50 protein-coding genes and 2 tRNA genes (1 of these 52 only partly in view) are annotated in these 56,727 nt (G+C 59.8%); 26 read left to right on the top strand and 26 right to left on the bottom strand.

The window, feature by feature from the left end; all coding sequences use genetic code 11:
* The 3 genes from G5168_RS11790 to pdxY form a co-directional block, all read left to right on the top strand.
* Nucleotides 1–377 carry the 3' portion of a VC2662 family protein gene (locus tag G5168_RS11790; RefSeq protein ID WP_005352548.1) on the top strand. The gene continues 187 nt to the left of window position 1, outside the view, so only the last 377 of its 564 coding nucleotides appear in the window; the start codon falls outside the window, past its left edge; its stop codon occupies nucleotides 375–377.
* An 83-nt stretch (nucleotides 378–460) separates the two neighbouring features.
* Nucleotides 461–1,237, top strand: a complete 777-nt coding sequence (locus G5168_RS11785; RefSeq protein WP_421252253.1) for a DUF429 domain-containing protein — start codon at nucleotides 461–463, stop codon at nucleotides 1,235–1,237.
* Between the two features lie 174 nt (nucleotides 1,238–1,411).
* A complete protein-coding gene (gene pdxY / locus G5168_RS11780; RefSeq protein ID WP_421252252.1) occupies nucleotides 1,412–2,275 on the top strand; it encodes a pyridoxal kinase PdxY in 864 nt (287 codons plus the stop codon).
* Between the two features lie 77 nt (nucleotides 2,276–2,352).
* On the opposite strand, the gene G5168_RS11775 is transcribed toward pdxY, so the two are convergent.
* Nucleotides 2,353–2,745, bottom strand: coding sequence for an NUDIX hydrolase (locus tag G5168_RS11775; RefSeq protein ID WP_139478043.1), 393 nt, complete (start codon nucleotides 2,743–2,745; stop codon nucleotides 2,353–2,355).
* A 339-nt stretch (nucleotides 2,746–3,084) separates the two neighbouring features.
* Here G5168_RS11775 and G5168_RS11770 point away from each other — a divergent pair, with 339 nt between their 5' ends.
* On the top strand, nucleotides 3,085–3,930 hold the full coding sequence (locus G5168_RS11770; RefSeq protein WP_421252251.1) for a DUF5718 family protein: 846 nt from the start codon (nucleotides 3,085–3,087) through the stop codon (nucleotides 3,928–3,930).
* A gap of 58 nt (nucleotides 3,931–3,988) precedes the next feature.
* A complete protein-coding gene (locus tag G5168_RS11765) occupies nucleotides 3,989–4,429 on the top strand; it encodes an acetyltransferase (protein WP_421252250.1) in 441 nt (146 codons plus the stop codon).
* Between the two features lie 73 nt (nucleotides 4,430–4,502).
* Here G5168_RS11765 and G5168_RS11760 read toward each other — a convergent pair whose 3' ends face one another.
* From G5168_RS11760 to G5168_RS11750, 3 genes are all read right to left on the bottom strand, one after another.
* Complete coding sequence (locus tag G5168_RS11760; RefSeq protein ID WP_421252249.1) at nucleotides 4,503–4,820, bottom strand: DUF4377 domain-containing protein; 318 nt, start codon at nucleotides 4,818–4,820, stop codon at nucleotides 4,503–4,505.
* A 91-nt stretch (nucleotides 4,821–4,911) separates the two neighbouring features.
* Nucleotides 4,912–6,198, bottom strand: coding sequence for a citrate synthase (locus G5168_RS11755; protein ID WP_005346116.1), 1,287 nt, complete (start codon nucleotides 6,196–6,198; stop codon nucleotides 4,912–4,914).
* Nucleotides 6,199–6,387: 189 nt separating this feature from the next.
* Nucleotides 6,388–6,576 carry a hypothetical protein gene (locus G5168_RS11750; RefSeq protein WP_216953465.1) on the bottom strand — a complete coding sequence of 63 codons (189 nt, stop codon included), beginning with the start codon at nucleotides 6,574–6,576 and terminating at the stop codon, nucleotides 6,388–6,390.
* 64 nt (nucleotides 6,577–6,640) lie between these two features.
* On the opposite strand from G5168_RS11750, the gene sdhC reads away from it, so the two are divergent.
* The 9 genes from sdhC (at nucleotide 6,641) to G5168_RS11705 (ending at nucleotide 17,447) form a co-directional block, all read left to right on the top strand.
* The gene (gene sdhC / locus G5168_RS11745) at nucleotides 6,641–7,018 is read left to right on the top strand and encodes a succinate dehydrogenase cytochrome b556 subunit (protein ID WP_005346101.1); all 378 of its coding nucleotides are present in this window, start codon (nucleotides 6,641–6,643) and stop codon (nucleotides 7,016–7,018) included.
* Complete coding sequence (gene sdhD, locus G5168_RS11740; RefSeq protein WP_005346100.1) at nucleotides 7,012–7,356, top strand: succinate dehydrogenase, hydrophobic membrane anchor protein; 345 nt, start codon at nucleotides 7,012–7,014, stop codon at nucleotides 7,354–7,356. The genes sdhC and sdhD overlap by 7 nt, the downstream gene beginning before the upstream one ends.
* Nucleotide 7,357: 1 nt before the next feature.
* Nucleotides 7,358–9,124, top strand: coding sequence for a succinate dehydrogenase flavoprotein subunit (sdhA, locus tag G5168_RS11735; RefSeq protein WP_421252248.1), 1,767 nt, complete (start codon nucleotides 7,358–7,360; stop codon nucleotides 9,122–9,124).
* A gap of 16 nt (nucleotides 9,125–9,140) precedes the next feature.
* Complete coding sequence (locus tag G5168_RS11730) at nucleotides 9,141–9,857, top strand: succinate dehydrogenase iron-sulfur subunit (protein ID WP_005333549.1); 717 nt, start codon at nucleotides 9,141–9,143, stop codon at nucleotides 9,855–9,857.
* Between the two features lie 115 nt (nucleotides 9,858–9,972).
* A complete protein-coding gene (gene sucA / locus G5168_RS11725; RefSeq protein ID WP_005333548.1) occupies nucleotides 9,973–12,780 on the top strand; it encodes a 2-oxoglutarate dehydrogenase E1 component in 2,808 nt (935 codons plus the stop codon).
* Between the two features lie 35 nt (nucleotides 12,781–12,815).
* On the top strand, nucleotides 12,816–14,003 hold the full coding sequence (gene odhB / locus G5168_RS11720) for a 2-oxoglutarate dehydrogenase complex dihydrolipoyllysine-residue succinyltransferase (RefSeq protein WP_323064220.1): 1,188 nt from the start codon (nucleotides 12,816–12,818) through the stop codon (nucleotides 14,001–14,003).
* Nucleotides 14,004–14,174: 171 nt separating this feature from the next.
* Nucleotides 14,175–15,341, top strand: coding sequence for an ADP-forming succinate--CoA ligase subunit beta (gene sucC / locus G5168_RS11715; protein ID WP_005361097.1), 1,167 nt, complete (start codon nucleotides 14,175–14,177; stop codon nucleotides 15,339–15,341).
* On the top strand, nucleotides 15,341–16,213 hold the full coding sequence (gene sucD / locus G5168_RS11710; RefSeq protein WP_005333542.1) for a succinate--CoA ligase subunit alpha: 873 nt from the start codon (nucleotides 15,341–15,343) through the stop codon (nucleotides 16,211–16,213). Before sucC ends, sucD begins: the two co-directional genes overlap by 1 nt.
* A gap of 274 nt (nucleotides 16,214–16,487) precedes the next feature.
* Entirely contained in the window at nucleotides 16,488–17,447 is a 960-nt protein-coding gene (locus G5168_RS11705; RefSeq protein ID WP_421252247.1) for a hypothetical protein, read from the top strand.
* Between the two features lie 223 nt (nucleotides 17,448–17,670).
* Here G5168_RS11705 and G5168_RS11700 read toward each other — a convergent pair whose 3' ends face one another.
* The 6 genes from G5168_RS11700 to phnR form a co-directional block, all read right to left on the bottom strand.
* The gene (locus tag G5168_RS11700) at nucleotides 17,671–18,411 is read right to left on the bottom strand and encodes an NYN domain-containing protein (RefSeq protein ID WP_157160675.1); all 741 of its coding nucleotides are present in this window, start codon (nucleotides 18,409–18,411) and stop codon (nucleotides 17,671–17,673) included.
* Between the two features lie 281 nt (nucleotides 18,412–18,692).
* Nucleotides 18,693–20,099 carry an FAD-dependent oxidoreductase gene (locus G5168_RS11695; protein ID WP_421252246.1) on the bottom strand — a complete coding sequence of 469 codons (1,407 nt, stop codon included), beginning with the start codon at nucleotides 20,097–20,099 and terminating at the stop codon, nucleotides 18,693–18,695.
* 18 nt (nucleotides 20,100–20,117) lie between these two features.
* Nucleotides 20,118–21,854 (bottom strand): putative 2-aminoethylphosphonate ABC transporter permease subunit, encoded by a 1,737-nt coding sequence (locus tag G5168_RS11690; protein WP_270906051.1) that lies wholly within the window; start codon nucleotides 21,852–21,854, stop codon nucleotides 20,118–20,120.
* On the bottom strand, nucleotides 21,851–22,945 hold the full coding sequence (locus G5168_RS11685; RefSeq protein WP_421252245.1) for a putative 2-aminoethylphosphonate ABC transporter ATP-binding protein: 1,095 nt from the start codon (nucleotides 22,943–22,945) through the stop codon (nucleotides 21,851–21,853). Before G5168_RS11685 ends, G5168_RS11690 begins: the two co-directional genes overlap by 4 nt.
* 272 nt (nucleotides 22,946–23,217) lie before the next feature.
* Complete coding sequence (locus tag G5168_RS11680) at nucleotides 23,218–24,237, bottom strand: putative 2-aminoethylphosphonate ABC transporter substrate-binding protein (RefSeq protein WP_043824248.1); 1,020 nt, start codon at nucleotides 24,235–24,237, stop codon at nucleotides 23,218–23,220.
* 134 nt (nucleotides 24,238–24,371) lie between these two features.
* Nucleotides 24,372–25,079 carry a phosphonate utilization transcriptional regulator PhnR gene (gene phnR, locus G5168_RS11675; RefSeq protein WP_421252244.1) on the bottom strand — a complete coding sequence of 236 codons (708 nt, stop codon included), beginning with the start codon at nucleotides 25,077–25,079 and terminating at the stop codon, nucleotides 24,372–24,374.
* 264 nt (nucleotides 25,080–25,343) lie between these two features.
* Here phnR and phnW point away from each other — a divergent pair, with 264 nt between their 5' ends.
* Genes phnW through phnX form a run of 3 tightly spaced genes read left to right on the top strand, consistent with a single transcriptional unit; the run spans nucleotide 25,344 to nucleotide 28,754 of the window.
* On the top strand, nucleotides 25,344–26,486 hold the full coding sequence (gene phnW, locus G5168_RS11670) for a 2-aminoethylphosphonate--pyruvate transaminase (RefSeq protein WP_421252243.1): 1,143 nt from the start codon (nucleotides 25,344–25,346) through the stop codon (nucleotides 26,484–26,486).
* On the top strand, nucleotides 26,483–27,922 hold the full coding sequence (locus G5168_RS11665) for an aspartate aminotransferase family protein (RefSeq protein WP_421252242.1): 1,440 nt from the start codon (nucleotides 26,483–26,485) through the stop codon (nucleotides 27,920–27,922). The genes phnW and G5168_RS11665 overlap by 4 nt, the downstream gene beginning before the upstream one ends.
* Nucleotides 27,915–28,754: a phosphonoacetaldehyde hydrolase gene (gene phnX, locus G5168_RS11660; protein ID WP_421252241.1), complete on the top strand. Its 840-nt coding sequence runs from the start codon at nucleotides 27,915–27,917 to the stop codon at nucleotides 28,752–28,754. Before G5168_RS11665 ends, phnX begins: the two co-directional genes overlap by 8 nt.
* 98 nt (nucleotides 28,755–28,852) lie before the next feature.
* Here the strand turns inward: phnX and G5168_RS11655 are convergent, their stop codons facing one another.
* From G5168_RS11655 to G5168_RS11595, 13 genes are all read right to left on the bottom strand, one after another.
* Nucleotides 28,853–29,305 (bottom strand): NUDIX hydrolase, encoded by a 453-nt coding sequence (locus G5168_RS11655; RefSeq protein ID WP_376867379.1) that lies wholly within the window; start codon nucleotides 29,303–29,305, stop codon nucleotides 28,853–28,855.
* Nucleotides 29,306–29,359: 54 nt separating this feature from the next.
* A complete protein-coding gene (locus G5168_RS11650; protein WP_201934281.1) occupies nucleotides 29,360–29,989 on the bottom strand; it encodes a DUF2268 domain-containing putative Zn-dependent protease in 630 nt (209 codons plus the stop codon).
* A 91-nt stretch (nucleotides 29,990–30,080) separates the two neighbouring features.
* Complete coding sequence (nrfF, locus tag G5168_RS11645) at nucleotides 30,081–31,286, bottom strand: heme lyase NrfEFG subunit NrfF (RefSeq protein ID WP_421252240.1); 1,206 nt, start codon at nucleotides 31,284–31,286, stop codon at nucleotides 30,081–30,083.
* The gene (locus G5168_RS11640) at nucleotides 31,283–31,885 is read right to left on the bottom strand and encodes a DsbE family thiol:disulfide interchange protein (RefSeq protein ID WP_421252239.1); all 603 of its coding nucleotides are present in this window, start codon (nucleotides 31,883–31,885) and stop codon (nucleotides 31,283–31,285) included. The genes nrfF and G5168_RS11640 overlap by 4 nt, the downstream gene beginning before the upstream one ends.
* Complete coding sequence (gene nrfE, locus G5168_RS11635) at nucleotides 31,882–33,849, bottom strand: heme lyase NrfEFG subunit NrfE (protein WP_421252272.1); 1,968 nt, start codon at nucleotides 33,847–33,849, stop codon at nucleotides 31,882–31,884. The genes G5168_RS11640 and nrfE overlap by 4 nt, the downstream gene beginning before the upstream one ends.
* 171 nt (nucleotides 33,850–34,020) lie before the next feature.
* Nucleotides 34,021–34,974, bottom strand: coding sequence for a cytochrome c nitrite reductase subunit NrfD (gene nrfD, locus G5168_RS11630; protein WP_421252238.1), 954 nt, complete (start codon nucleotides 34,972–34,974; stop codon nucleotides 34,021–34,023).
* Between the two features lie 87 nt (nucleotides 34,975–35,061).
* Nucleotides 35,062–35,754 (bottom strand): cytochrome c nitrite reductase Fe-S protein, encoded by a 693-nt coding sequence (gene nrfC, locus G5168_RS11625; protein ID WP_421252237.1) that lies wholly within the window; start codon nucleotides 35,752–35,754, stop codon nucleotides 35,062–35,064.
* Complete coding sequence (gene nrfB / locus G5168_RS11620; RefSeq protein ID WP_139459307.1) at nucleotides 35,751–36,350, bottom strand: cytochrome c nitrite reductase pentaheme subunit; 600 nt, start codon at nucleotides 36,348–36,350, stop codon at nucleotides 35,751–35,753. Before nrfB ends, nrfC begins: the two co-directional genes overlap by 4 nt.
* A 53-nt stretch (nucleotides 36,351–36,403) precedes the next feature.
* Nucleotides 36,404–37,849, bottom strand: coding sequence for an ammonia-forming nitrite reductase cytochrome c552 subunit (gene nrfA, locus G5168_RS11615; protein WP_227342727.1), 1,446 nt, complete (start codon nucleotides 37,847–37,849; stop codon nucleotides 36,404–36,406).
* Between the two features lie 624 nt (nucleotides 37,850–38,473).
* On the bottom strand, nucleotides 38,474–39,676 hold the full coding sequence (gene glpC / locus G5168_RS11610) for an anaerobic glycerol-3-phosphate dehydrogenase subunit GlpC (RefSeq protein ID WP_158111129.1): 1,203 nt from the start codon (nucleotides 39,674–39,676) through the stop codon (nucleotides 38,474–38,476).
* Nucleotides 39,677–39,727: 51 nt separating this feature from the next.
* Nucleotides 39,728–40,993 (bottom strand): glycerol-3-phosphate dehydrogenase subunit GlpB, encoded by a 1,266-nt coding sequence (glpB, locus tag G5168_RS11605; RefSeq protein ID WP_158111130.1) that lies wholly within the window; start codon nucleotides 40,991–40,993, stop codon nucleotides 39,728–39,730.
* On the bottom strand, nucleotides 40,983–42,656 hold the full coding sequence (glpA, locus tag G5168_RS11600) for an anaerobic glycerol-3-phosphate dehydrogenase subunit A (RefSeq protein ID WP_421252236.1): 1,674 nt from the start codon (nucleotides 42,654–42,656) through the stop codon (nucleotides 40,983–40,985). The genes glpB and glpA overlap by 11 nt, the downstream gene beginning before the upstream one ends.
* A 242-nt stretch (nucleotides 42,657–42,898) precedes the next feature.
* The gene (locus G5168_RS11595; RefSeq protein ID WP_075115082.1) at nucleotides 42,899–43,354 is read right to left on the bottom strand and encodes a YchJ family protein; all 456 of its coding nucleotides are present in this window, start codon (nucleotides 43,352–43,354) and stop codon (nucleotides 42,899–42,901) included.
* A gap of 123 nt (nucleotides 43,355–43,477) precedes the next feature.
* Here G5168_RS11595 and G5168_RS11590 point away from each other — a divergent pair, with 123 nt between their 5' ends.
* The 4 genes from G5168_RS11590 (at nucleotide 43,478) to G5168_RS11575 (ending at nucleotide 48,396) form a co-directional block, all read left to right on the top strand.
* The gene (locus tag G5168_RS11590) at nucleotides 43,478–45,145 is read left to right on the top strand and encodes a methyl-accepting chemotaxis protein (RefSeq protein WP_139406894.1); all 1,668 of its coding nucleotides are present in this window, start codon (nucleotides 43,478–43,480) and stop codon (nucleotides 45,143–45,145) included.
* A gap of 132 nt (nucleotides 45,146–45,277) precedes the next feature.
* On the top strand, nucleotides 45,278–46,489 hold the full coding sequence (locus tag G5168_RS11585) for an ROK family transcriptional regulator (protein WP_005333476.1): 1,212 nt from the start codon (nucleotides 45,278–45,280) through the stop codon (nucleotides 46,487–46,489).
* Nucleotides 46,490–46,662: 173 nt separating this feature from the next.
* A complete protein-coding gene (locus G5168_RS11580) occupies nucleotides 46,663–47,418 on the top strand; it encodes a tRNA-uridine aminocarboxypropyltransferase (RefSeq protein WP_227342729.1) in 756 nt (251 codons plus the stop codon).
* Between the two features lie 201 nt (nucleotides 47,419–47,619).
* Nucleotides 47,620–48,396, top strand: a complete 777-nt coding sequence (locus G5168_RS11575) for a TSUP family transporter (protein ID WP_005333472.1) — start codon at nucleotides 47,620–47,622, stop codon at nucleotides 48,394–48,396.
* A gap of 76 nt (nucleotides 48,397–48,472) precedes the next feature.
* On the opposite strand, the gene G5168_RS11570 is transcribed toward G5168_RS11575, so the two are convergent.
* Complete coding sequence (locus tag G5168_RS11570; protein ID WP_103251180.1) at nucleotides 48,473–49,339, bottom strand: LysR family transcriptional regulator; 867 nt, start codon at nucleotides 49,337–49,339, stop codon at nucleotides 48,473–48,475.
* A 69-nt stretch (nucleotides 49,340–49,408) separates the two neighbouring features.
* Entirely contained in the window at nucleotides 49,409–50,326 is a 918-nt protein-coding gene (locus G5168_RS11565) for a DMT family transporter (RefSeq protein ID WP_167574347.1), read from the bottom strand.
* A gap of 168 nt (nucleotides 50,327–50,494) precedes the next feature.
* On the opposite strand from G5168_RS11565, the gene G5168_RS11560 reads away from it, so the two are divergent.
* The 3 genes from G5168_RS11560 (at nucleotide 50,495) to G5168_RS11550 (ending at nucleotide 54,161) form a co-directional block, all read left to right on the top strand.
* Entirely contained in the window at nucleotides 50,495–51,373 is an 879-nt protein-coding gene (locus tag G5168_RS11560) for a helix-turn-helix domain-containing protein (protein WP_421252235.1), read from the top strand.
* Between the two features lie 262 nt (nucleotides 51,374–51,635).
* Complete coding sequence (locus tag G5168_RS11555; RefSeq protein WP_216953487.1) at nucleotides 51,636–53,273, top strand: ATP-dependent endonuclease; 1,638 nt, start codon at nucleotides 51,636–51,638, stop codon at nucleotides 53,271–53,273.
* A 168-nt stretch (nucleotides 53,274–53,441) separates the two neighbouring features.
* Entirely contained in the window at nucleotides 53,442–54,161 is a 720-nt protein-coding gene (locus G5168_RS11550) for a hypothetical protein (RefSeq protein WP_151285685.1), read from the top strand.
* A 67-nt stretch (nucleotides 54,162–54,228) separates the two neighbouring features.
* Here G5168_RS11550 and glgX read toward each other — a convergent pair whose 3' ends face one another.
* Complete coding sequence (glgX, locus tag G5168_RS11545) at nucleotides 54,229–56,292, bottom strand: glycogen debranching protein GlgX (RefSeq protein WP_421252234.1); 2,064 nt, start codon at nucleotides 56,290–56,292, stop codon at nucleotides 54,229–54,231.
* Between the two features lie 196 nt (nucleotides 56,293–56,488).
* Between glgX and G5168_RS11540 the strand changes: the two genes are divergently transcribed.
* Together G5168_RS11540 and G5168_RS11535 are read left to right on the top strand one after the other, a co-directional pair.
* Nucleotides 56,489–56,565 (top strand) — tRNA-Met (locus G5168_RS11540).
* An 87-nt stretch (nucleotides 56,566–56,652) separates the two neighbouring features.
* A tRNA-Met gene (locus tag G5168_RS11535) sits at nucleotides 56,653–56,726 on the top strand.
* Nucleotide 56,727: the final 1 nt, after the last annotated feature.

Here is a 56,727-nt window from a genome sequence, read left to right as displayed (position 1 = left end):
TCGCCCTCTCCGATGTGGATCAGTTCAGCGGCCTGCAGCTCGGGGTATTCCTGGGTGCTGGTCGGGTGCGCCACCAGTTTGGCGGGGTCGCCATCAACGCCATCAACTGGCACGAAGGGCAGGATACCGGCGTCAATCTGGGGCTGGTCAACCTGACCAACAATGTGCAGGGGCTTAACTGGGGGGCGGTCAATATCGCCAAGGGCAATGCGCTGGCCAACGTTGGCTTCGTCAACTATGCCGAGCGTACCACCTTCCAGATTGGCTTTATCAATGCGACCAAGCACCTCGACGGCTTGCAGATCGGGCTGGCCAACTATGCCGCCAACGGTGTGTTCCCCATTCTGCCGCTGGTGAACTTCCAGAAATCGTTCTGAGTGGGCGGTTCGCTTTGCGTTAAGGGCCTCTGCTGATTACCCTGTGTCTCTTGCAACTTGTGACAGGCGAACAGAGGTAATTGATGACGGCAGGGCAGATGAGTGCAATTGGGATCGGCTGGGATGTGCGTGGCTGGCAGGGCAGTGCCCAGGCGGTGGCCGTGGTGGGCTGGCAGGCCGGTTCCAACCGCCTGCACTGGCTCGGGGTGTCGCCGCTGTTTCGTCTGAGCTCGCGGGTGGCGCCGGATCTGGCCGCGCTGCTGCGTCCCGCCCTGCAAAATGAGTTGACCCTGATGCAGGTAGAAGCCTGCCCGCAACTGGCGCTCGGTATCGATGCGCCGCTCGCTTTTCCCCGCGCCTTGCGGGATCTGCTCAACGGCCAACCACATAGCTGCGCCGTGCCCGAACGGGAGATAGACAACCCCTACGCCTACCGCGACTGCGAGCGCTGGCTGTATCAGCAGTACGGCAAGAAGCCGCTCTCGGCTACCTTCGACCGGCTCGGCAACAACGCCACCCTGGCGCTCTCCATGCTGCCGCGACTCTCGGATCTGCAACTGGTGCCGACCGTTGCCCCGAAGGCCAGTCGTGCCGTGCTGGAGGTCTATCCGGCATTGACCAAAGTGGGCGGCAAGGCATCCCCTGCCAGACCCGAGCTGGCGGCGCTGCTGCCTGCCGATGTGGTGCCGGATACGGATCGCTACGATGCGGCGCTCTGCGCCCTGATGGCGCTGCAATATGCCGCTGGTGGCAAGGTGACGGTATTGCCTGAGCTGATTTCGCCACCCAGTGACATGCCGTGTGATGAGGGATGGGTCTATCACTTTGCCTCTCATGCTGTAGAGCACAATGGCATGTGATGGACGGTGATGCGGCGCATCATGGCGCCGCTCACCCTGTGGACGCGGGCCAAATGGCGCAAAAAACCTGTCTTTAGTCAGGAAATTGCCTGTTCATCCCGCGCCAAGGTGGCGCATCGTTATCTTCATCCGATATATTGCCCACCTTGCTGATCCTTTGCTGTGGTATTCCCGATGAAATCCGTTCTCTCTATTCAGTCCCACGTGGTCTTTGGTTGTGCCGGCAACAGCGCGGCCGTCTTCCCCATGCGTCGCCTCGGCATGGATGTATGGCCCATCAACACGGTGCAGTTTTCCAACCACACCCAATATGCCCAGGGGTGGCAGGGGATGGCGATGCCGGCGGGTCATATCAGTGCGCTGGTTGAGGGATTGGGCAATATCGAGGTGCTCGGTGGCTGTGACGCCGTGCTGAGCGGCTACCTTGGCTCCGCCGAACAGGGAGACGAGATCCTGACCGTGGTCAACGCCGTCAAGGCGGCCAACCCCGATGCCATCTACTTCTGCGACCCTGTGATGGGTCACCCGGAGAAGGGGTGTATCGTCGCTCCCGGCGTCACCCGTTTCCTGACCGAGCAGGCGTTGCCGGTGGCCGACATGATGGCCCCCAACCTGCTGGAGCTGGAGACCCTCTGTGATACCCATCTGGCAGATCTGGATCAGACCCGCGCGGCTGCCCATCAGCTGCTGGCCCGCGGCGTCAAGCTGGTGCTGGTCAAGCATCTCGGTCGTGCGGCGCAGGACTCCAGCCGCTTCGAGATGCTGCTGGCCACCCCGCAAGGGGATTACCTGATTGCCCGTCCGCTCTATGACTTTGCCCGCCAGCCGGTGGGGGTGGGCGATCTTATCAGCGCCCTGATGCTGGCCAATTTGCTGGCCGGTCACGATGCGGTCAGCGCGTTCGAGCGCACCAACGCCTCGGTGGATGCGGTGCTGCAGGAGACCTGGCGCCAGCAGGCTTACGAGCTGCAACTCATCGCCGCGCAAGATGCCTTCGCCCTGCCAGAGGTTGAAGTGCGAGCGGTGATACTGCCCTGATTGCTGCCATGTCTGAAGCAAAAGAGGTGAGCCATTGGCTCACCTCTTTTTTGTTTGTATCGCTCCCGGCTATGGGGTCAGCGGATCAACCCCTGCTCAACCAGCCAGGCAAACAGCAGACGAGAGACGGGGGAGAGCTCATCGAGGTGAGAGCTATCGAGCCAGCGCAGCTCGGCAATTTCGGCCGAGGCGATTGGGGTGCCGCTCGCTTCGCCGGTGTAGCAGCGCAGTCGCACCTCGACTCCTGCCGGTTTGCCATCGGCCTGGGCGCTGAACTCGCAGGCAAAGCGCAGGGTATCGGGCTGCAGGGTGACAGCCAGCTCCTCCTCAATCTCGCGGATCAGCGCTGCCTCGTCGCTCTCACCCGGTTCCCGCTTGCCGCCCGGGATGTAATAGATGTCCTTGCCGTGGGAGCGGGCGCAGAGCAGCTGCTGATCTTTAAAGGTGAGCCAGGCAAGTTTGTCGATCATCCGTTTTCTCTCCAATGGGGTTGCCGTGATGAGCAGTGGCGCACTCAAGCACACCGTTGTTTTGCATGCCGGCAGCCTAACAAAGATGAAGTTGAGTCCCAAGGAGAAAGAGGGAAGATGCCGGAAACGCACTGTTTCCTGCGTGGTGACCAGCGTAGCTGGAAGAGTACGCAATGGCTGTTTCACCACAGCCTTCTCGTCCCTAAAAAAGTGGGCTGGCGCACACCACGACAGGGCCGGACTGGGCGAAGGCGGGGCCCTTGTGGTTTAATCTTGCCACTTTAGCGGTAGTGGGCGACGGGCCTGCTACCTTGCGTGGTCAAGATGCAGGTGAGCAAGATGCAGATAGCAGCAGAGAGCAAATTTATCGGACTCGGGGTCGCGGGGAATTTCGCCGGTCATCTGGAGCAGGCGGGTGAAGCGTCGGACTTCGTAGCGGTAGTCGTGCGGGATACCACGGCGCCCAAGGCGCTGTTCCCATTTTTCGTGCCGGGCCATCCGGGTCAGCTCGGGGTATTCCCGTTGAGCGACAAGGCTATCTTCCTGCCGGAGGCGGCGGTCAGTGGTGACGAGAAGGTGCAGATCGAGCCGGAAGTGGCCCTCTGGTGCGAGCTGGAGTATGCCGGCAAGCAGGTGGTAGCGATCCATCCCCGTGCCTTTGGCGCCTATAACGACTGCTCCATCCGTCGTCCCAATGCCAAGAAGATCAGCGAGAAGAAGAACTGGGGCGAAGAGAGCAAGGGGTTGGCGGCCAATCTGCTGCCGCTTTCCGGTTTTGCCGTCGGTTGCGAGCTCGATGACTATCGCATCGCCTGCTATCTGGAGCGCGATGGCGAGCTGCACGCTTACGGGGTAGACAGCGCCGCCATCGACTACAGCTACTTCCACGGCAAGCTGCTCGACTGGGCCATCGACAAGTTCAACCATCAGCAGGATGAGGGGCCGGCGGAGCACATTCAGGGGCTGCTGGCGCAGGCGGGGCATCCTCCCCACGCGCTCATCAGTATCGGCGCCACCCGTTATACCTCGTTTGGCGAGACCCACTTCCTCAAGCCCGGCGACACCTCCTGTGTGGTGGTCTATCCGGGCAGCCGTTATAGCGAAGCGGATATCCGCGAGGCGATCCGTACCCGCAGCTTTGGTGCCGATGTGTCGGTGCTGCTGCAAGCGGTGCAGGCGCGCTAATCAGGTTGGCTCGCGGGGAGGCAACAGCCATCCTGCGGGCTGCAACAAAGAGTCATTGATGAAGATTGATACTGCAACGCGGGCCGATTATCCGGCCCTGATCGATCTGTGGGAGGCCTCTGTTCGGGCGACCCACCACTTCCTGCCCGAGGCCGAGATCCTGGCGCTTAAACCGCTTATTCTGGAGCACTACTTCGATGCGGTGACACTGCACTGTGCCCGCACAGAAGAGGGGCGTATTGCCGGTTTTTGCGGGCTATGCGATGGCAAGATAGAGATGCTGTTTGTGGCACCGGCGGTGCGCGGCAGTGGCGTGGGTCGCCGGCTGGTGGAACATGCCATCAGCCAGTGCGGCGCGACGCTGGTTGACGTCAATGAGCAGAACGAACAGGCGGTGGGCTTCTATCTGAAGATGGGATTCACTGTGACGGGTCGTTCGCCGCTGGATGGTCAGGGTAAGCCCTATCCGCTGCTGCATATGGCACTGGTGCCGACCTGATCGTGCCTGATGAGGCGCAGTCCCCATAAAGCAACGGGGGATGGCATCAGCCATCCCCCGTTTTTTGATCTTGTTACTTGCTGGCGACCTTGTTCACCACTTTGATCAGCCTATACCGCAGGGAGGGGGCATCGGCCGGCACATCGGTGAGCTGCTCTTTGCTGACAATGAGTTGATAGCCGTAGCCCGGCTCGAACTGGAAGCCCTCTATCTGCTGGTAGAACAGCGTCCAGGGCTGCTGCTCGTCGCTGCGAACCTGCATGCACTGCATCGGGCCAACCCCGACGCAATCGACCAGCTGGCTGTTGATATAGAGGGTCTCACCCTGTTGGACCGTGGTGCCCTGACAGGCGGTGAGCAGCAGGACGGCGCTGGCAAGCAGAGGTTTCATAAGGGCTCCTTGAGCTTAAAAGGGCATTAAAGCGGCAAACAAAAAGGCGGTCAATGACCGCCTTTGTAACAAACCATGTTGATTCAGTTCATTAGCGTTGATCAAGCGGCGTGAAGTCCCGTTGCGGGTGGCCCACGTAGAGCTGGCGCGGGCGGCCGATCTTGCTATCCGGATCGGAGTGGAACTCGTTCCAGTGGGCAATCCAGCCGATGGTACGGGAGATGGCGAAGATCACGGTGAACATGTTCATCGGGATACCGATCGCCTTCATGATGATACCGGAGTAGAAGTCCACGTTCGGGTAGAGTTTCTTCTCGATGAAGTAGGGGTCGGAGAGCGCGATGCGCTCCAGCTCCATGGCCACGTCCAGCAGCGGATCCTTGATCTGCAGCTCGGTCAGTACTTCGTGGCAGGTTTCGCGCATCACGGTGGCACGAGGGTCATGGTTCTTGTAGACACGGTGACCGAAGCCCATCAGACGGAACGGATCGTTCTTGTCCTTGGCCTTGGCGATGTACTCGGGGATGCGATCCACCGAGCCTACTTCCTCCAGCATGCGCAGGCAGGCTTCGTTGGCACCACCATGGGCCGGACCCCACAGGGAGGCGATACCTGCGGCGATACAGGCAAACGGGTTGGCACCGGAGGAGCCAGCCAGACGGACGGTTGAGGTAGAGGCATTCTGCTCGTGATCCGCATGGAGGGTAAAGATGCGGTCCATGGCGCGTTCGACCACCGGATTGACCTTGTACTCCTCGGTCGGTACCGCAAACATCATATGCAGGAAGTTGCCTGCATAGGAGAGGGCGTTGCGCGGATGCATGAACGGCTGGCCGATGGAGTACTTGTAACACATGGCCGCCAGGGTCGGCATCTTGGAGATGAGGCGGAAGGCGCAGATCTCGCGGTGCTGTTCGTTGTTGATGTCCAGGGCGTCGTGATAGAAGGCAGAGAGTGCGCCCACCACACCACACATGATGGCCATGGGGTGGGAGTCACGACGGAAGCCGCGGAAGAAGAAGGCAATCTGCTCGTGCACCATGGTATGGCGGGTCACGGTACGCTGGAAATCGGCAAACTGTGCCTTGGTGGGCGCCTCGCCGTAGAGCAGGATATAGCAGACTTCGAGGTAGTTGGACTCTTTGGCCAACTGGGCGATGGGGTAGCCACGGTGCAGCAAGACACCCTGATCCCCGTCAATGTAGGTGATGGCAGATTTGCAAGAACCGGTCGCCATAAAGCCCGGGTCAAAGGTGAAATACCCTTGCCCACCCAGCTTTCTAACATCGACAACATCCGGTCCAACGGTTCCAGAGAGGATCGGCAGTTCAACCGGATCTTTCCCGGGCAGGTGTAGGGTGGCTATCTTATCAGCCATAGCACGTCTCCTTTGCTCTTTATAATTTGGTTCCAGTCCTACTCTATTACGACTTTTATGACGCTGGCAAAGGTTGTTACCCATACCGAGGTGGCTGGAGCGCCCTATTTGAAACAGAGTTCCCTATCAATGTCAATTTTGCTGGGGCGGCATTAAAGGCATTAACGGAATGTTAAATTAAATATGCGATCAAGTTTGCGGTTTTGTGTTTTCTTTGTAGCTGTTTGATTGTCTTCGGTTAAGGCCGTCGATATACTGCGCCACGTGGGTCATGGCTGCTGGTGTTTGAAACGCTTTGGCAAAGCCTGATGTGAAACCAAAAATTCGCGTTTTGGCTTTTTCAGAGTGTTTTGGTAACAAATAGCCAACAATCACCATCCCGTGCCCTCAAGTGTGAGTTAAAACAATAACTAACGTGCTCAATAGAGCTGAGTGGGCAAGCGTGAAAAACAAACAGAGACCGGTCAACCTCGACCTACAAACGATCAGCTTTCCTGTCACTGCCATCGCCTCCATCCTGCACCGTGTTTCAGGGGTTATTACCTTTGTTGCACTGGGCATCTTGCTGTGGATGCTTGGCACTTCACTCGCCTCTCCCGAAGGATTTGAGACCGTGGTGTCCATCATGGACAACTTCCTGGTCAAATTCGTATTGTGGGGGATCCTGACTGCGCTGGCTTACCACATTGTGGGCGGTTTGCGTCATCTGGTCATGGACATGGGCTATTGGGAAGAGCTGGAATCCGGTAATCAGAGTGCCCGTGTGGCCTTCGTGATCACCGCGATCCTGGCTGTATTAGCGGGAGTGCTTGTATGGTAACCAATTCTGCAACTTTCGGGCGCAGCGGCGTTCACGATTACATCCTGATCCGCGCCACCGCCCTCATCATGACCTGCTATGTCCTCTATCTGGTGAGTTTTGTCGCGTTCAACGACATCACCTTTGAGGTGTGGACAGGTTTCTTCGCCAATACCTTCACCAAGGTATTCACCCTGTTGGCCCTGCTCTGCGTACTGATCCATGCCTGGATCGGTCTGTGGCAGGTGTTGACCGACTATATCAAGCCGGTAGGGCTGCGCGGGGCGCTGCAATTTGCCCTGGTCGTGGTGCTGTTTGTCTATCTGATGACGGGTTTCGTCGTGCTGTGGGGTGTGTAAGGTGACTATTCCAACTCGTGAATTTGATGCTGTGGTGATTGGTGCCGGTGGTGCCGGTATGCGCGCCGCGTTGCAGATTGCCCAGTCCGGCAAGAGCTGCGCTCTGTTGTCCAAGGTTTTTCCAACCCGTTCTCACACGGTTTCCGCCCAAGGCGGTATCACGGTTGCGCTGGGCAATGCCCACGATGACAACTGGCAGTGGCACATGTATGACACGGTAAAAGGTTCCGATTACATCGGTGATCAGGAAGCCATTGAATACATGTGCAAAACCGGCCCCGAAGCCGTCTATGAGCTGGAGAACATGGGCTTGCCCTTCTCCCGTTTCGATAACGGGTCTGTCTACCAGCGTCCGTTTGGTGGTCAGTCCAAGAATTTCGGTGGCGAGCAGGCTGCTCGTACCGCAGCGGCCGCCGACCGTACCGGTCACGCCCTGCTGCACACCCTTTACCAACAGAACGTCAAGAACAAGACCACCGTCTTCTCCGAGTGGTATGCGCTGGATCTGGTGAAAAACCAGGATGGCCATGTGGTGGGTTGTACTGCCATCGATATGGAGAGCGGTGAAGTGGTCTACTTCAAGGCCAAGGCCACCGTGCTGGCGACTGGCGGTGCCGGTCGTATCTACCAGTCCACCACCAATGCCCACATTAACACAGGTGACGGTGTCGGTATGGCGCTGCGTGCTGGCGTCGGCGTGCAGGATATGGAAATGTGGCAGTTCCACCCGACCGGCATCGCCGGGGCAGGGGTGCTGGTAACCGAAGGCTGCCGTGGTGAAGGCGGCTATCTGCTCAATAAAGATGGCGAGCGCTTCATGGAGCGTTACGCCCCGAACGCCAAGGACTTGGCCGGCCGCGACGTGGTGGCCCGCTCCATCATGATCGAGATCCGTGAAGGCCGTGGCTGCGACGGTCCCTGGGGCCCGCACATCAAGCTCAAGCTGGATCACCTCGGCAAAGAGGTGCTGGAATCCCGTCTGCCGGGGATCTGCGAGCTCTCTCGCACCTTCGCCCACGTGGATCCGGTCAAAGAGCCGATCCCGATCATCCCGACCTGCCACTACATGATGGGTGGCGTGCCGACCAACGTGAATGGCCAGTGCCTGACCCAGGACAAGAACGGCAACGATGTGCCGGTGGTCGGTCTGTTTGCTGTGGGCGAGATTGCCTGCGTCTCGGTGCACGGCGCCAACCGTCTGGGTGGCAACTCCCTGCTGGATCTGGTGGTGTTCGGCCGCGCTGCCGGCATGCATCTGGTCAACACCCTGGGCGAGATGGATCACGGCCGCGATGCTTCCGAGTCGGATCTGGATGCCGCACTGGCCCGCTTCAACCGCTGGGAAAATTGCCGTGACGGGGAAGACCCGGTGCAGATCCGCAAAGACCTGCAGCGCTGCATGCAGAACAACTTCTCCGTATTCCGCGAAGGTGCGGCGATGGCAGAAGGGTTGGCCGAGCTCAAGGTTATCCGCGAACGCCTCAAGTCAGCCCGTCTGGATGACACCTCCAAAGAGTTCAACACCCAGCGCATCGAGTGCCTGGAGCTGGACAACCTGATGGAGACGGCGTTTGCCACGGCGGTTGCCGCCAACTTCCGTACCGAGAGTCGCGGTGCTCACTGCCGCTTTGACTTCCCGGATCGCGACGATGAGAACTGGCTGTGCCACAGCCTCTATCATCCGGACACCGAGTCCATGACCCGTCGCGCTGTCAACATGTCACCCAAGACCCGTGAGGCGTTCCCGCCCAAGGTCCGGACTTACTGATTGCGGAGCCAGCCCTATGAACGTCACATTCTCTGTCTACAGATACAATCCGGATGTTGATAACGTCCCCCATATGAAGGAATATCGTCTTGATATTCCTGAAGGTTCCGACATGATGGTGCTCGACGCACTGATCCAGTTGAAAGAGCTGGATCCCACGCTCGCCTTCCGCCGCTCTTGCCGCGAAGGGGTCTGTGGATCAGATGGTCTCAACATGAATGGCAAGAACGGTCTTGCCTGTATCACCCCGCTCTCCGACCTGCTGAAGAAGGGCAATAACGTCGTTATCCGCCCCTTGCCCGGCCTGCCGGTGATCCGTGATCTGGTGATCGACATGACCCAGTTCTACACCCAGTGGGAGAAGGTCAAACCCTTCCTCATCAATGATGACAAGTTGCCGCCGGTGCGTGAGCACCTGCAATCCCCCGAAGAGCGCGCCAAGCTTGACGGCCTGTACGAGTGCATTCTCTGTGCCTGCTGCTCCACTTCGTGCCCCTCCTTCTGGTGGAATCCCGACAAGTTCATCGGTCCGGCCGGGCTGCTCGCCGCCTACCGCTGGCTGGCTGACAGCCGCGACACCGCGACCACCGAACGACTGGGGAATCTGGACGACGCCTTCAGCGTGTTCCGCTGCCATGGCATCATGAACTGCGTGAACGTCTGTCCGAAAGGCTTGAACCCGACCAAGGCGATTGGCCAGATCAAGTCGATGTTGCTCAATCGGGCTGTTTAGTATCAGGGCCGGCCACGTGCTGGCCCGACCTCTGGATAGCCATCCCACCCGTGGCAGGATGGCTATTTGACCCCTACAAGCTGCGCAGCAGTAACAAGAAGTACAAGGGATAGAAATGCATAACGGCGTGATGAAGGCCTGGTTGGAGTCATCTCACCTGGCTGGTGCGAATGCAAGCTATATCGAGGATTTGTACGAATCCTTCCTGGAAAATCCTGACTCCGTGTCCGACGAGTGGCGCAGCCTGTTTAGCGAGCTGCCCCAGGTCAATGGCCATGCGGTTGAACAACCCCACTCCCAGGTCCGCGATTATTTCCGTCGTCTGGCCAAGGATCCCTCTCGCTACAGTGCCCCCGTCTCCGATCCGCAAGTGGATGCCAAGCAGGTGCGGGTATTGCAGCTGATCAACGCCTTCCGTTTCCGTGGTCACCAGAATGCCAATCTGGACCCGCTGGGCCTGTGGCAGCGTGAAACCGTTGCCGAACTGGATCCTGCGTTCCACAACCTGCAGGGCGCAGATATGGAGGCCACCTTCAATGTGGGCTCCTACGCCATCGGTCGCGAGACCATGGTGCTCTCCGACCTCTACGCCTCGCTGAAGAAGACCTATTGCGGCTCCATCGGCGCCGACTACATGCACCTCACCTCCACGGAAGAGAAGCGCTGGCTGCAACAGCGTCTCGAATCCATTGAAGGGAAGGGGAGCTACACCCTCGAAGAGAAGACCCGTTTCCTCGAGAGCCTGACCGCCGCCGAAGGGCTGGAGAAATATCTGGGCGCCAAGTTCCCGGGAGCCAAGCGCTTCTCGCTGGAAGGTGGCGACGCCATGATCCCCATGCTGAAAGAGCTGATCCGTCGCGCCGGTGAGCAGGGCTGTAAAGAGGCCGTTATCGGTATGGCCCACCGCGGTCGCCTCAACGTGCTGATCAACGTGCTGGGCAAGCGTGCGCAGGATCTGTTCGACGAGTTTGCCGGCAAGCATGGTGAATCCTGGGGCACCGGTGATGTGAAGTACCATATGGGCTTCTCCTCCGACTTCGCCACCCCGGGTGGCAACGTCCACCTTGCGCTGGCGTTCAACCCCTCTCACCTCGAAATCGTCAACCCTGTGGTCATCGGCTCGGTCCGTGCCCGTATGGATCGTCGCGGTGACAAGGATGGCTCCAGCGTGTTGCCCATCACCATTCACGGTGACTCGGCCATGGCCGGTCAGGGCGTGGTGGCCGAGACCTTCAACATGTCCCAGACCCGTGCCTATGGTGTCGGCGGGACGGTGCGCATCGTCATCAACAACCAGGTTGGTTTCACCACCTCCTATATCCGTGACCTGCGTTCCACCGAATATTGCACCGACATCGCCAAGGCGGTGCAGGCGCCGGTGCTGCATGTCAACGGGGATGATCCGGAAGCCGTGGTGCTGGTGACCCAGATTGCGCTGGATTACCGCAACACCTTCAAACGCGACGTGGTGATCGAGCTGGTCTGCTACCGTCGTCACGGTCACAACGAGGCGGATGAGCCGAGCGCGACCCAGCCGCTGATGTACCAGAAGATCAAGCAGCACCCGACCCCGCGCAAGATCTACGCCGATCAGCTGGTGGCCGAGGGGAGCCTCGCTCAGGAGCGGGCGACCGAACTGGTCAACGAGTATCGCGAAGCGCTGGATCGCGGCGAGCGGGTGAGCAAGGAGTGGCGGCCGATGGAGTTGCACTCCGTCGACTGGACCCCTTATCTGGGCCACGACTGGAACATGGCCTATGAGAGTGCCGTGCCGATGGATCACCTCAAGAGCCTCGGCGAGCGGGTGAGCCAGTATCCGGCGACCCACGTGCTGCAGCGTCAGGTCGAGAAAATTTACGAAGACCGCCGTCTGATGGCCGCTGGCGAGAAGCTGGTGGATTGGGGCTTTGCCGAAACCCTGGCCTACGCCACTCTGGTGGACAAGGGGTCCCGCATCCGCTTTACCGGTGAAGATTCCGGCCGTGGCACCTTCTTCCACCGCCACGCCGTGCTGCACAGCCAGACCGATGCCAGCACCTACACCCCGCTGTGCAACCTGCACGACGAGCAAGGCCCGTTCGAGGTGTATGACTCTGTGCTGACCGAGAACGCGGTACTGGCCTTTGAATATGGTTATGCCAGCGCCGAGCCGGCTGGCCTCACCATCTGGGAAGCCCAGTTTGGTGACTTCGCCAACTGTGCCCAGGTGGTAGTGGATCAGTTCCTCTCCTCCGGTGAGCAGAAGTGGGGCCGGATGTGCGGTCTGACCATGTTGCTGCCGCACGGTTACGAAGGGCAGGGGCCGGAGCACTCCTCCGCCCGTCTGGAGCGTTATCTGCAGATGTGCGCCCAGCACAACATGCAGGTGTGCGTGCCCTCTACCCCGGCGCAGGTGTTCCATATGCTGCGTCGCCAGGTAGTGCGTCCGATGCGCCGTCCGCTCATCGTCATGACGCCCAAATCCCTGCTGCGCCACCCGCTGGCGGTGAGCAAGCTCGAAGAGCTGGCGGAAGGTACTTTCCAGAACGCCATCGGCGAGATCGACGCGCTTGATCCGAAAGCGGTCAAGCGGGTGGTGTTCTGCTCCGGCAAGGTCTACTACGACCTGCTCGATGCCCGTCGCAAGGCCGAGCAGCAAGATGTGGCACTGGTACGTATCGAGCAGCTCTACCCCTTCCCGGAAGAGGAAGTGCGCGCCATTCTGGCCGATTACAGCCACGTCACCGACTTTGTCTGGTGTCAGGAAGAGCCGCAGAACCAGGGGGCCTGGTACTGCACCCGTCACCACTACGATGGCGTGCTGCCAGCCGGAGCTACCCTGCGTTATGCCGGTCGCCCCGCGTCAGCCTCACCGGCCGTCGGTTATATGTCTGTCCACGCCAAGCAGCAAAAAGCCTTGGTGGAAGATGCCCTTACCCTGTAAAGCCTCTGGCATAGAAGTAAAAAGGAACTGATTGGATGACTATCGAAATCAAGGTACCGGATCTGCCGGAATCAGTGGCGGATGCCACCATTGCCACCTGGCACAAGAAGCCGGGTGATCTGGTTGCCCGTGATGAAGTGCTGGTCGACATCGAAACCGACAAGGTGGTGCTGGAAGTGCCGGCACCGCAAGCTGGCGTGCTGGGCGACATCCTGCAGGCAGAGGGGGCGACCGTCCTCTCCCGCCAGCTGATCGCCACCATCAAGGCGGCTGCCGTGGCCGGTGAAGAGACCAAAGAGAAGCCGGCCGAAGCGGTTGTCGATGATGGCGCCGATGGCCTGAGCCCCTCCGTGCGCCGTCTCATTGGCGAGCACGACATCGATGTGGCCAAGCTGACTGGCACCGGCAAAGGCGGTCGCATCACCAAGGATGATGTGGAAGCCTACATCAAGGCGCTGAGCAAGCCTGCCGCAGCCGCGCCGGTTGCTGCTGCGCCGGTCGCCCCGGTTGCCGCACTGGCCGGTCGCAGCGAGAAGCGGGTGCCGATGACCCGTCTGCGCAAGCGCATCGCCGAGCGTCTGCTGGAAGCGAAAAACACCACCGCCATGCTGACCACCTTCAACGAGGTCAACATGAAGCCCATCATGGATCTGCGCAAGCAGTACGGCGAGATCTTCGAGAAGAAGCACGGCATCAAGCTCGGCTTCATGTCCTTCTACGTGAAGGCGGTAGTGGAGTCCCTCAAGCGCTACCCGGAAGTGAACGCCGGGCTGGATGGTGACGACATCGTCTACCACAACTACTTCGACGTCAGCATCGCCGTCTCCACCCCCCGTGGTCTGGTGACCCCGGTGCTGCGCGATTGCGACAACATGAGCCTGGCCGACATCGAGAAGGCCATCAAGGATCTGGCCGGCAAGGGCCGCGACGGCAAACTGACCGTGGATGAGCTGACTGGCGGCAACTTCACCATCACCAACGGTGGCGTGTTCGGCTCCCTGATGTCCACCCCGATCATCAACCCGCCCCAGAGCGCCATTCTGGGCATGCATAAGATCCAGGATCGTCCGATGGCCGTTGACGGCAAGGTCGAGATCCTGCCGATGATGTATCTGGCGCTCTCCTACGATCACCGTCTCATCGACGGACGCGAATCGGTAGGCTTCCTGGTCTCCGTCAAGGAGCTGCTGGAAGACCCGACCCGTCTGTTGCTGGACGTCTAAGCCTGTGGCTCCCGGGCAAGGGGTTTGCGCCCCGAGCCGGATGTGCTGCTGGACGTTTGAGTAATACCCGAGCGATTGAAAGATAACGAGGGGCCGCCCAGGCCCCCATTCACAGGGGATTGAGAAACACCAGCCCCGGACGGAAATACCTACAACACGGATAGAGCATCTATGAATCTGCATGAATATCAGGCAAAACAGCTGTTTGCCGAGTATGGCCTGCCGGTCTCCGAAGGTTATGCCTGTGCTACCCCACAAGAAGCGGCCGAAGCGGCCGACAAGATTGGCGGCAATACCTGGGTCGTCAAATGCCAGGTACACGCCGGTGGCCGCGGTAAAGCGGGCGGCGTGAAAGTGGCCAAGAGCAAGGATGAGATCCGTGCTTTCGCCCAGAACTGGCTTGGCAAGAATCTGGTGACCTACCAGACCGACGCCAACGGCCAGCCGGTCACCAAGATCCTGGTGGAATCTTGCACCGACATCGCCAAAGAGCTCTACCTGGGCGCCGTGGTTGACCGTGGCTCTCGCCGCGTGGTCTTCATGGCCTCGACCGAAGGTGGCGTGGACATCGAGAAGATCGCCCACGAAACCCCCCATCTGATCCACAAGGCGGCTATCGATCCGCTGGTGGGTCCGCAGGCTTATCAGGCCCGCGAACTGGCCTTCAAACTGGGTCTGGTCGGCGATCAGATCAAACAGTTCACCAAGATCTTCATGGGTCTGGGCCAAATGTTCCTGGATTGCGATTTCGCGCTGCTGGAGATCAACCCGCTGGTGATCACCGCGCAGGGCAACCTGCACTGCCTGGATGGCAAGATCAACATCGACGCCAACGCACTGTATCGTCAGCCCAAGCTGCGCGAGATGCACGACCCGTCACAGGATGACCCCCGCGAAGCGCACGCCGCCCAGTGGGAGCTGAACTATGTGGCCCTCGATGGCAACATCGGCTGCATGGTCAACGGCGCAGGTCTTGCCATGGGCACCATGGACATCGTCAACCTGCACGGCGGCAAGCCGGCCAACTTCCTTGACGTCGGCGGCGGCGCCACCAAGGAGCGCGTAACCGAGGCGTTCAAGATCATCCTCTCCGACAGCAACGTCAAAGCGGTGCTGGTCAACATCTTCGGCGGCATCGTGCGCTGCGACATGATCGCGGAAGGCATCATAGGTGCGGTTAAGGAAGTGGGGGTCAAGGTGCCCGTCGTGGTCCGTCTGGAAGGCAACAACGCCGAGCTGGGTGGTATCAAGCTGGCCGAGAGCGGCCTCAACATCATTGCGGCCAAGAGTCTGACCGATGCCGCGCAGCAAGTCGTCAAAGCAGCGGAGGCCAACTGATGAGCGTACTGATCAACAAGGACACCCGAGTCATCTGCCAGGGCTTTACCGGCGGTCAGGGTACTTTCCACTCCGAGCAGGCGCTCTCCTACGGTACCCAGCTGGTGGGCGGTGTCTCCCCGGGCAAGGGCGGCACCACCCATCTGGGCCTGCCGGTGTTCAACACCGTCCGTGACGCGGTCGAAGCGACTGGCGCTACCGCCTCCGTCATCTATGTTCCGGCACCGTTTTGCAAGGACGCGATCCTGGAAGCGATCGACGCAGGCATCAAGCTGATTGTCACCATCACCGAAGGCATCCCGACTCTGGATATGCTGGACGTCAAAGTGAAGCTGCAAGAGACCGGCGTGCGGATGATCGGCCCCAACTGCCCGGGCGTGATCACTCCGGGTGAGTGCAAGATCGGCATCATGCCGGGCCACATTCACAAGCCGGGCAAGGTGGGCATCGTCTCCCGCTCCGGCACCCTGACCTACGAAGCGGTCAAGCAGACCACTGACGAAGGCTTTGGCCAGTCCACCTGCGTCGGTATCGGTGGCGACCCCATCCCGGGCTCCAACTTTATCGACATTCTGGAGATGTTCCAGAATGACCCGCAGACCGAAGCGATCGTGATGATCGGCGAGATCGGCGGCAACGCCGAGGAAGACGCGGCCGCCTATATCAAGGCCCACGTCACCAAGCCGGTGGTCTCCTATATCGCCGGTGTTACTGCCCCTCCCGGCAAGCGGATGGGCCACGCTGGCGCCATCATCTCCGGTGGCAAGGGTACCGCCGCCGAGAAGTTTGCCGCGCTGGAAGATGCTGGCGTGAAAACCGTCCGCTCCTTGGCCGATATCGGCAAGGCCCTGCGCGAAGTAACCGGCTGGTAATTCCTGTTAGCCCGTTATCTCTAATAAAAATGCCGCCCGATGGGCGGCTTTTTTATTACTTTATTAAAGCGCATTTTATCTATAGCTAGACCTTAGATTATTCTCAAAGTAGGATATGGAAAATTCAGTATGATAACGTTTTTTATTTTAGTGAGATGTATTGTTTATGATTAAATTATTTGACACAAATCAAAGCAAAACTGTACTGTCTAAGTTTAGACAAAGAATTGATGGTCTATTTACCTCGAATGACTTTGATAAACAACGAAATAGTATGATCCGTTTAGTAATTAATGCCATGGACAAAAATCCTGATGAATGGAACCAATTCTGCCAAATAAATATAAAGTGGATAGGTGATAGATTTATTAGTCGATTGGCAGATAGCGAAGAGCTGAACAAAGAAGGTTTGGATGAAATTTGTTCCATGTGTTTTCGGTTTCTTTTTGAATTGTATCTCTCAACTAAAAATGATTTATCCTTTGAGTTCGATAGTGCCAGAAAATTTATTTTCAACAATATAGAACTTTTTGAAAAATCAGCGAAAGAACAAATGGAATTCGCAATTCGTGATATGCCTATAGCTATTTTTAAGGCTGTGGCAAACAGTGATGAGATTGAAACACTTAAAAACTTTGACGCAGTTGCGGCGAAGGCTAAGCAACTTAAAGAAGAATGGGATAAGGATTTAAGTGAAAGAGAACGTCGAGTAAAATCAATTGAAGATTCTTTATCTAGATATGAAAATGCATATAATTTTGTTGGTTTGTATCAAGGTTTTGATGACTTATCAAAAGAAAAGATACGTGAACGCGATGGGATTTTGTTCTGGCTTAAGCTTTTATCATTGGTCATAGTTTTACCGATAGTTGCTGAGCTTATATTTATTTATGCCAATATTGATAGTTTGTCTGTTATTAGAGATGGCCTATTGGTATCAATTTTCCCTACAATATCTTTAGTCGCAATATCTATATATTATTTCAGGGTTCTTCTCTTTAATTATAAGTCGGTTAAGTCACAGTTATTGCAGATCGACCTTAGAAAGACATTGTGTCGATTCATACAAAGCTATTCTAGTTACGCTAGTGAGATAAAAAGCAAAGATGCTGATGTTTTGGAGCGATTTGAAAGGGTTGTATTCTCTGGCATAGTAACGGAGGATGGCAATTTACCATCTACATTTGATGGAATAGAACAAATTGGGCAATTTATTAAATCTGTTAAGTCATAGAGATGTAATGGCTTCATTAGAGTGGTGTCCACGATGAGAAAACGTTATAGGTGTAGTCAGCAGTGAATATATGGTGATTGCTATTTTGGTGGAATGGAATCATAGGGTGTCTGAACACTTAAAACAATTTACTTTACATATCTCTTCTACCATGACAGCATTTGAATGCTATTATTGGATTAAATGGCCGCCTAGGGCGGCATTTTTATATTAAGTGTTGGGTTTAGGCGAGAGTCGTTTGTTTTAATTTATTTATACTCTTGGCTCTCTTTTTATCTCTAACCCACATGACAGACCCATTTGTTTTTTTCATTTCAAAAAGGTCTATAGATTGAAATAGATCACTGAGTTTCCTAAATCCATAGTTACGTTGGTCAAATGATGCGTGGTTAGATATGTGATTTCCAATCTCACCAAGCGTAGCCCAACCATCATCTTCTTCAACCGCCTCTATTGCTTGTCGTAGCAAATTGATGAGCTTTGTATCACCTTTTATGTTCTTACTTTGCTTTTGAATCGGTTGCTCTAAAACTGGTTCTGCATCCAAATATAGAAATCGAGAGCAACTGTTGACAAATGGTAATGGTGCTTTACGTTCTCCAAATCCAATAACAAACTTACCATCAGCAAGAGTCCTAGTCACTAAAGGGGTAAAGTCACAATCCGATGACACAAGACATATCACGTCAATATCTTTTGTGTATAGGACGTCCATTACATCAATTGCTAATGCCATGTCTGTAGCATTCTTACCTTTTGTTAGATCGAATTGTTGAACTGGTTGTATAGCATAATCGTGCAGTACATCTTCCCAAGGCTTTAGATTATGATTTTTCCAATTTCCATAAGCTTTTCTAATGTTAACAACACCGTAACGAGCTAACTCTGATAATACGGTATCTATCTTGCCTGCAGGCGCATTATCAGCATCAATAAATACGGCGATTTTTTCTTTATTTTTCACTAAAGCCTCCATGCTATTTATTACGTAATCAGCAGTGTTCCCATTGTATCGTTAAGTCGTAGGGCCGAACTGCGAGGCGTATTCTGACGAACGAGAGTTTAGTTTGCCATAGACGTTATTCGCAATCTGTGATGACAGGTCAATTGTGTTGTCTGGTTTCATCCAAATTGTATCCCATTGATCTTTACGTAAGATGAAAATGCCGACCCTCGGGTCGGCAGTTTCAAGAAATAGGGTGTGGGGCGAAATAGTATGGGAAATAGTTGCCCTCTATCGCCGGGCTATTTATCCGCCTTGCCCGCCGCATCGGCAAGTTTGGCCAGCTGTTTGTCATACCAGGCCGCCGGCCGGTTCTCATCTTCCGCCCGCTCCTTGCGCCTGATGGCGTTGCGCACCGTCATGGCGCCCAGCCAGCGAAAGGGTTCGGGCGGGAAGTAGCCACGAGGGCCGCTGACCAGCGCGCAGTCACGCCACGGCTTGTCTTCCTCCCGCACCTCGTCTCTCACCAGGGCCGCCAGTACTTGACCGCCCATCCAGCTTTGCGCCACTCCGTTGCCGGAGTAGCCGAGACCATAGACGATATTGGGCTGCCCTCGCCAGTGGCCGAAGAAGGGGAGGCCATCTACCGAGCGGTCGGAGGCGCCGCACCAGCTGGCGGCGATGGGCACCTCTTTGAGCGCCGGAAAGAAGCGGCGCAGGGTGCGGGTGAGAGGGGCAAGATAACGGCTAGGCGCATCAAACTCGGCCAGATGGCGATTGGCAAAGGCGAAGGTGTTGCCCCCCTTACCCAGCATCAGCCGCCCTTGCGGGGTGGAGCGGTAGTAATGGACAAAGGTGCGGCCATCCACCACGGAGCGGCCGTGCGCAAGCTGCTGGGCGGCCAGTGCATCCGGCGCGGGGTCGGTTATCACCATATCGGAGGAGACCAGCACTATACTGCGGCGAAACTCGCGAAAGTGCTGCACCATGGCGCTGTTGAGGGCCAGCACCACCTTGCGGGCACGCACCTCACCTTGCGGTGTCTGCACCCGTGCCGGCTGACCCGCCTCAAGGCGCTGCATGGGGGAGTGCTCATAGACTTCGACCCCCAGTTCCCGCGCTACCCGCAGCAGGCCGCGCACCAACAGTGCCGGTTGCACCGAACCGGCGTGGGGGCTGTAGAGCCCCTCCAGATGAACGTGGGAGCCGCTCTGGCTCGCCAGCTCACCCTCTTCAATAGCCTGCCACTGGTTAAGACCGGCTCGCTTGAGTTCCTGCAATACCGGCTCCATCAGGCCGCGCTGGGCCTCGCTGGTGGCGGTGTAGCAGGTGCCCTCGACCCTCAGCTGCGCCTCAATGTGGTGCTGTTCGCAGAAGCGGGCGATCTCGTGTACCGCCTGCTCGGATCTTTGCACCAGCCAGGCGGCCTGCCGCTCGCCAAAGAGGCGCTTTAAGGTCAGGTATTTGGCCGACCAGGTGAGCAAACAGCCGCCGTTGCGCCCGGAGGCGCCGCTGCCGCAGCGATCTTTTTCCAGCACTATGACGTGCAGGTGGGGCTCGGCCTGTTTAAGGGCAATGGCGCTCCACAGCCCGGTAAAGCCGCCGCCGACGATGCAGACATCGACCTCGTGGTTGCCGACTAGGGGCGTGGGCGGCGCGGGCTGTTCGGCGGCGAGCGCCTCGGCCAGCCAGAAGGGGATAGTGGACATGATGACTCCTCGATAAGGTTATTGGTGGCGCCAGCGCTGGGTGCGATCTAGCAGGGCGCGGCTCAAAAAGAGCTGGAGCAGCTTGACGGTGGCGGCGGCCAGCAGGATCAGGGTGGCCATGGCGGCGGCCGCGGCGGTATCGCCGGAATCCTCCATGTTCAGCACGGCGATGGAGGCGAGCACGCTGTCGCTCGAGTAGAGGAAGATCACCGCCGAGGTGGTGGTCATGGCGTTGACGAACAGATAGATAAAGATCTCCAGCAGTGCGGGCAGGGAGGCGGGCAGGGTGACTCGCCAGAACGCCTTCCAGAGCGGAATGCGCAATGAGATGGCCACCAGTTCCAGCTCCTTGGGCAACTGCTTGAGGCTGGTCAGCGCCGTCATATGGCCCACCGTGTAGTAGTGGATGACGCAGGAGAGCACCATCAACGGCAGGGTGCCGTATAGGCCGCCAAAGAGAGGATTGCCGTTGAAAAAGAAGATGTAACCCAGCCCCAGCACCATGCCGGGTACCGCCAGCGACAGCATGGCAAGCAGATGTAGCAGCTGGCGCAGCGGCGCGAAATGGCGCCCCTTCTCCTGCGCCCAGGCCAGCACCATCACCAGCACGGTGCCGATAAGCGCGGTATAGAGGCCCAGCTGCAAGGTGTTGGTAAAGGGCTGCCAGCCGTAGACGCTATTGCTGTCAAAGGCGTAGTGATCCAGCGTCAGCCCGAGGTTATAGGGCCAGAACTGAACCAGGGAGCCGTAAACGGCCATCCCCACCAGCGCCAGAAACAGCAGGGCCCAGAGCGTGCACCAACCGAGCGCCAGCAGATCCCGCAGCCGATGGGGTTTGGGTTGATAGGGCACCGCCTTGATGCTGCTCTGCTCCTGCATCTTGCTGCGCACTCTGTGCTCCAGCGCAAAGCTCAACAGTGCCGGCAGCAGCAGGGTGACGCTGGCAACGGCGCCGAGTGAGAAGTTCTGCATCCCGATCACCTGCCGGTAGATGTCGGTAGCCAGCACGCTGTACTGGCCGCCAATCACCTTGGCCACCCCGAAGTCGCAGATGGTGAGGGTGAAGACCGCGATGGCGGCGCTGAGCAGGCCATAACGGGCGGTCGGCAGGGTGACGGTGACAAAGGTGCGCCAGCCGCTGCTGCCCAGCATCCGGGAGGCTTCATAGAGGCGGGCATCGCTCTGGCCGAGCGCCGTGATAAGGATCATCAGGGCGTGGGGGAAGCACCAGAAGCCCAGACCAATGACGATGCCGATGGGGCCGTAGATGCTCTCGCCGCCGAGCAGCCCCTTGGCGATCCCCTGATTGCCAAACCAGTAGACCAGACTGATGGCGGGCAACAGGGAGGGCATCAACAGCGGGATCAAACCGATGAGGCGAAACAGGCTCTTGCCCGGCATACAGGTGCGGGTGAGGGCGTAGGCGTAGCCAAAGGCGATGGTCACCACCAGCGCGGTGATCAGCACCCCGAGCCAGAGGGTGTTGCCGATGGTGTGCCCCAGATGAGGGGAGTCGAAGTAGGCGCTGAAGTTGGCAAGGCCCACCCAGAGGCCGTTCTCATCCTGCAGACTCTTTTGCAGCATGGTGAGCAGCGGCAGCAGCAGACCGCCGGTGAGCAGGGCAATGCCGAGCACCAGCAGGATCAGTTGCAGCAGCTGATCCCGGCTCCAGCCGCGACAGAGCCGCTGCCAGCGAGAGTCTTGGCGGGCTGTCACTGGTGGCAGCAGGGAGGAGGTCGCGAAGGGGGCTGTCATGGGCGATCTCCTTCGAACAGCTGCATTGCCCCGGCGGGCCAGTGCAGCGAGCAGCGCATGCCGCTGCGCCAGCCACCCTGTTCGTGGCGGGGTAGCTCGTGGGTCGGGCGCTCCACCAAAATTTGCTGCGGGCCCAGGTAGGTGTCGGCGGTGCAGATTAGGCGCTGGGCGGCGCCGAGAAACTCCACCTGATCGATGGTTGCTTCAACGCCATGTTGACCAAGATACGGCTCGCTCGGCGCGCTTAGCGTGATAGCCTCGGGGCGGATCGCCACCTGCAATTTGCTGCCGGCCGCGGCCTGATTGGCGAGTTGCAACGGTTGTTCGTTGAGACGCACCTGATTGGGGCTCAGCACCAGGGTCTCGAGGAAGTTCATGGTACCGACAAAGCTTGCCACGAAACGGCTGGCAGGCTGGTGGTAGATCTCCTGCGGAGTGCCCACCTGTACGATGCGGCCGCCCTCCATCACCACGATGCGATCAGCCATGGTCAGCGCTTCTTCCTGATCGTGGGTCACCATGATGGTGGTGATGCCAAGGCGCTGCTGCAGGGCGCGGATCTCGCTGCGAAGATGGGTGCGCACCAGCGCATCCAGCGCGCTGAGCGGTTCGTCCAGCAACAACAGACCGGGGGAGAGGGCCAAGGCCCGGGCCAGCGCCACCCGTTGCTGCTGGCCGCCTGAGATCTGGCTCGGGTATTTGTGGGACTGGGCAGTGAGATCCACCAGCCCCAGCCAGTGATCGACCCGTTCCTTGATGAGATCCCGCGCCAACCCCTGATTCTCAAGGCCGAAGGCGATGTTCTGGGCCACCGTCAGGTTGGGGAAGAGGGCGTAGGACTGAAACACGATGCCAAAATCGCGCTCCTGGGGCGGTAGGCGGGAGATATTGCGCCCCCCTTGCCAGATCTCGCCACTGTCCGGCAGATCCAAGCCGGCGATGGCTCTGAGCAGGGTGGTTTTGCCGCAGCCGGAGGGGCCGAGAAAGCAGATAAACTCCCCCGGCTCAATGGTCAGAGAGATCCCTTTAAGGGCCTGAAAAGCACCGAACTGCTTGTTGAGATGTTGAATTTCCAGATAGGGCTGGGTCATGGTTCGACTCGCTACTGATTTGGTATATACCAGTTTGCAGGTGAAGTGTGACGATCAGGTGATCGGGGGATGACAGCTTGATGACAGTCAAATGAGATCGGGCCGTCAACAAGTGGCTGGGCCCTGTGTGGATGGGCGAAGCGTCGCTAATTGAAGGCAATACAAACTCGGGAAGTTAAAACCAAAAAGCGAAGGCCAACAGCTGTTGGCCTTCGACTGGCAGTTTATTGGCAGCGGTGTGTCTGGCGTGAACAAACCGCCGCCCTTCACGCTTACTGCTTGGCTTCGGTCTTGCCGTCGAAGCTGGCACTCCACTGGGCCAGGATGGCGTTACGCTCGCGGGCGGCCCAGCTAAAGTCGTTGTCGATCATCTGGCCTTTGATATCCGCCGGATAGCCCGCTCTCGGTTGGGCCACATCGGGGATGGCAACCACGGCGAACGATTTGTTGTAGAGGGCGTTGGCCTGTTCGGTGGCGGCAAAGTCGAGCAGCTGTTTGGCGGCTTCCAGCTTGGGGGTGCCCTTGATGATGGCGGCAGCTTCCATATCCCAGCCCGACCCCTCTTTCGGGAACACCACCTCGATGGGGGCTCCCTTGGCCTTGAGGCTGGTAGCCGGGAAGTCGAAGGAGATACCGATCACCGTTTCACCGCTGGCGGCCAGCTTGCAGGGGGCTGAGCCTGAGTGGGTGTAACGGTCGATGTTCTGGTGCAGGCCGTTCATAAATTGCCAGCCCTGCTGCTCGCCCATGGTCTGCAGCCAGCCAGCAACGCTCAGGTAACCGGTGCCGGAGGAGCTGGGGTTGGGCATGATCACCTTGCCCTTGTAGATGGGCTTGGTGAGGTCGGCCCAGCTGGTGGGGGCCGGGATCCCCTGTTTCTCCGCCTCTACCTTGTTGAAGCAGATGGCGCTGAAGAAGGCGTCCAGACCGATCCAGTGCGGCTCGGCCTTGCTGTCGCGAAAGCGGCTGTCGAGCTTCTCCAGTCCTTTCGGTGCATAGGCATTGAGCATCTGCTGCTGATCGAGCTGCATCAGGCTGGTGGCGGCCAGTCCCCATACCACATCCGCCTTGGGCTGGGCTTTTTCTGCCAGCAAGCGGGCGGTGACCACGCCGGTGGAGTCACGCACCCACTTGATGTTGATGTCCGGATGCTGGCGTTCGAACGCAGTTTTCAGCTCGTTGAGCTGCTCCGGTTCGAAGGCGGTGTAGACGGTGAGATCGGTCGCGGCCAGTGCCGGGGCGGTCATGGCAGCCAGCACGGCGGCGGCCAGCAGATGGGTTCCCTGTTTCATCCTCTTCTCCAGTTAAATTGGTTTGGTATAAACCAGATTGGTCGAGAGAGAGGCTAGGGGATCTTTATGACGTGACCGTGACAGCCCCGTGACGTTTTGCCGCGTGCGATTTGCTGTTCCTGATGTACCCGTGACTAATCCTGGGTATCCACCTCGATCTCCAGACTGTCGTGGCGCCAGTACTCCAGATCGAGGTCGAGCACCCGTCCGTGCTGATCGAAGTTGAGTCGCTCGAGGCGCAGGGCAGGCAGGCCGGCGGTGGCCCCCAGCGCCTTGGCCACCTCGTCCGGCAGGGCGGTCGGGAAGAAGCGCACCTGCATGCGGGCATAATGAAGATCGTAATGGGCCTGGTAGATCTCGGTCAGACTGCCGTTGAGATCCAGATCCAGCAGGCCGGGCACCCGCTCTGGCAGGCAGTGGTTCTCGCAGTAGCAGATGGCGCGCCCGTTAGCGTAGCGCAGCCGTTTTAGCAGAAACAGGCTGTCGAACGGCTTGAGCTGCAGTTGCGCCATCAACGCGGGCGGCACCGCCTGGCGGCTTTTATCAAGCAGTTCGGTGCGTGGCTCACCCCCTTGCTCCCGCACTATCTGGTGAAAGTTGGAGGTGCGTCTGGGGTTCAAGCGAAAGCGCGGCGGGGTGACGAACCAGCCGCGGCGATCCTCCCGATAGATAAGGCCGTTCGCCTCCAGCTGCACCAGCGCCTCGCGGATGGTGACCCGGGTGGTGCCATAGAGTTCCCCCAGCAGCCGCTCGGAGGGGAGCTTGTCGTTGGGGGCCAGCCCCCCCGCCAGGATCTGGTTGGCGAGGGCATCCTTGATCTGCAGATATTGCGGTTTGCTCATGAAAATCCCTGGTTTTGCAATAAGTTGTGCAATGAGTTGGGCAATGGGCTGGGCACAGGGCAGGTCATCTGCCCGGTCGTTAAACGGCGACATCAACATGCGTTGGTAGATACCAGAATCGCCCCTGCTGTTCAGGCTTCCTAGATTATCGCGATCCCGGCGCTGAAAATGAATTTTTTGTTGCACGTAGCGCCACCCCTTTGACCTTGGCGGGGCAGTTACCCACAATGCGCTCATTCTGGTATATACCAAAGGAGCGAAGTCATGACCCATATTCCTGCGGCCCCTGCCGCCGTCGATTACCTGCTGCTGACCCCGGGCCCCCTCTCGACCACCGCCACGGTGCGCGCCGCCATGCTGCAAGACAGCTGTACCTGGGATGCGGACTACAACCAGGGGGTGGTGGAGCCCATCCGCCGCGAGCTGGTGCGCCTCGCCACCGGCCCGGAATATGAAAGTGACTACAGCGCCGTGCTGCTGCAAGGGAGTGGCAGTTATGTGGTGGAGAGCGTGCTGGGCTCGGCGATCGGCGTCGATGAGTGTCTGCTGATCATCAACAACGGCGCCTACGGTGCCCGCATGGGGGAGATGGCCCGCTGCCTTGGCCTGCGCCACCACGAGCTGGACTGCGGCGAGACCACCCGCCCGGAGCCCGCCGCCATCGAGGCGATGCTGGCGCGCCACCCCGAGATCACCCATCTGGCCATGGTGCACTGCGAGACCACCACCGGTATGCTCAACCCCCTTGAGGAGGTGGCTGAGCTCTGCCAGCGCCGCGGCATCCGCCTGATCGTCGATGCCATGAGCAGCTTTGGCGGTATCCCCATCGACATGGGTCGCCTTGGCATCGAGTTTCTCATCAGCTCGGCCAACAAGTGCATTCAGGGGGTGCCGGGTTTTGGCTTTGTCATCGCTCGCCGCGCCGCGCTGGTGGCCTGCGCCGGTCGTGCCCGCTCGGTATCCCTCGACCTGCACGCCCAGTGGCAGACCATGGAGCAGCAAGGGGGCAAGTGGCGCTTTACATCGCCCACCCATACCGTGCTCGCCTTTGCCCAGGCCCTGCGCGAGCTGGACGAGGAGGGGGGCATTGAAGCCCGTCATCAGCGTTACAGCGAAAACCAGCGCACCCTGGTGGCGGGGATGGCTAAGCTGGGCTTTGCGCCGCTGCTGCCCGAGCAGTGGCAGTCTCCCATCATCACCGCCTTCTACTCTCCGACCCACCCGGACTACCGCTTCGCCGATTTCTACCAGCGGCTCAAGGCACAGGGCTTTGTCATCTATCCGGGCAAGGTCTCCCAGGCCGATTGCTTCCGTATCGGCAATATCGGCGACGTGACCCCGGAGCGGGTGCGCGGTCTGCTCGCCGCCATGGCCAGCGCCTGCTACTGGCAAGGGGACGCGCGATGACCAGCATGCAGGCTCAGGGTCGTGATCTGCGTGGCCGCGATTTGTATGACCATAAGCTGCACGGTAGCGGCCGAGCCGATAGCGAAGGGGATGTAAACCTCGGCGAGGGGCGGGCGCGCTGGTGGGCGGGCCAGAGCGAAGATGTACGGGCAGGATTGGCGGAGGATAGCCGCTACTTTCTCCATCAGGCACTCTCCACCCCCTGTCTGGATTTGATCGAGGGGGCGCAGGGGAGCTGGTTGACCAGCGTATCGGGCAAGCGTTACCTCGATTTTCACGGCAACAGCGTCCATCAGCTGGGCCACGGTCACCCCAGGGTGGTGGCCGCGGTGCAGCAGCAACTCGCCGATCTGCCGTTTGCGCCCCGCCGCTACACCCATCAGGTTGCCATCGACTGCGCCCGTACCCTGGCCGAGCTGGCTCCCGGCGATCTTAACCGGGTGCTGTTCGCCCCCGGCGGCAGCGAGGTGGTGGGGATTGCCCTGAAGCTCGCCCGTTTCATTACCGGCAATAGCAAGGTGGTGTCCCTGTGGGATGCCTTTCACGGCGCCTCCCTCGATGCCATCTCGGTCGGCGGCGAGGCCTGTTTTCGCGCCGGTATGGGCCCGCTGATGGCCGGAGTGGAGCGCATCCCACCGCCCACCCGTTATCGCGGCGTCTGGTATCGCGGGGAGGGGGATGACCTGCACTACGCCGATTATCTGGAGTACGTCATCGAGAAGGAGGGAGGAATAGGCGCCTTTATCGCCGAGCCCATCCGCAATACCGATGTACAGGTGCCCTCGAAAGCCTACTGGCAGCGGGTGCGGGAGATCTGCGATCGCCACAAGGTGCTGTTGATCGTCGACGAGATCCCCAATGCCCTGGGCCGCACCGGCCACTGGTTCAGCTTCGAGGAGTTCGGCATCGAACCCGACATCATCTGCCTGGGCAAGGGGCTGGGGGGCGGGGTGGTACCGTTTGCGGCGCTCATCACCCGTGACCGCTTCAATCAGGCCGCAGCCATCTCGCTCGGTCACTACACCCACGAGAAGAGCCCCATCGGCTGCGCGGCGGCCCTCGCGACCATCGCGACCATCCGCGAAGAGGGGTTGCTGGCAAAAGCGCAGGAGGATGGCCGTTTTATGGCGGCAGAGCTCGCGGTGCTTGCCGAGCGTCACCCGCTGATCGGGCAGGTACGTGGCATAGGTTTGCTCTGGGCGCTCGATCTGGTGGTCGATCATCAGAGTCGCACCCGCAATAGCCAGGCCGCCGAGCGGCTGCTCTACCGCTGTCTGGAGCTGGGGCTCAGCTTCAAGGTCTCCCAGGGCAACGTCATCCAGCTCTCGCCACCGCTCAATATCGCCCTTGCCGACCTGGTGCGTGCCATCACCATTCTCGATCGCGCCCTTGGCGAGATCGCACTTTCACCGAAACAGGAACACCACCATGACTGACTTGCAGATTGCTGTAGACCCGATCACCGACGTAGATGCGCTGATCCTCGACTGGGCCGGTACCGTCGTCGATTTCGGCTCCTTCGCCCCCACCTCCATCTTCGTCGAGGCCTTCGCCCGCGCCTATGACTTCACCGTGACCCTGGATGAAGCACGCCAGCCCATGGGCCTTGGCAAGTGGGATCATATCGCCGCGCTGGGCCGTCTGCCCTCGGTGGATGCGCGTTGGCAGGCTCGCTTCGGCCATCCTATGAGCCACGCCGAGGTGGACCACATTTATCACACCTTTATGCCTCTGCAGATTGCCGCCGTGACCCGCTTTGCCGCCCCCATCCCCGGTGTGCTGCCGGTGCTGGACGCTCTGCGGGTGCAGGGGATGAAAATTGGCTCCTGCTCCGGTTATCCTCGTCCGGTGATGGAGGCGTTGGTGCCAGCGGCGGCCGATCATGGCTACCGCCCGGATCACTGGGTCGCCACCGACGATCTCAAGGCCGGTGGTCGCCCCGGCCCCTGGATGGCGCTGGCCAACGTGATTGAGCTGGGAGTGAGCGCGGTGCATCGTTGCATCAAGGTGGATGACGCCGTGCCGGGTATCAGCGAAGGGCTTAACGCGGGCATGTGGACGGTGGGATTGTCGGTTTCCGGCAACGAATTTGGTGCCACCTGGGAAGAGTTTGCCGCCATGAGCGAGGCGGAGATCGCCGTCCGGCGCGCACCGGCCGAGGCCAAACTGCGGGCGGCGGGGGCGCACTATGTGATTGATACCCTTGCCGACATCGCCCCGGTTATCGCCGATATCAACCGCCGTCTGGCCGCTGGCGAGCGGCCGTAGGCCATCTGCTTGGTCTAACAAAAGCGCTTGGCTGGCTTTAGATATAACACGCCCCCATCCGGGGGCGTGTTGCATTTACAGGGGGAAGCCGTGCGCGGTCAGCGGATATCGACCCGCATCAGGGGAGAGGGGGCGTTGTCGACAAAGTGGTGCCAGATATGGTCGTAGAGCGCCTTCTGGCCCGGGAAACTCACCAGCACCTTGGCCGCGGCCAGGGAACACCAGCGATATTCGGTGTGCTCGTCGTTGAGGATCACCGCCTGATTGGCCGGGCAATAGACCACAAAGACCGGCACCACCTCCACCGTATTCAGGCTCGCCTCGTAAAACTGCTCCAGATACTGGCCGTTGTAGAGTTCGGTGACCCTGATACCCGTCTCTTCGCCAAACTCCCGAATAATGGTCTGCCAGCCGGTTTCACCCGCCTCCACTGTGCCCGCCACATGGCACCAGAAGCCCCCCTTGACCCGTTTCATCACCAGCAATTTGGTTTCGCCATCAACAGTGGTAAGGGCAACGCCGGAGACGGCCTTGCAGCGAATGGGGATCATGATCTTCTCTCCGGGTTTGGGCTCTGTGATAGCCATGAACAGTGTGAAGGCGTGTTAATTGAAATACGCCTCGGCGGGTAGGCCCATGACCTCTATTTCATTCAGGCCATTTTTGGCCAGATAGTTGGCCACCAGATTGAACCCCACCCAGTAACCGGCATATTTGGGAAATGGCCGGTTATCACGGCAGTAGAAAAAGTCTAAATAGTTGAACTGCTTGCTGGATAGATGGGGCGTCATCTCTGCCAGAAGCGATTGCCAGTCATGATGATGAGACTCCTTGAACAGCGAGGGGAGTGTGCCGCCATTGAACCTCTGCTCAAAGTAGCAGGCCAGTCCTTCAAAAATCAGGTTTTCGGCCAGTGTTTCTGCTTCCACCTTGTTCTTCTTTTGCACGATATGGTGGACTTCGTGGGCCAGCACGGCAGGCAATTCGGTGATGATCACCTCTTTGATATCAGGCCGTTCCAGATCAAGCTGGAGTTCTATTCGATACATGTTGATGGCCCAGCCACCGATACCCGAGTCGGGAGCATCCCCCTCGGCAAAAGGGCTGAAGGTGACATCCAGTTGGGAGAGATCGAACAAGGCATTCAATTTGTTCGCCGTCTCGGCAAAGACATGCCTAATGGTGTCATCGAGCCCATCGAATTTGCCCGAGTCGTTTAACAGGGTGAGTTGCATCCAGACATCCTTGTCTATTGAAAGAGAGTGCTGAGCCACTTGCGTGGTCGCGGCGCCATATCACCACGATTACCCTCCTTCAATCAAGGGGTTACCCGCCCATTATGCTTGCCGTCTGGATCGCCTCGATCAGCGCGGCCCGGTTGATGCGAGGGCGCTCGCCATCGAGCAGTTGCTGCCACAGCGCAATGGCCTGACTGTAGCGGCCATGCAGAAAGTGATCGGAGGCGAGCAGCATCAGGGCGCTCACTTCCCCCGCGTCCTGCTTGAGGGCGCTATCGAGCAGGTGCAGTGCCTCCGGGGTGAGTTGCTGGCCCGCCTGATAGTAGAGCACGGTGGCTTGGGCGGCTTGAGTCGCCGCGCTGGCCCCCCCCTCCAGCAGAGCGAGACGTTGGTAGGCGAGCAGGGCGTTGTCATATTCGCCCCGATAGAGATAGAGCTGGCCGAGCGCCGCCCAGCTGTCGAGATCGGCAGGATTGCGCTGAAGCTTCTGATGCAGACTCCCCAGCTCCTTGTCCTGCAGATCCTGCGGGCTTAATCCCGCCAGCGGATCGGGGCGCGACTGATAAGCCTGCCATGCCTGATAACGGCCGGTGCCCAGATACACAGCTGCAACGGCTACGCATGCCATGATGCCAAGTAGCAACAGGGCCCGCCCGTGCCGATGATGGTGGCCGCGATTGTCACGCTGGCTGGCCAGTTGCGCGCGCAGGGCCAGCTCAGCCGCCGGGATGGCGTTGGCCAGGCGGGCGGCAACTAGCTCCTGGTAGAGTGGTTGGTCGGGGGAGAGGCCTGCTTGCTCCCCGTGCATGATCAGCAAATTCAATTCGCTGCGCGGATCGGCGGCGGGTTGATGGATTGACTCATCGATTGCCTTAACGGCAGGGATGGGTTGCGCCTTTGTGTGTATCAGGCGGCGAAACAGGGTCAACAGCGCCAGCCCCAACAGTAGCAGGGGGCAGCCCCACAGCAGCGCCGTGCTGCTCTTGAAGGGGGGATCGTAGCGGACGAAATCACCGAAGCGCTCCGTCATGCGGGCGATCACCTGCTCATCAGACTGTCCCTCGTCCACCCAGCGGTAGACTTCGAGCCGCAGATCCCGCGCGATGGGGGAGTTGGACTCCACCAGATTCTGGTTCTGGCACTGGGGGCAGCGCAGGGCGCGGGCCAATTCCTGAGCGCGGTTTTGCAGCTCGGGGTGGCGAAATTGATAGGTATCGACCCCGCTGGAATATGCAGTTGCACTCAGCAGCATGCCGAGGGCCAGCAGGGGGCAGGCAAGAGAACGGCGCATCATGGCTGTGTCTCCCGAGCTGATGTTGCAATAGATGGCGCAATTGCGGGTGCCGTTGTAGCGGCCTTCATTTGCGCATCCGTTCGCGCCTTGTCGAGCAGGGGGACAAACTGGCGTTGCCAGATCTCCCGGGTGAGCAGGCCGGTATGACGGGCAAGCAGGGCACCATCGGCATCAAACAGATAGGTCTCTGGCGTGCCGTAGACGCCGAGCTCCAGCGCCAGTTTGCCGTCGGGGTCGGCCAGCACAGCGCGATAGGGGTTGCCCGCCTGGATAAGCCAGGCGCGGGCCGCATCCCCCTTGTCCCGGTAGTTGAGGCCGTAGAGGGGTACTGTGCCCGCGAGCTCGCTGAGCAGCGGATGCTCGGCGCGGCAGTTGGCGCACCAGCTGGCCCAGACGTTAAGCACAAAGGGCTCCCCCTTGAGGCTGGCGGTCTGGATCGGACGTCCGTCCAGCAGATTGTTGCTTTGCCACGCAGGCAGGGTACGGCCGAGCGTCGCCTCATCCTGGCTGTAGGGATTGTTGCCAAGGCCGAGCCAAAGCAGGGCGCCGAGGCCCAGGGTCAGCAGCAGTGGAAGAAAGAGGCGCAGGCGGGATCTCATAACGCCTCCTGTTCGAGCCGGGGATGGGAGGTGCCAACCTCAACGGGACGGGAGGCAAGCAAGGGGCGACGGGCGAGCAGGCGCAGGGTGCCGCCCGCCATCATCAACAGGCCGCCGAGCCAGATCCAGCGCACCAGCGGCTTGTAGTGCAGCCGCATGGCATAGGCATCTGGTCCCATCTTCTCACCCAGCACCACGTAGAGATCGCCGAGCATTCCCCACGCGATGCCGGGTTCATTCATGTTCATGGTGCGCACGCTGTAGTGACGTCGCTCTGGGGTGAGCCTGGCGATCTCTTTATCTTCTTTATGCACGCTGAGCGTGATGCGCTCGGCGGTGTAGTTGGGGCCGATGATCGGCTCGCGTCCCTCATAGCGAAATTCGAACGCACCGAGCTGGTAGGGCTGGTTGGCACTTAGCACTGTGCCCCCTTCCTGACTGTGGTGGCTCACCTGATTGATCCCGAGGGCGCACACCGCCACCCCGAGGTGGGCCAGCAGGCTGCCGAACCGATTGAGGGTGAGTTCACGCAGCGACGTCAGTTGCAAGAGCGGGAGCAGCAGGCTGGCCATCAGCCAGAGGCTCACCATATTGGCGAGGATGCCGTTCCAGTTACCGGAAAACGATCCCTGTTCCAGATAGGCAAGGCTAATGAGCCCGCCGCCAAGCAGGCCAAACAGCGGCGGCAACAGAGCGTTGAGTCGGGAATGTGTCGCAAGCTGCTGCCAGCGCAGGCGCGGCAGTTGGGTCATCAGCCCCATCAGGCAGAGGGCCAGCGGCACGAAGATGGTATTGAAATAGGGGGCACCCACCGAGAGCGAGCCTAGATGAAGCGACTGGAACACCATGGGGTAGAAGGTGCCGAGCAGCACACTGGCGCAGGCCACGCAGAGAAGCAGGATAGCAGCGCCGAGCAGCCCCTCTTTTGACAGCAAGCCAAAGCGGGCATAGGGGGCGCGAATGTCTGCACGCAGGGCAAACAGGGTGAGGGCGCAGGTCAATAGCAAACCGAGCAGCAACAAGAGGGTGAGGCCGCGGCTGGGGTCCACCGCAAAGGCGTGCACCGAGGTGAGCACCCCGGAGCGCACCACAAAGGTGCCGAGCAGGCTCAAGGCAAAGGTAAAGATGGAGAGCAGCAGCACGGCGTGGCCGTAAGCGCCGCGCTTCTCGCAGACAATCAGGGCGTGCAGCAGGGCAGTGCCCAGCAACCAGGGCAAGAGGGAGGCATTTTCTACCGGATCCCAGAACCACCAGCCACCCCAGCCCAGTTCGTAATAGGCCCACCAGGAGCCCAGCACGATACCGGCGGTGAGAAACACCCAGGAGCCGAGCGCCCAGGGGCGACTCCAGTGGGCCACGGCTCCATCCAGCCTGCCCGAATGGAGCGCCGCCATGGCGAAGGCGAAGTTGACCGCAAAGCCGACGTAACCGAGATAGAGCAGGGGCGGGTGGATGATCAGGCCGATATCTTGCAGCATGGGGTTGAGATCGCGCCCCTCCAGCGGCCCCGGGAACTGGCGGTCAAACGGGCTGGAGAAGATCAGGGTATAGAGGCCGAAGAGCCCGACGATCAGACCCATGATGGCCAATACCCGGGCTGTGATCAGCGGATCGACCCGCTTGGAACAAAGGGCCACCAGGGCGCCCCACAGCCCCAGCGCAAAGACGAAGAACAGCATGGAGCCTTCATGGCCGCCCCACACCGCCGCCAGCTTGAAGCCCAGCGGCAGGGCACTGTTGGCGTGCTGGGCCACATAGCTGACGGTGAAATCATCCTGGCCAAAGCAGCTGGCGAGCAGCAGCAGGGAGGCCAATAGCAGGACGGCATTGATCAGCGCCAGCGGCGTGGCGCAGCGCAGCAGGGTCGGGGAGGCGAGCCGCAATCCCAGCCAGGGCAGGGTGCCCTGCAGCAAGGAGAGTGCCGCCGCCAGCAACAGTGAGAGATAGCCGAGCTCCGCCAGCACATAACCTCCAGTCAATCTTTGATGTCATTCATGTCATGGCACACACGTAGCGTCGTCTCGCTTTGGCGGGGAATATTGCCAAGCAACGGGTGTGGCATCACCAGAAATTCATTGGGCAGCAACAAACTAGCGCCAGTCACCCGAGGGTGGCTGGCGCTGGTGATCATACCGTTATACGACTGTCATTTGACCGGCATAAAGCACGAAGTAGCGCAGCAGCAGGATCCCCACCAGTGTCAGGCTGCAGACCAGCACCAGATGGCCGTTTCGCTCCCGCAGGGGCGCCGGGGTCAGCAGAGCCAGCAGCTGGGGCAGCAGCATGCCGATCCCCACCACGCCGACCCAGAACACCTGAGCCCAGAAGCCGCTGCCGATGGCCGCCCACATGGCCACCTCTTTCTGGCCGCCACCGAAGTAGAGGCCGGTAAAGAAGCAGACCAGCAGCAACACCTCCATCACCAGCACCGGCCGCTCGAAGCGGTGAACAAAGCTCACCCCCTGGCTGTGATGGTTCTCCTTGAAGAGCGTCACCGCCAGCAAGATGGTGGAGGCGATACCTGAGCTGATGCCCGAGACCAGAAATAGCACTGGCAGCACCGGGTTGTTCAAGAGCGGATAGGTCTTGAGCGCCGAGAGCAGAAAGCCGGTGTAGGCCCCCAGCAGCACGGCGAGCAGCAGCAACAGCGGTGCCAGCAGCCGCTCGATGCGGGCGAGCCAGCCAATCAGCTCATCCACAAAAGCGAACTTCTCTTGCAGCAGGTGACAACGCAAGGTCTCAATCTCGGCGCGAAACACTACCGCCAGCCAGGCGAACAGCACCGCCATATAGAGCTGGAACAGCATGACCCCCATCGACATCACGGAGTCGAACTGGTAGTGGAACATCAGCTTCCAGAAGGTCCAGGGGCGGGCCAGATGGAAGATAAGGATCAGCAGCCCCAATATCACGCTCGCTGGCGCCAGGATTGCGGTCGCCTTGATGATGCCGCTCTCGCTGCCTGCCCCCTTGCGGCGCAGTAGCACCGAGAGGCTGGTGGCCCCGGCGGAGATGCCGAGCAGGAACAGGTAGATAGCGATGGGCCAGTCCCAGACAAGTGAAGGGAAGTGAAATGCGTCATGCAACATGATCCATTCCTCCTTCTGTTACTGCGGTAGATGGCGATCGGACAAATTCCCAGACAAGGGAAGGGAAGTGAAACGCCTCTTGCATCGTCATGACTTTATCTCCCCTTTGGGCACGCGGTACATCTTGGGCGAGGTGCCGAGCGCCTGCTTGTAGCGATAGGTGGTCTCCTTCACCAGCCGTTGGGCGATGGGGCTGTCCGGATCATCCAGATTGCCGAACACCAGCGCCTTGGTGGGGCAGGATTCCACGCACGCCGGCTCCTTGCCCGCCGCCAGGTTGGTCTTGCGGCAAAAGTCGCATTTGTCCGCCACTCGGGTGACCGGGTTGATAAAGCGCACCTGATAGGGGCAGGCGGCGAGGCAATACATGCAGCCGACGCAGAGATCCGCGTCGACATCGACGATGCCATCCTCCTTGCGAATATGGGAGGCGCCGGTGGGGCAGACGTGCACGCAGGGGGCGTTGTCGCAGTGCTGGCAGGACTTGCGAAAGAAGCGGTACTCGGCGTCGGGAAATTCACCGATTGGGCTTGAACGGATGATCTCGAGGCGCGAGACGCCTTCCGGCACTTTGTTCACTTCCCGGCAGGCATCCATGCAGGCGGTGCAGCCGATGCAGGCCGTCTCATCGTGGAGCATGCCATAGCGGATCCCGTCGATGGTCTGGCTGTGGGCGAGGGGGGGGGCAAGGGAGCGGGTGTTGGCACTAGCAGTCCCCGTCATCATGATAAGGGCCCCTGCGCCCATGCCCGCCATAAAGTCACGGCGAGAGCAGCTCATGATGCCTCCTTGCCGGTAGCCGGTTTGGACTGCTCCTGCCGTGCCTTGCTGGCCTCATGCTGCTTGCTGTGGCAGTCGACGCAGAGCTTGATGCGGGATTTTTCCGGGATCCCCACCATGGGCTCCTTGGCCGGATGCAACTGGTGGCAGCTGGTGCAGGTGAGCTTGGTCGCGTGCACGTCGTGGGCCCAGAGCGCCTCGCGCAGCTCTTTAGGCTCGTGGCAGCTCATGCAGACTCCATTCTGCTCGCTGATGGGATAAAGCTTGATGCTCTCTTTATCCTTCAGGCTGTGGCTGAAGCGCATCACATCCTTGACCCCTTCCCGGTGCTGGGGGGAGGGCTGGCCGTGGCAGTTGGTGCAGGTCACCGGCTTGAGGTTGTTGGGATTGGTCGCCTGACCATGCTTGCCGTGCATCCCTTCGCTCTGCTCCTTGTGACAGTCGGTGCAGGCTTTGTCGGGATTGCGTAAAAATTCCACCTCATGTGTAGCTGGAACAGGGGCTGCTGCCGGCTCGGCCGCCTGACCCTGCAGGCTGGTGAGCAGCATGGCTGCCATCAGCATCAGTCGTAAGAAATCCATCGTTAAATCACCCATAGGAAGCCTCCATCCGCTGCGGGCCCGACTTGGCACCGGGCCCGCAGGCGCCGTTACTGTGCCAGCCGTCCGGCTGCTTTGGCCTCGGCATCCCAGGCGGGGACCGTGGTCTTGAGGAATTGGGCCTTGTCGCTGTTGAACTGCTTCATATCCATGCCAAGGGCGGCTTGCGCTTTCTCCTTGGTGGAGATGTCGGGGATGGCGATCTCGTGGCTGATCCCCTTGCTGGCCAACAGGCGCGCCAGCTTGGTGCGGGCGTCAGCGGCTTTATCCAGCGCGCTGCCAAGTACCTTGAGGGCCACTTCGGGGGCGTGCATCTGCACCCCGTGGGATGCGATGGCGTAGTCCCAGCGCCACTGGGCGTGACGGATGTCCTGCAGAATATCCTTCATCTCAGCCTCGGTGGCGCCGGCATCCCAGGCCGCCTTGGCTTCAAAGTGGGCGTGTACCAGCTGCTTCTCGACCTTCAGCTTGGTTTCGATTACCGCCTCTTTGCGCTGCTTGACGATCCCCTGCAGCATCTCCTTGCTCTGGGTATGACAGTTGCGGCAGGTCTGCTCGAAACGATCGAAGGGGTTCCCCACTTTGTGATCCGTGTAGACCTTGCCCTGCTCGTTCTGCACCTTGGGCATGTGGCAATCGACACAGGCGACGTTGTTCTGGCCGTGAATGCCGGCGCGCCAGGTTTCGTACTCGGGGTGCTGGGCTTTCAGCATGGGGGTTTTGGAGAGGGCATGAGTCCAGTCGGCAAAGCCGATTTCATCGTAATAGGCCTCCATCTGCTCCACCGTGGTGCCCTTGTCCCAGGGAAATTTGACCGCCTTGGTGGGGCCGCTGAAGTAGTACTCCACGTGGCACTGGCCGCACACCTGGGACTGCTGATCAAAGCGCCCCTGCTCCTTGAACGGCTTGCCGATGGCTGTCATGGCCCGATCGGCATAGGGACGGGAGAGGTGCAGGGCCGGTTTACCCTCCTTGAACTCCTTCGAGGCGGTGTCGTGGCAGTCGGCGCAGCCGATGGTGTTGACTACTTCCGGCCCGCCCTTGGCCCACATCCCTTTGAAGTAGCCATCCTCACCCTGCTCGTCGATGACGCGGGCCACATCCGGGCCTTTGCAGCTCCAGCAGGCCATGGGCAGGGGGCCATCTTCGGCTGTTTTCGGGGCGCCGGTGCGCAGGGTTTCGCGCACATCGGTCAGGGCATAGAAGTGACCGCGCGGCTTGTTGTAATCCTTGGCGAAGGGGTAACCGCCCCACAGCACCACCATGTTGGGATCTTCCGCCAGCGCATCGGTGCGTTCCTTGCTTTCGCTGGTGGCTTGCCAGCTGGTGAACTGATCGGCGTGATCCTTGGCGAACAGCTCGCTGCGCGCCTCGATCTTGCCTTTGGGTTGCGTGTCATCGGCTGCCTGTGCCCAGCCGCTGGTGCCAAGGCTGGTAGTCAGCAGCAGGGCGGCGAGGCCCAGCTTGATCTGTCTGTTGCGTGAACTCACGATCATCACTCCCTAATCGATCTCATTGCCAGACCTGACAGTTCCATCCTGGATGTGGGCATTGGTTCGCCCCCGCCAAGCAGGAGCAGGCAGGCCGCTTCATTGTTATTAGTGAATAAAACCCATGTTTTTATGCGATTGCTCGAATTGGATATTACCAAATGGGTAAAAAGAATGATGATTTATCAGAGGGGGGCTTGCGCTAGATCAATTACCGAGAGCACCAACAGACAGAAATGAGATCCCGGTTAAATTATTAAGAAAGTCAGAATATTGGAAGTGTAATGAGTCTCTGTGGCGGGACGGAGCGACACCTGAGGTATGCCTGTGTTATTTGGCAAGGCATGCAGGGTTATCTGTCATATCAATTATCTATTTATGGGTATAAAAATAATAAATGAATAAATATTCTTTTTTTGAGAGGGCTGTCGGTTACAGTCTGTACGGGCCGGGCGTTCCGCCGATGGGCGAGATGGTCGGCAACATCAATGAGAGAAGCCGGCAATGCCGGCTCCTCTCAGGTCTTATCGTGATCAGATACTGTTTGGGTTGCAGCCCCAAAGGCATGGTGGTGAACCAACGAATACCCCGGCTTCGGGGTTTACACCAGCGGATATGGTCACGCTCATCTTATGCCAGAGCCTGGGCCAGCAGATGAATGGGATGCTCGCAGCGGAAGCTGGTGCTCATCTCGATCTGCCATTTGCAGGTCTCGCAATCGGTGATCACCAGATCGGGGGAGAGGCGGTTGATCTGATCAAACAGCCCCTCGCCGATGGTCTGGCTGGTCTGGTAGTTCTCTGACTTGAAGCCGTAGGTGCCGGCGATGCCGCAGCACTGGGACTCCAGTACCGTCACCTTGACCCCGGGAATGGCGCGCAGCAATTCGAGGGTGTAGATGACGCCCCCCATTTTTTCCATGTGGCAGGGGGTGTGGTAGGCGATGTGCAGATTGAGCGGCTTCATCGCCGGTTTGTTGCCCTTGTAGAACTCGTTCCACAGGAAGCGGGTCACCAGCGAGATGCGATCCCGCACCTTGTGGTTGTCCTGCTCCAGCAGGTGGGGATATTCATCGCGCAGGGTAAAGCCGCAGGTGGAGGAAGTGGCCAGCAGCGGCATCTCGTTGCCCAGCAGGGAGTTCTCCATCTGCTTGATGTTGAAGGCCGCCTGCTGCTTGGCCTTGTCCATGAAGCCGTTGGCAATCAGTGGTACGCCGCAGCACTTCTCCCGCTCAAGCAACTGCACACCGATGTTCATGGCGTTGAGCACCTGCACCAGCTCCTTGCCAAGCTGCGGGTGGTTGTAGTTGACGTAGCAGCCGTGGAAGTAGGCGATCTGCCGCGCAAAGCGGGACTGAGATTCTTTTTGCTTCTTGTACCAGCCGCGGAAGGTGCCCTGGGAGTATTTGGGCAGGTCGCGGTGGGATGAGACCCCCAGCGCCTTGTCCAGCACCAGCTTCATCGGCTTGAGGCCGGTGGTGAAGTTGACCACCGGGGCCATCAGGGTAGACATGCTGCCCATCAGATCGGTGTGGGAGAGCACGAACTCGCGGATCCCCGGTTTGAAGCCGCTGTACTGGTGTTTGGCCTTGGCGATGATGTCGCCGATGCGCACCCCGCTCGGGCAGGCTACTTCGCAGCGCTTGCAGTTGGTGCAGTGCTTGAGGGCGCTGTCAAAGAGCTCCGGGCTCTTGATCCGCAGCCGCTCCCCATCCGGGCCCGCCTGTTTCGGGCCGGGGTAGGCGGGGTTGGCCTTGGCCACCGGACAGTAGGCGGTACAGACGGTGCATTTGATGCACTGATCGAAAGTTTGGTTGGCGTGATCCAGTAGCATGTCAGTTCTCCTCCCGGCGATGATGAAGACACGGGATATGGGACGTAGTAATCATTGGGCAGCGCCCAGAATATGGCCGGCAGCCTGCCAGCCGGTGGCAACGGCAACACCGGAGCCGGAACCTTCACGAATTGGGTCGTAATGGGCCAAGACACTGCCCGCACCATAGAGGTTGGTGAACGGCTTGCCGCCACGCAGCACTCTGAGCTTGTCGTCGGTCTTGACCCCGAAGCCCATAAAGGGGTGGTGATCGAACAGGCGGCGACCGGCCCAGGCATCGCGCTCCTCCAGACTCAACACATCGGCATCGAAGATGGGTTCGCGAATGCCACGCAGACGGGACTCCAGCCCGCGGCTGAAGAAGCTGCCGGAGGCAAGCACAAAGTTGTCTGCCTCGAACAGCTGATCATCGCCATTCTGGGTATGTACACCGACCACCCGGTCACCGTCGTAACGGGCGCCCAGCACCCGCTCGCTGGTGAGGAAGGTGCCACCAAGGGCCATAAAGCGGCGCTTGAGCGCCTCCTGCATTCTCATTCCGATCAGAGACGGCGGCATGGTGGCCACCTCCTTGATGGTGCAGCCGGTGCGCTGCTCCAGCTCCGCCAGACGCGGGCCAACCAGCCCCAGAGACAGGCAGGCGGGCAGCACGATATGGCGGCAGCCGGGTACACCGCTCTCCTGCACCATGCGGCTGATCTCGCGGGCCAGGTCCGCTACCAGATGGTGTTTGTCACAGAGGCGCGCGATGTCGGCTGAGCGAAACTCGTGGGGATTGCGGCTGAATTCCGCCAGCTGGGGCAGGCGGATTTCGCCGGTCAGAATGCGGCAGTGGGCAAAGCGCGGATGGGTCGCCAGATTGGCGGCCGCCAGTGCCGGATGAAAGTCGCGAAAGCCCTCAAGGGTGGCCAGCAGCAGTACATCCGGGATCGGCGCATCGGTGACGCAGGCACAGGTATCGGGGGAGAGCCAGGTGCGCTTTAGGGTACCGATGGGAGTCAGGCGCTGGTGATTGGTGTCTTGGCGAACCAGCGGCAATCCCTGCTCGGCGCAGTGGCGCTGCAGATCGGCCAGACTCGCTTCGATATTTTGCATTCCTACTTTGCTGTAGGGGTGATCCGGATGGGCAGCCATAAAGGCGGGCAGGGCGGCGCGGGGATCTCCCTCGCTTTCGAGCAGATCGACCGAGCCGGAGGAGAAGTGCAGGGCACTCTGGCCGGAGGCCATCAGCAGGGTCTTCTGGCCTGCCTCCACCAGCCGCAGGGCAGCCGAGAGTCCCGCCATGCCACCGCCGATAACGATATTGTCAAACTTCATGACGGCTCTCCTTGTGAGTGGTCTCGCTGGTTGGGTCGCGTGGGGTATCGGCGACCAGCTGTGGCGCCGTCCATTCCCCCAGGCCAAACAGCCCTTCGTAGATCCAGTAGGTGAACTCGGCCTCGCGCAGGGCATCGCCCCACAGCACCGGGCGGGTTCCCTTGTAACGCTCCTCGAGGAACTGGCGCAGCATGACGCAGGCCTGACGACCGTCCGCCTTGCCATACTCCTGCATCAGGCCGGCGGCGCGGTAGGCACACAGCTCGCCCTGACAGGGCCCCATTCCCAGACGGGTGCGGCGGCGCAGATCGATGAGGTTGTCCACATCCAGTTCGCGCAGGGCGTATTCGATTTCGCCTGCGGTGACCATTTCGCACTCGCAGATGAGGGCGTTGGCTTTGGGGTTGTCACGGAAGAAGGCGATGACCCGCTCGCCGTGGCGGTACTGGGCTGAGCCTTCGACCGGCACCGAGAGACCGGGAGCGGAGACCTTCTCCGGGTCCCGCGAGCCAGGCAGGCTCAGCTCGGCGGTCTGGCAGGGTTTGTTGTTACCGAGCTTCTTGGCCAGCAGATCGGTGGCCCACTCCGCCATCAGGCGGTAGGTCATCAGCTTGCCGCCGGTGATAGTGTTGAACCCCTTGAGGCCATCGCGCTCGGCGTGATCCAGCAGCACTATTCCGCGGCTGATGTTGCGGCCGGTGTCGTCACCGTCCACCGCCACCAGCGGGCGAACGCCCGCGTAGGCGCGCAGCAGGCGGGTGCGCGCCATGATGGGGGCAAGCTTGATCCCCTCGCGCAGCAGCACCTCTACCTCTTCGGGTTCGACGGTGAGCTGGTCAATCTTGTTGTAATCGATGCGACTGGAGGTGGTGCCGATGAGGGAGATTGTATCGCCCGGCACCAGAATGTCCGCATCCGCCGGTTTGCGGGCGCGGTTGAGCACCAACTGGTTGATGCGGTAATCCATGATGAGCAGGGAGCCTTTGGCCGGGAACATGCGGATGCCGAGATCGGCGTATTCGCAAATTTGCTGGCCCCAGATGCCGGCGGCGTTGATCACCTCCTGACACTCCACCTCGAACGCTTCGCCGGTGCGGGTATTGATCGCCTTGACCCCGTGTACCCGATCTTGCGTGCGCAGCAGCCCCAGCACCTTGCAGTGGGTGAAAATGCGGGCGCCGTGCTCTTTCGCGTCCAGCACGTTGGCGGCGGCGAGGCGGAACGGATCGACCGTGCCATCCGGCACATGGATGGCGCCGATCATCGCCGGGTTGGCGTTGGGCTCCATGCGCAGGGCTTCACCGGGATCAAGTTGGCGAGTTTCGATACCGGCCAGGGCGCAGGCATCCATAAAGGTGGTTTGGAAATTGATGTCATCTTCCGGCAGGGTGAGGAAGAGGCCGCCCGTGTCCTCGACACAGTGGCTGGCAATCCGCTTGAGGATGCGGTTTTCCTGGATGCATTCGCGGGCGGACTCCTGATCCGTTACCGCGTAGCGGGCACCGGAGTGGAGCAGGCCGTGGTTGCGGCCGGTGGTGCCGGCGGCGATATCATCGCGCTCGAGCAGGATGCAGTCGATGCCGCGCAGTGCGCAATCGCGCATGATGCCGGCCCCTGTGGCACCGCCGCCTATGATGACGACTTGTGTAGTTATTCTTTTCATTGTTGCCCGTCTCATCTCTTCCAGATGAAGCCAGTGTGGCCTACTTCTGAGTGGAAATGTTTGATATGGGCCAAATTTGCGTTCGCAAACGCTCATTTGCTCGCGCGTTAATGAGCATTATGTGACATTTGTCACGCTTGTTATCGCAGCGGTTAATGGGCTGGTGGCGAATGGCAGGTACAAAAAAGGGGCATCGGATGCCCCTTGTCACTGTTTGACGAGTCTGGTGGGTGTGTTATGGGTCAGCCGCAGCACTTCTTGTGCTTTTTGCCGCTGCCACAGGGGCAGGGATCGTTGCGTCCCGCCTTGAGGGGCGCCGGATCCTGCTCTCCCTCGGTGTAGACCCAGCGCCCCTGATAACGCACGAAGCGGGAACGCTCATGGAGGCAGTGACGCTCATCCCCTTCCAGAAACCAGGCTTTGAACTCCACCATCCCGGTTTCATCCTCCGGGCCGCCCTGGCTGGCGATGATCTCGAGACCATCCCAGCGGGTGTCGATGCGTGAAAGCTCTTCGGCGGTGAGACCGCCAAGGTGGGCCGGGTGCCAGCTATGGACCAGATACTCCCCCAGACCGAGCACAAAGGCGCTGTAGCGAGAGCGCATCAGCTGTTCCGGGGTGTCAGCCACAGCGCCACTGTGACGTGAGCCACAGCACAATTCGAGAGAAAGGGTTGAGCCGCAAGGGCAAAGATTCATGATTTTCACGTTCTGGCCGATTTGTTTAAGGGAATTGTAACGAAAGCTGGGCTCGCCCTGCCAGCACCTATACTGATGAGTAAGCAAGGAATTCCAATAAAAACAGCTGCAAGGATGTGAAAGATGACGCTAAAGCAGAAAATCCTGTTACTGGGTGCAGTCCCCGTACTGTTGATGGCCCTGGTGGTCAATCTCAGTAACTACATGGTCTCCAAGAGTGATCTGGAGTCTGATCTGGTGGTGGCGAGAGAAAATGCCATCAAGGAGCGCAAGGCGCTGCTCAGCAGTTACATCATGATGGCCAAAACCGCCGTCGATGCCGTGTATTCTCTGCCGGATTCTCCGGAAAATCGACAAAAGGTCAAAGAGTTGCTAAGACCGCTGCGTTACAGCAGTGATGGCTACTTCTTTGTCTATGACTTCGAGGGCAACACCATACTGTTGCCGGTGCGTACTGAGCTGGAGGGGAAAAACCGCTGGAACGACAAGGATGCCAAGGGCAAATTGCTGATCCAGGAGATCCTCAAGTCGGCCCGTCAGGGGGATGGTTTTACCGAATACTGGACGGCCAAGCCCTCCATCGGTCGCGATGCCCCCAAGCTGGCCTTTACTCTGGTGCTGGACAAATACCAGTGGGCCATTGGTACCGGTTTTTATATCGATGATATCGACAACGAGCTGGCGGCCTTGCGGGCAGAGCGCGAGAGCAACATGCATGCCTCGTTGCAGAGCAGTGTGCTGGTGATCCTGCTGATCCTCGGTATCACCCTGGCGGCGACCGTTATTGTGGGCAACCGGGTCACCAAGCCGCTGGCGGATGCGGTACTGGCATTGAACGATATCGCCAACGGCGACGGGGATCTGACCCAGCGCCTCAAGGTGCAGAGTCAGGACGAGATTGGCCAGCTGGCCAGCGCTTTCAACCGCTTTGTCGAGCGGATCCAGTCGGTGGTGAGTCAGGTGGGCGAGACCAGCAACCACCTCTTTAGCGCGGTCGACAAGCTGCACCATCTGAGCGAACACTATGACCATCAGATGCAGGGCCACAGTCGCGAGACCGACCAAGTGGTTACCGCAGTGACCGAGATGAGCTCCACCGCTCAGGAGGTGGCGGCCAGTGCCTCCAATGCTGCGACAGCAACCAGCGATGCGGCCCGTGAATCGGATGCCGCACGGGGTGTGGTGAGCGGGGCTATCAACAGTATCAATCGGCTGGTGGGGGAGGTGCATACTGCCTCCGGCGTTATCGAACAATTGGCGCAAGAGACCGCCAAGATTGGCTCAGTGGTGGAGGTCATTCGCGGCATTGCCGAGCAGACCAATCTGCTGGCGCTGAACGCTGCCATCGAGGCGGCCCGCGCCGGTGAGCAGGGGCGGGGCTTTGCGGTGGTGGCGGACGAAGTGCGTTCGCTGGCCGGTCGTACCCAACAAAGCACCAAGGAGATCAACGAGATGCTGCAACGTCTGCAGGGCGGGGTGAAGCAGGCTGTGGAGGTGATGCAGGCGAGCGAGGATCGCAGTCAGGAGACGGTGCAAGAGGCGAGCCATATCGCCAGCTCCCTCGACAGCATGGTGATGGCGGTCAGTACTATCAACGACATGAACATCCAGATCGCCACCGCCGCCGAGGAGCAGCACGCGGTATCGGAGGAGATCAACAAGAACCTGGTGGCCATTCAGCAGATTGTCAGCGAGCTGACCAGCGCGGCGGTGGAATCCAACAGCACCACCCGCGATCTGGCCAGTACCGGCGACAAATTGCGCAAACTGGTATCGCAATTCCGTTATTAATCTTGCAATGGTCCGTGACGGCAACCACAAGATGCGGCCTGACCCCCGGTTCAGGCCGCACTTTATTTGGGGATTGACCAATAATGTGTGAAAATTGCCAGCCTCTTTTTTTCAGCCTTTGCCCCATACCCTATGAATGAGATCGTGAAAGGTAGTATCGATTTGATCCGGCAACTCAACTACGGCCTGGTCTATGCCAGCCTGGAAGAGCACAAGGAGCTGTCGCGCACCGATCTCTCCCGCCTGACCGGTCTCTCGCCAGCCAGTATCACCAAGATCACCAGGGAACTGCTCGATGGGGGTCTGGTGGTCACCTGTGGTGAAAGTTCGGTGGGGCGCGGCCGTCGTCAGACCTTGCTGCGCATCAACGAGCGCCGCTTCCAGTTTCTCTCCATGCGTCTTGGCCGTGGCTACGTGGATATGGCGTTGTTTGACTTCTCCGGTCGTTCGCTGGCCCGCCAGCGCCACCTCTTTACCGAGGAGGAGCGCGCCGATCTGCTGGGCAGTCTGGTGCATGCCATCAAGGTGTTTTTGCCGAGAAAGTCCCTCAGTCTGGCCTGTATCGCCCTCTGTCTGCCGGGTCAGGTAGAGCGCCACTCCGGCATGGTCAAGCACTTCCCCTTCTACGATCTGCGCAACTGGCCCCTTGGCCCGACACTGCAACAGGCGTTCTCGGTACCTGTGCTGGTGAGCGGTGATGTGCGCACCTGGATCCAGGCCGAGCGGGAGTGGGGTGCCGCCAAAAATTGCGCCGATGCGGTGCTGGTGTTTGTCCACAACGACATCGGGGTCGGCATGGTGGTCAATGGTCAGCTCATCGAGAGCGAGAATGCGCTGCTCGGGGATCTCAGCCACCTGCAGCTCGAGCCCTATGGCCAGCGCTGCTACTGCGGCGGCTTTGGTTGTGCCTGCACCCTGGTGACCAATCAGGCGCTGGAGGCGCAATACCGGGATCTGCGCGAGCGGATGCAGGAGCACGACTTGCCCGAGAGCGTCACCATCCGCGAGCTGTGCGAGCTGGCGCTGGCAGGCAACAGCCTCTGTCAGGATATTCTCCATCAGGCGGCGGGTCGTCTCTCCAAGGTACTCTCCAATCTCATCTGCCTGCTCAATCCGGGCAAGCTGCTGCTCGGGGGCGAGATCACCCGTGCCGATCGGCTGCTGTTCCCCATGCTGCACCAGTCGCTGGCCAGCCAGTTGCCCGCCGAATATCTGGTGCGGCTGCAGATTGAATCCACCCACTTCTACGAAGATCCCACCAAGCCCACCTCGGTGCAGGTGCACAAGGCACTGCGCGATGGCAGCCTGTTGCTGGAGCTGCTGCGCAGCTGTCAGGAGTCGTAAGACAAGAGGAGTTGGCACTGCGTCTGGCGAAAGGGGCAGGGATTGCTGTTCCGCCAGCGCGTAACTCGGTACAATCTTGCGCTTTTCCGGCAGCCCCCTGTTATCGCGCCCTGTGGCGCCATGACATGTTGGCACCGCTGCCGTTCCTGTTTTGACTCCAGTTGTGAACCTAGATGAAGCCTGTTCCTGATCACGCCGTCAACCGCCTGCGGGCTTGGCGCAAGAGTATCTCTACCCGACCGTTTCTTGCCCGTGGCGGCACCTTGGCCCGCTGTCCGGCCTGTCAGCTGCGCGAGGATTGGTGTGCCTGCGAGTGGCGCCCCGAGCTCAAAGCGGAGGCGGGCTTTTGCCTGCTGATGTATGACAGCGAGCCGATGAAGCCCTCCAACACCGGTCGCCTCATCGCCGATGTGTTACCGGATACCACCTGGGCGTTTCTCTGGTCACGCACCCAACCCCATCCCGAGCTGCTGGCCCTGCTGGCCGATCCCACCTGGCAGCCCTATGTGGTCTTTCCCGCTTGCGAGAAGGAGCCTGCCCGCCTGACCGGCGAGGTGACGCTGACACCGGGTAAAAAACCGCTCTTTATCCTGCTCGATGGCACCTGGCCGGAGGCGCGCAAGATGTTCAACAAGAGCCCCTACCTGGACGGTTTTCCGGTGCTTGCCATCAAACCCGATGCGCTCTCCACCTACGGCATGCGGGTGGCCAACAGCGAGGAGCACCTCTGCACCGCCGAAGTGGCGGCCTGCGTGCTGGAAGTTGCGGGAGAGCTCAAGGCGGGGCAGGCACTGCAGCACTGGTTCAATCTGTTCAGCAGCCGCTACATGGCCGGTCGGGTCAGCCGTTTCCCCGGTGCCGATGAGGATCATCTATGTGAGGCGCTGGCGGCCATCAAGGAAGCGGAAGTCCCGTCACCCGCGCTGTAACGGGCCCTCTGAGGGTTGGGGCAGGGGCGTGGCCGCTCAAATTAATGAAAATCAGGAATCAATTGGCTGCCACTGTTTCGTTAGATTCATGGTCAGTGGCCCGCTAGGATAGCGGACAGCCTGTGCTCCCCGCACAACGTCGTTTTGGTGTTCTCCGGTTGCCCAACCCCTTAGGGCAACCCACTCTCGTGAGGTCTATGGATGGAATTGGAACTGGTTACCCTGTTTGCCCTGTTCGGTGTAGCGCTTGTCGCCGGCTTTATCGATGCCATCGCCGGTGGCGGCGGCCTGTTGACGGTGCCGGCGCTGCTGGCGACAGGCATGCCGCCGGCGCTGGTGCTTGGCACCAACAAGCTGCAGAGCAGTTTTGGCTCTTTCTCCGCCACCTGGTTCTATGCCCGCAAGGGGCTGCTGGAGTGGGCCATGATCTGGCCTGCGGTGATCTGCACCTTTATCGGTGCGGCCATCGGCACGCTGGCGGTGCAGACCATAGACGCCGCCATTCTCGAGCGCCTGCTCCCTTTCCTGCTGATGGCCTTTGCCTGCTACTTCTACTTCTCGCCGCGGGTAAGCGATGCCGAGAGCTCCCGCCGTCTGACTCCCATGCTGTTTGCGCTGCTGGTGGGGGGCGGGGTCGGCTTTTATGACGGCTTCTTCGGGCCGGGCACAGGTTCGTTTTTTGCCATCGGTTTTGTGGCGCTGGCGGGCTTTGGCATGGCGCGCGCCACCGCCCATACCAAGCTGCTCAACTTCACCTCGAATATCGCCTCCCTGCTGTTCTTTGCGCTCGGTGGCAAGGTGGTGTGGAGTGTCGGCTTCTGCATGGCGCTGGGGCAGTTCATCGGCGCTCGCTTTGGCTCCAAGATGGTGTTGAAAAAAGGGGTGAAGCTGATCAAGCCGCTGCTGGTGACCGTCTCCTTGCTGATGTCTGCCAAGCTGGTCTGGAGCCAGTATCCGGAGCTGTTTGCCTGGATCTGATGTGCGCCTTGCTTGCCGCATCGCAATTGTTAACGGGGCCCAAGGGCCCCGTTGTCACATCTGGTGTTTTACAGCGCTAGCTCGGCGTGTCGCTGCGGTGGCTAAAGTGTTGGTGCAGGGTGCTCACCAGCTGGGCAATGCGCTCGCGCTTTAGGCTGTTTGGTCGGTAGACCAGATGGAGGGGGCGGCCCAGCCCGGGCAGTGGGCGCGCCATCTCCCCCTGTTCGCCCACCAGCCCCAGCAGGCCAGCGGGGAGCAGCACAGGGCCAATGCCTGCCTTGGCGAGTTCGATGAGCGCCAGATAGGAGTCGAGCTCCATGGTGGGCTCCAATCCCATATCTGCCAGCGGTTCGCGCAGGTAGCGGTTGGAGGGGTTCTCCAGATCCATGGTGAGGATCTTGCGCCTGCTTTCTGCGCTGGCTGGCGGCAGGCTCTGCTGCGCCTCGCCAACCAGATAAAAGGGCTCTTCCAGTAGCAGATCGGCGCCGAGGCCATGGCCGGGTGGGAGCCGACCGGCGCAGATGCCGAGCAGGGCATCACCGCTGCGCACCCGCGCCAGAATGACCGGCGTGTGGTGGGTAGAGAGGGCAAGGTGGGGATCGTGCTCCAGATAGTCGCGCATGAAGTGGGCGAGATAACCCGCCAGCAGGGTTTCGGAGCAGGCGATGGGGAGAGGACTCTGATCCGCCAGATCCTGACTATCGGCAAGCACCCCTTTCATTTCGGCCAGACTCGGGGCCACTCGCTCAAGCAGCTCCTTGGCCTGCGGGGTGAGGCGGATCTGGCGCCCCTCCGGCTCGATCAGCTTCTTGCCGAGGCGCTGCTCCAGCTGGGCAATCCGCTTGCTCACCGCCGACTGGCTGATATAGAGGCGACTGGCCACCTTGGCCATGGTTCCTTCACTTGCCAGTAGGCTCAGCGTCTCCAGCCCTTCCAGTAACATCTCGCCCCCTTGTTTATCGCCATCAGGATCGTCACAGATTGATCAGCGCTACCTTAGGGGCTGACTGGCTCAGGAGCAAGGGTCGTTTGCTGCCTTGGCCGGTCGAATGCGCCATTCGCTCAAGGGCGGCGCGAAGATCACCAGATTGCCGATCAGGCTGATCACCACTCCGGCCACCGAGACCGGTTGCCAGACAAAGCCTTCATAGAAGGTGGAGAGGGTAAGCGCCACCAATGGAAAGAGCACGGTGGCGTAGGAGGCCTTGCTGGCACCGATGCGCCCCACCAGCGTCAGATAGGCGGTAAAGGCGATCACCGAGCCAAACAGGGCGAGGTAGACCATGGCCACCAGATAGTGGCCATCGGTCGGCACCACCAGCTGTTGGCCTAGCAATATGACCCAGCCCAGCAACAGCACCACGCCGTAAACCATGCCCCAGGGCACCAGTTGCAGTACGTGGTAGCCATGGCGTTGGCCCCGTGCCGAGACCAGATTGCCCAGCGAAAAGCAGAGGGTGCCGCCGCAGGCGAGCAGCAGCCCCTTCCAGCCGTTTGCACCCAGTTGCGCATCCGCCAGCACCGGCCAGAACAGCAGCAGGGTGCCAAAGAGCCCCAGCAAGGAGCCTTGCAGCCAGCGCAGGGTGGGGCGCTTGTTCTCGAACAGCCAGAGGTTGAGGCCGTTGAAGATGCTGGCACTGGCAAAGATCACCGCCGACATGCCGCTCGGGATATAGCGGGTGGCGTGGTAGAAACAGAGAAAATTGGTGGAAAAGAGCAGGGCACCGAGCAGCGCCGCATAGCGCTGGCCATGCCACGGCAGGCGCGGAAAGCGGCCGCTGGCGGTGAGCAGGGCAAACAGTGCCACCGCAGCCAGCAGGAAGCGGTAGAGCACCGACACCTCGATGGGGATGGGGCCAAGTTGCCAGGCGATGGCAATCCAGGTGCTGCCCCAGATAAGCACGGTGGCAAGATAGAGCATCAGGTTCATCACTGTTCCGGTGAGTCAGGGAGAGATGACCCACTATGGGGCAAGCCCTGATGGCTGGATTGCACCATCTTGCGGTTTTTCATCGCCCTGCGCTGTCATCTGCGGGCGCGGTCGGTAAGATGGGTGGCAGCGACATAACACTTACACCGGAACAGGCGGCAGGGGCGAATGAAAACAGCAGGGGTATTTGATGCTCTGGTCAGCACCGGCGCCCGGCTGGACGACGCTTGCTGGCTCGAACCCGGGCTTGGCGTCGCCAGTTGGCGCAACTGCTATGACCAGACCCGCTATCACAAGCCGGGCCACCACACCCTGAGCGTCTATCTGCAAGGAGGCGAGCAGACCGAGCGACTCGATGGGCCGGGTGGCCACGGCGGCACCGGCAAGGTGTGCATCATGCCGGATCACCACAGATCCGAGTGGCTGGTGCGCGAAGAGTTTCGCTTCTTTCATCTCTACTTCACCCCGGCTCACCTCACCCGTATCGCCGAGGAGGTGTGTGACAAGGAGGGGCGCCACCTGCAACTGGTGGACAAGACCTTTATCGACGATCCGCAGGCGGCTTCGCTGGTGCAGCGCCAGTTGATGCAGCTTCAGTGGCAGCAAGGGGTCGATCGGTTGGCACTCTCCCACGGCGCCTGGATGTTGATCCTCCAGGCCTATCGCCACCACACCGAGGAGGCTCCCGGTCTGCCGCCTCTGCGCGGCGGGCTGGCGCCCGTGGTGATCAAGCGGGTGCAGGAGTATCTGCAGGCCCATCTGGCCGATTCGGTCACGCTGGCAGAGCTGGCCCAGCAGGCGGGGCTGAGCGAGTATCACTTTGCCCGCATGTTCGGCCAGAGTCTCGGCTGCCCGCCCCACCGTTACCTGCTGGGGCTGCGGCTCAAACGGGCCAAGCAGCTGTTGACTGGCCCCGAGCCGCTGGCCAGCATCGCCAGTCAGTGTGGCTTCTCTTCGCAGGCCCATTTCGGTAATCGTTTTCGCGAGGCGTTTGGTTTGACGCCGGGGCAGTGGCGGGCGCAATTGTCATCTTCCCGTCACAGATAAGCCTGAGACTTTGGGCAAAAGAGGTGTACTCTCTACCACTTATCCATTGAAAGGAATGCCCATTGAATTATCGCAAACGTCAAATCCGTACCCGTCACCTTTGGTTCAGCCACTGGAATGCCCCGCAAGATCGCACCGCTGTCGTCACCCCTCCCGAACCTGCAGTGCCTCACAGTTCACGTTGAAAAAGCCCGGCTGCCGATAGGATTTTCCAGTTAACTTTGCCACTATTGCTCAATCTGAGTGACGTGGACATTGCAGGATGTTTCTGGAACGTATTGAAGTAAAAGGTTTTCGCGGTATAAATCGTCTTTCGCTCGGGTTGGATCACACCACAGTGCTGATTGGCGAGAATACCTGGGGCAAGTCGAGCCTGTTGCGCGCGCTCTGGTGTCTGCTGGGGCAAAATGCCGAGCCCTATCAGTTCACCGCCGATGATTTTCACCAACCGGAAGATCCCGAGCTGGCCCCTTCGCGTCATCTGCAACTGGTGCTCACCTTCAGTGAGCACAGGCCACAAATGTGCCAGCATTCTCGCCGTCTGGCTCGTCTTGGCGCCTCCTGGGTGCTGCACAAGGACAAGTTTCATCGCATCCACTATCGTGCCAGTGCCGAGCTGCAAGCTGATGGCTCTGTGCTCACCATTCACGACTTTCTCGACGGGGTGGGCAAGAGCCTGCCTATTGCCAATACTAACGAACTGGTTAGCCTGCTGATCACCATGAACCCGGTGTTCCGGCTGCGGGACGCTCGCAGTGCCCGCAACGGGGTGGAAACCCTGCAGTGGGGAGATCTCTCGGAGCACAGACTCAGTGAACTGGCCGACAAGCTGATCGATGAGCCCCAGCGCATCGGGGAGCCGGAGTTGAAGGAGGCGCTGCAAGCAGTGCGCCAGCTGATGGATCACTATTTCAACGCTCTGGCCCCCATCAAGAACAAACCGCGCAGCCAGCGTGACATCATCAATCGTCCCATGACGTTGCGCAATCCTGGCAACCTGCACACCCTGCTGCGCCATGCCGATAACCGCACCCTGCAACTGGCGATGGCCGGGATGGCGGCGACCCTGCTGCAGGCGCGAGGCAATCGCGAGCTGGAGGAGGGGGCCCGTCCCATCATGATCCTGGAGGATCCTGAGAGCCGGCTGCACCCGACCATGCTGGCGCTGGCGTGGGGGCTGCTGGAACAACTGCCGGGCCAGAAGCTGCTCACCACCAACTCGGGAGATCTGCTCTCTTCCCTGCCGCTCAATCAGGTGCGACGACTGGTGCGCCGTCAGCAGGATATCCTCTGTCACCAGCTGGGGGGCGAGCGTTACAGCAGCGACGATCTGCGCAAGATCGCCTTCCACGTGCGGATCAACCGCCCCATGTCGCTGTTTGCCCGTTGCTGGCTGCTGGTGGAGGGGGAGACCGAGATCTGGCTGCTCTCCGAGCTGGCCCAGATCTGTGGTTACAGTTTGCGGGCCGAAGGGGTGCGGATTATCGAGTTTGCCCAGTGCGGCCAGTCACCGCTGATCAAGGTGGCGCGGGATTTTGGTATCGAGTGGCACCTGTTGACCGATGGCGACGAGGCGGGGCTCAAGTATGCTGCTTCGGCCCGGGGCCAACTCAAAGGGGAGCGGGAACGGGATCGGTTGACTCAGTTGCCAGCCTCTGACATTGAACATTACCTCTATCACAATGGTTTTGAAGCCGTGTTCCGGCGGGAAGCAGGGGTGGGCGGACGAGCCATGTGGAGTGCCAGTCATATCATCAATAAGGCGATTCATCACCGCAGCAAGCCGGGGATGGCACTGGCGGTGGTGGAAGAAGCCGAGCGGCTTGGTGCCGAGCATATTCCTCCCGTGCTGCGTCAGATGTTTGCGCGGGTAGTGGCACTGGCTCGCGGTCAGGTGTGAAGTCGGTGTGATAATGGGCCTGTCGGCTGCATCATGACCTTCGGGGCATCTGCTCATTTTTTGCCGGTCTGTTTGTCGTGATTGGGGATAGCCGAAGGTTTGGGTATACTCGCCCACTCTTCTCTGGCGCCCCGGTGGCGCTCCCGAATTCTTGCTGCTGGAGGCGTCATGTTCGTCCAACTCCCACTTTGGCTCTTTCCCCTTACCGGCTTGATGGCACTTGGTGCCCTCATTGCCCTCGGTATCGTGTTATGGCGCGGTGATATCTGCCCCGGCCAGCGCTCACGCATCACTCAGCAGCTCTTCTCCATCTGGGTCATTACCGCGCTCTCCTTGATGCTGGCGGTAGAGGCCAAGGCGGCCAGTTGGCTGATCTGGAGTGGTGGTGCCGCACTGGTGCTCGGGGTCGGCTTGTCGCTGGCCCAGTCACGGCTGGAGGGCAAGCGTGCAGTCCCCTCAACGCTGCTCTGGCTACCGGCGTTGCCACTCGCTGTTTATGGCTTCGGGCTGCTGCAGCTGCAGGGCTGGGTGAGCGGTTTATTGCAGATGGTGATGCTGGGAGCTGCCTTTGCTCACCTGATGCTGTTGCGAGCCCGTCACCGCCTCAAGGCGTTTAATACTCTTCTGCCGCTGGCTGCGCTGGCGGGCGCCATGGCCAGCCTTATCTGGCTGGCCGTGCTGGTGGGCTGGCAAGGGGCTGAAGCCAATCTCGATGATCTGATCCCGGCGGTGGTGACACAGGCTGCCTTGTTGGTGGCTTCCCTGCTGCTCTGGTTCAGCCCGCTCTACTTGCAGCGTGATACCGCGCCTGTGGTGGTTTCCACTTCCCTGTGTGGCCTGCTTATCGCCCAGATCGCCGCTACCAGCGTGCTGTACCAGCTGATCTGACACTGGTACTGAAAAGAGCAAGCCCCGAGCCAAGGCCCGGGGCTTTTTCATATCTGACTCTCGAGAATCAATAGAAGTCATCGGCCCCGCAGATAAACAGGCAACTGCTGCGTGGCTGGGCCAGATACTCTCTGGTCAACCCTTCCAGTGGCATGCCGAAAGTGCAGATATCTTGCGGTGAGGGGAGGGCGGTATCGAGGATCCGCCGCCAGTAGCCGCCAACTCCCTTGGGCGGGCTGGGCAGGTTGAAGGTGAGGGGCTCCCAGTAGGCGTTAAACAGTACGTAAAGGGCCAGTCGGGTTTCGCTTGACAGGGCCGACATGGCGATGGCATGGGAGTGGGGACTGAAGTCTGGCTGCATGGCATTGACTCCGTGCCAGCAGATCTCGCTGTGCCGCAGGATTTCGGTGAGCGACAGTGGCATGCTCTCCTGCTCCGGGCGCTGGAACAGATGTTTGCGATATTGGATCAGCTCCTTCATGAAGCGGAACATCTCCTGGCTGCGGGGAGTTGGTTGCCAATCCATCCAGCAGGTCGCGTTGTCCTGACAGTAACCGTTGTTGTTGCCGTGCTGGGTGCGCAGCAGTTCATCCCCCATCAACAGCATCGGGGATCCCACCGATAACAGGGTTGCCACCATCATGTTCTTGGCTTGGCGCGTGCGCAGGGCATTGATCTGGGGATCGTCCGTTACCCCTTCATGGCCGTGGTTCCAGCTGAAGTTGTGATCACAGCCATCACGGTTCTGCTCGCCATTGGCCTCGTTATGCTTGTTGTTGTAGCTGGCCCAGTCCCACAGGGTAAAGCCGTCGTGGCAGGTGACGAAATTGATGCTCTTCTCGGGATCTGCATGGTGATAGTGATAGATATCGGGGCTACCGCACAACCGTTCGACAAAGGCGGTGACGCTGTTGTCATCCCCGCGCAGAAACCGGCGTACGTCGTCCCTGAACTGGCCGTTCCACTCACGCCAGCGGGCGCCGGCCAGTGATCCCACCTGATAGAGCCCCCCTGCATCCCAGGCTTCGGCGATCAGCTTGATATCGGCGATCTTGGGATCGGTATCTATGGTGCGCAGGGTCGGGGCATTGGCCTGTGGCTGGCCCGATTCATCCCGCGACAAAATGGCAGCCAGATCAAACCGGAAGCCATCGACGTGCATCTCCTGGCGCCAGAAGTGCAGGCTGTCCATGATCATCCGCAGTACCACCGGGTGTGCGCCGTTGAAGGTGTTGCCACAGCCCGAGTAGTTGGTGTCCTTCTGGTTGTTGTCGAGGATGTAGTAGGCCTCGTTGTCGATGCCGCGAAACGAGAAGGTGGGGCCATCATCTCCCCCCTCGGCGGTGTGGTTGTAGACCACATCCAGGATCACCTCGATATTGGCCCTGTGCAACGCCTTGACCATATCGCGAAATTCGGTCAGCGGATCATCGCCACAGGCGTACTGGGCATGGGGGGCGAAAAAGGACATGGGGCTGTATCCCCAGTAGTTGGATAGCCCCCTGGGAGCATCCTGAGGGTCGAACTGAAACACCGGCAGCAGTTCAACGGCGGTGACCCCGAGAGATTGCAGATAGGGGATCTTCTCAATCAATCCAAGATAGGTGCCCCGCAATGCAGGATCAACCCCGGAGCTCGGGGAGTTGGTAAACCCCCCCAGATGGAGTTCGTAAATCACCGAGCGGGAGAGAGAGTGAGCAGGCAGTTTGTCTCCTTCCCAGTTGTAGTGGCGGGTATCGACTACCCGATTTTTGGCGCAGCAAGCCATATTGCTGCCGGGGCGTGCAGCCGCCCATCGGTCATAGTTGGGGCCCAGTTCAATACTGCGCCCATAGGGATCGAGCAGAACCTTGTCACCATCAAAGCGTGTGCCACAATAGGGACGCCATGGTCCCTGGATACGGTAGGCGTAGCGTTGCCCGATGGGGAGTCCTCCAATATGGATATGCCAGTAGTAGGCAGTTCGGTTGAAACGGGGGGAGAGGGGAATTACCTCGGGACTATCATCTTCGGCACTGGAGAAAAGCAGCAGCTCTACCCGGCTGGCCAAGCGGGCCCAGATGGCGAAGTTGACGCCGCGGTTGTCGGGTGTCGCCCCCAACTGACGGCAGTGACCGGCGGAGATGCGCATATCATACCTACCCAAAATGAGGAGTGTTCATCTCACTGAGTGTAGTGCCTGGTATGTGGCTTTGACTCTATTGCCTGAAAAAACAGCATGATGCTGCTAATGTCCTCACTCTCTGTCTGATTAATCTACGAATAAACTTTTTTTGAGATATTTACTTGCAATCTGTGCGCTGGCGCCTATTATTGGCGACCTCAGACGCGGGGTGGAGCAGCTCGGTAGCTCGTCGGGCTCATAACCCGAAGGTCGTCGGTTCAAATCCGGCCCCCGCAACCAACTTTTCGTCAGCCTGCGATTGTGTCAACAGTCGAAAGCAGACAAACGCCATCAAGCTACTGCTCGGCTTGAGGGTGACAATTCGGACGCGGGGTGGAGCAGCTCGGTAGCTCGTCGGGCTCATAACCCGAAGGTCGTCGGTTCAAATCCGGCCCCCGCAAC

The organism is Aeromonas sp. 600724 (assembly GCF_049175135.1).
In the GTDB taxonomy this organism is placed as follows: Bacteria; Pseudomonadota; Gammaproteobacteria; order Enterobacterales; family Aeromonadaceae; genus Aeromonas; species Aeromonas veronii_A.
This window is presented reverse-complemented; position numbering and strand designations above follow the sequence as displayed.

Excerpts from the sequence above, each read along its gene's own strand:
- G5168_RS11550 (WP_151285685.1), top strand. The coding sequence starts at position 53,442 with ATGTTCGTCCAACTCCCACTTTGGCTCTTTCCCCTTACCGGCTTGATG.
- G5168_RS11755 (WP_005346116.1), bottom strand. The coding sequence starts at position 6,198 with ATGGCTGATAAGATAGCCACCCTACACCTGCCCGGGAAAGATCCGGTT.
- G5168_RS11770 (WP_421252251.1), top strand. The coding sequence starts at position 3,085 with ATGCAGATAGCAGCAGAGAGCAAATTTATCGGACTCGGGGTCGCGGGG.
- G5168_RS11785 (WP_421252253.1), top strand. The coding sequence starts at position 461 with ATGACGGCAGGGCAGATGAGTGCAATTGGGATCGGCTGGGATGTGCGT.
- glpC (WP_158111129.1), bottom strand. The coding sequence starts at position 39,676 with ATGCTACTGGATCACGCCAACCAAACTTTCGATCAGTGCATCAAATGC.
- G5168_RS11655 (WP_376867379.1), bottom strand. The coding sequence starts at position 29,305 with ATGATCCCCATTCGCTGCAAGGCCGTCTCCGGCGTTGCCCTTACCACT.
- G5168_RS11640 (WP_421252239.1), bottom strand. The coding sequence starts at position 31,885 with ATGAGATCCCGCCTGCGCCTCTTTCTTCCACTGCTGCTGACCCTGGGC.
- G5168_RS11555 (WP_216953487.1), top strand. The coding sequence starts at position 51,636 with ATGTTTCTGGAACGTATTGAAGTAAAAGGTTTTCGCGGTATAAATCGT.
- nrfF (WP_421252240.1), bottom strand. The coding sequence starts at position 31,286 with ATGATGCGCCGTTCTCTTGCCTGCCCCCTGCTGGCCCTCGGCATGCTG.
- nrfC (WP_421252237.1), bottom strand. The coding sequence starts at position 35,754 with ATGAGCTGCTCTCGCCGTGACTTTATGGCGGGCATGGGCGCAGGGGCC.
- G5168_RS11560 (WP_421252235.1), top strand. The coding sequence starts at position 50,495 with ATGAAAACAGCAGGGGTATTTGATGCTCTGGTCAGCACCGGCGCCCGG.
- nrfA (WP_227342727.1), bottom strand. The coding sequence starts at position 37,849 with ATGATCGTGAGTTCACGCAACAGACAGATCAAGCTGGGCCTCGCCGCC.
- glpA (WP_421252236.1), bottom strand. The coding sequence starts at position 42,656 with ATGAAAAGAATAACTACACAAGTCGTCATCATAGGCGGCGGTGCCACA.
- G5168_RS11760 (WP_421252249.1), bottom strand. The coding sequence starts at position 4,820 with ATGAAACCTCTGCTTGCCAGCGCCGTCCTGCTGCTCACCGCCTGTCAG.
- G5168_RS11695 (WP_421252246.1), bottom strand. The coding sequence starts at position 20,099 with ATGTCCACTATCCCCTTCTGGCTGGCCGAGGCGCTCGCCGCCGAACAG.
- G5168_RS11580 (WP_227342729.1), top strand. The coding sequence starts at position 46,663 with ATGAAGCCTGTTCCTGATCACGCCGTCAACCGCCTGCGGGCTTGGCGC.
- pdxY (WP_421252252.1), top strand. The coding sequence starts at position 1,412 with ATGAAATCCGTTCTCTCTATTCAGTCCCACGTGGTCTTTGGTTGTGCC.
- odhB (WP_323064220.1), top strand. The coding sequence starts at position 12,816 with ATGACTATCGAAATCAAGGTACCGGATCTGCCGGAATCAGTGGCGGAT.
- G5168_RS11585 (WP_005333476.1), top strand. The coding sequence starts at position 45,278 with ATGAATGAGATCGTGAAAGGTAGTATCGATTTGATCCGGCAACTCAAC.
- G5168_RS11665 (WP_421252242.1), top strand. The coding sequence starts at position 26,483 with ATGACCAGCATGCAGGCTCAGGGTCGTGATCTGCGTGGCCGCGATTTG.
- G5168_RS11650 (WP_201934281.1), bottom strand. The coding sequence starts at position 29,989 with ATGCAACTCACCCTGTTAAACGACTCGGGCAAATTCGATGGGCTCGAT.
- G5168_RS11750 (WP_216953465.1), bottom strand. The coding sequence starts at position 6,576 with ATGGTGATTGTTGGCTATTTGTTACCAAAACACTCTGAAAAAGCCAAA.
- G5168_RS11590 (WP_139406894.1), top strand. The coding sequence starts at position 43,478 with ATGACGCTAAAGCAGAAAATCCTGTTACTGGGTGCAGTCCCCGTACTG.
- phnW (WP_421252243.1), top strand. The coding sequence starts at position 25,344 with ATGACCCATATTCCTGCGGCCCCTGCCGCCGTCGATTACCTGCTGCTG.
- glpB (WP_158111130.1), bottom strand. The coding sequence starts at position 40,993 with ATGAAGTTTGACAATATCGTTATCGGCGGTGGCATGGCGGGACTCTCG.
- G5168_RS11705 (WP_421252247.1), top strand. The coding sequence starts at position 16,488 with ATGATCCGTTTAGTAATTAATGCCATGGACAAAAATCCTGATGAATGG.
- G5168_RS11570 (WP_103251180.1), bottom strand. The coding sequence starts at position 49,339 with ATGTTACTGGAAGGGCTGGAGACGCTGAGCCTACTGGCAAGTGAAGGA.
- G5168_RS11775 (WP_139478043.1), bottom strand. The coding sequence starts at position 2,745 with ATGATCGACAAACTTGCCTGGCTCACCTTTAAAGATCAGCAGCTGCTC.
- G5168_RS11765 (WP_421252250.1), top strand. The coding sequence starts at position 3,989 with ATGAAGATTGATACTGCAACGCGGGCCGATTATCCGGCCCTGATCGAT.
- phnR (WP_421252244.1), bottom strand. The coding sequence starts at position 25,079 with ATGAGCAAACCGCAATATCTGCAGATCAAGGATGCCCTCGCCAACCAG.
- sucC (WP_005361097.1), top strand. The coding sequence starts at position 14,175 with ATGAATCTGCATGAATATCAGGCAAAACAGCTGTTTGCCGAGTATGGC.
- nrfD (WP_421252238.1), bottom strand. The coding sequence starts at position 34,974 with ATGTTGCATGACGCATTTCACTTCCCTTCACTTGTCTGGGACTGGCCC.
- G5168_RS11680 (WP_043824248.1), bottom strand. The coding sequence starts at position 24,237 with ATGAAACAGGGAACCCATCTGCTGGCCGCCGCCGTGCTGGCTGCCATG.
- G5168_RS11730 (WP_005333549.1), top strand. The coding sequence starts at position 9,141 with ATGAACGTCACATTCTCTGTCTACAGATACAATCCGGATGTTGATAAC.
- G5168_RS11575 (WP_005333472.1), top strand. The coding sequence starts at position 47,620 with ATGGAATTGGAACTGGTTACCCTGTTTGCCCTGTTCGGTGTAGCGCTT.
- sdhD (WP_005346100.1), top strand. The coding sequence starts at position 7,012 with ATGGTAACCAATTCTGCAACTTTCGGGCGCAGCGGCGTTCACGATTAC.
- nrfB (WP_139459307.1), bottom strand. The coding sequence starts at position 36,350 with ATGGGTGATTTAACGATGGATTTCTTACGACTGATGCTGATGGCAGCC.
- G5168_RS11685 (WP_421252245.1), bottom strand. The coding sequence starts at position 22,945 with ATGACCCAGCCCTATCTGGAAATTCAACATCTCAACAAGCAGTTCGGT.
- glgX (WP_421252234.1), bottom strand. The coding sequence starts at position 56,292 with ATGCGCATCTCCGCCGGTCACTGCCGTCAGTTGGGGGCGACACCCGAC.
- sucD (WP_005333542.1), top strand. The coding sequence starts at position 15,341 with ATGAGCGTACTGATCAACAAGGACACCCGAGTCATCTGCCAGGGCTTT.
- G5168_RS11595 (WP_075115082.1), bottom strand. The coding sequence starts at position 43,354 with ATGAATCTTTGCCCTTGCGGCTCAACCCTTTCTCTCGAATTGTGCTGT.
- G5168_RS11565 (WP_167574347.1), bottom strand. The coding sequence starts at position 50,326 with ATGAACCTGATGCTCTATCTTGCCACCGTGCTTATCTGGGGCAGCACC.
- G5168_RS11690 (WP_270906051.1), bottom strand. The coding sequence starts at position 21,854 with ATGACAGCCCCCTTCGCGACCTCCTCCCTGCTGCCACCAGTGACAGCC.
- sucA (WP_005333548.1), top strand. The coding sequence starts at position 9,973 with ATGCATAACGGCGTGATGAAGGCCTGGTTGGAGTCATCTCACCTGGCT.
- phnX (WP_421252241.1), top strand. The coding sequence starts at position 27,915 with ATGACTGACTTGCAGATTGCTGTAGACCCGATCACCGACGTAGATGCG.